Annotated in this window: 53 protein-coding genes (3 of these 53 only partly in view); 21 read left to right on the top strand and 32 right to left on the bottom strand. The window is 72.4% G+C overall.

Annotated features, from left to right (window positions below):
* Positions 1–466: the 5' portion of an XRE family transcriptional regulator gene (locus ACGFI7_RS21450; protein WP_393406969.1), read on the bottom strand. It extends 1,073 nt beyond the left edge of the window; the window shows 466 of its 1,539 coding nt (coding positions 1–466); it begins with the start codon at positions 464–466; the stop codon falls past the left edge of the window.
* A 307-nt stretch (positions 467–773) separates the two neighbouring features.
* On the opposite strand from ACGFI7_RS21450, the gene ACGFI7_RS21445 reads away from it, so the two are divergent.
* The 4 genes from ACGFI7_RS21445 to ACGFI7_RS21430 all read left to right on the top strand — a co-directional run bounded on the left by ACGFI7_RS21445 (position 774) and on the right by ACGFI7_RS21430 (position 4,357).
* Positions 774–1,052, top strand: a complete 279-nt coding sequence (locus ACGFI7_RS21445) for a hypothetical protein (RefSeq protein ID WP_393406967.1) — start codon at positions 774–776, stop codon at positions 1,050–1,052.
* Between the two features lie 405 nt (positions 1,053–1,457).
* Positions 1,458–2,441, top strand: coding sequence for a mechanosensitive ion channel family protein (locus ACGFI7_RS21440; RefSeq protein ID WP_393406965.1), 984 nt, complete (start codon positions 1,458–1,460; stop codon positions 2,439–2,441).
* 9 nt (positions 2,442–2,450) lie between these two features.
* Positions 2,451–2,831 (top strand): globin, encoded by a 381-nt coding sequence (locus tag ACGFI7_RS21435; RefSeq protein ID WP_393406963.1) that lies wholly within the window; start codon positions 2,451–2,453, stop codon positions 2,829–2,831.
* Positions 2,832–2,848: 17 nt separating this feature from the next.
* Complete coding sequence (locus tag ACGFI7_RS21430; protein ID WP_393406961.1) at positions 2,849–4,357, top strand: glycoside hydrolase family 13 protein; 1,509 nt, start codon at positions 2,849–2,851, stop codon at positions 4,355–4,357.
* On the opposite strand, the gene ACGFI7_RS21425 is transcribed toward ACGFI7_RS21430, so the two are convergent.
* Both ACGFI7_RS21425 and ACGFI7_RS21420 read right to left on the bottom strand, forming a co-directional pair.
* Positions 4,350–5,531, bottom strand: a complete 1,182-nt coding sequence (locus tag ACGFI7_RS21425) for an MFS transporter (protein WP_393406959.1) — start codon at positions 5,529–5,531, stop codon at positions 4,350–4,352. The two genes, ACGFI7_RS21430 and ACGFI7_RS21425, sit on opposite strands and share 8 nt — an antisense overlap.
* Complete coding sequence (locus ACGFI7_RS21420) at positions 5,528–5,902, bottom strand: acyl-CoA thioesterase (RefSeq protein WP_393406956.1); 375 nt, start codon at positions 5,900–5,902, stop codon at positions 5,528–5,530. Before ACGFI7_RS21420 ends, ACGFI7_RS21425 begins: the two co-directional genes overlap by 4 nt.
* 152 nt (positions 5,903–6,054) lie before the next feature.
* Between ACGFI7_RS21420 and ACGFI7_RS21415 the strand changes: the two genes are divergently transcribed.
* Positions 6,055–6,960, top strand: coding sequence for an SDR family oxidoreductase (locus ACGFI7_RS21415; protein ID WP_393406954.1), 906 nt, complete (start codon positions 6,055–6,057; stop codon positions 6,958–6,960).
* On the opposite strand, the gene ACGFI7_RS21410 is transcribed toward ACGFI7_RS21415, so the two are convergent.
* Positions 6,947–7,549: a TetR/AcrR family transcriptional regulator gene (locus ACGFI7_RS21410; protein ID WP_393406952.1), complete on the bottom strand. Its 603-nt coding sequence runs from the start codon at positions 7,547–7,549 to the stop codon at positions 6,947–6,949. The two genes, ACGFI7_RS21415 and ACGFI7_RS21410, sit on opposite strands and share 14 nt — an antisense overlap.
* A 93-nt stretch (positions 7,550–7,642) precedes the next feature.
* Between ACGFI7_RS21410 and ACGFI7_RS21405 the strand changes: the two genes are divergently transcribed.
* Together ACGFI7_RS21405 and ACGFI7_RS21400 are read left to right on the top strand one after the other, a co-directional pair.
* Entirely contained in the window at positions 7,643–8,809 is a 1,167-nt protein-coding gene (locus ACGFI7_RS21405; protein ID WP_393406950.1) for an acyl-CoA dehydrogenase family protein, read from the top strand.
* A gap of 68 nt (positions 8,810–8,877) precedes the next feature.
* On the top strand, positions 8,878–9,423 hold the full coding sequence (locus ACGFI7_RS21400) for an HdeD family acid-resistance protein (RefSeq protein WP_393406948.1): 546 nt from the start codon (positions 8,878–8,880) through the stop codon (positions 9,421–9,423).
* A 4-nt stretch (positions 9,424–9,427) separates the two neighbouring features.
* Here the strand turns inward: ACGFI7_RS21400 and ACGFI7_RS21395 are convergent, their stop codons facing one another.
* The 14 genes from ACGFI7_RS21395 to ACGFI7_RS21330 form a co-directional block, all read right to left on the bottom strand.
* Positions 9,428–10,558 carry a thiolase gene (locus tag ACGFI7_RS21395; RefSeq protein WP_393406946.1) on the bottom strand — a complete coding sequence of 377 codons (1,131 nt, stop codon included), beginning with the start codon at positions 10,556–10,558 and terminating at the stop codon, positions 9,428–9,430.
* Positions 10,555–10,956 carry a Zn-ribbon domain-containing OB-fold protein gene (locus ACGFI7_RS21390; protein ID WP_393406944.1) on the bottom strand — a complete coding sequence of 134 codons (402 nt, stop codon included), beginning with the start codon at positions 10,954–10,956 and terminating at the stop codon, positions 10,555–10,557. Before ACGFI7_RS21390 ends, ACGFI7_RS21395 begins: the two co-directional genes overlap by 4 nt.
* 51 nt (positions 10,957–11,007) lie before the next feature.
* Positions 11,008–11,517 carry a VOC family protein gene (locus ACGFI7_RS21385; RefSeq protein WP_393406941.1) on the bottom strand — a complete coding sequence of 170 codons (510 nt, stop codon included), beginning with the start codon at positions 11,515–11,517 and terminating at the stop codon, positions 11,008–11,010.
* 414 nt (positions 11,518–11,931) lie between these two features.
* The gene (ettA, locus tag ACGFI7_RS21380; protein WP_393406939.1) at positions 11,932–13,596 is read right to left on the bottom strand and encodes an energy-dependent translational throttle protein EttA; all 1,665 of its coding nucleotides are present in this window, start codon (positions 13,594–13,596) and stop codon (positions 11,932–11,934) included.
* A gap of 54 nt (positions 13,597–13,650) precedes the next feature.
* Complete coding sequence (locus tag ACGFI7_RS21375) at positions 13,651–14,934, bottom strand: GGDEF domain-containing protein (protein WP_393406937.1); 1,284 nt, start codon at positions 14,932–14,934, stop codon at positions 13,651–13,653.
* A 1,034-nt stretch (positions 14,935–15,968) separates the two neighbouring features.
* On the bottom strand, positions 15,969–16,535 hold the full coding sequence (locus tag ACGFI7_RS21370; protein WP_393406935.1) for a single-stranded DNA-binding protein: 567 nt from the start codon (positions 16,533–16,535) through the stop codon (positions 15,969–15,971).
* A 309-nt stretch (positions 16,536–16,844) separates the two neighbouring features.
* Entirely contained in the window at positions 16,845–18,470 is a 1,626-nt protein-coding gene (locus ACGFI7_RS21365; RefSeq protein WP_393406934.1) for a GTP-binding protein, read from the bottom strand.
* Positions 18,467–20,647 carry a GTPase gene (locus ACGFI7_RS21360; RefSeq protein ID WP_393406932.1) on the bottom strand — a complete coding sequence of 727 codons (2,181 nt, stop codon included), beginning with the start codon at positions 20,645–20,647 and terminating at the stop codon, positions 18,467–18,469. The genes ACGFI7_RS21365 and ACGFI7_RS21360 overlap by 4 nt, the downstream gene beginning before the upstream one ends.
* Positions 20,644–21,876: a uroporphyrinogen-III C-methyltransferase gene (gene cobA, locus ACGFI7_RS21355; RefSeq protein WP_393406930.1), complete on the bottom strand. Its 1,233-nt coding sequence runs from the start codon at positions 21,874–21,876 to the stop codon at positions 20,644–20,646. The genes ACGFI7_RS21360 and cobA overlap by 4 nt, the downstream gene beginning before the upstream one ends.
* 82 nt (positions 21,877–21,958) lie before the next feature.
* Positions 21,959–22,972 (bottom strand): agmatinase, encoded by a 1,014-nt coding sequence (gene speB, locus ACGFI7_RS21350; protein WP_393406927.1) that lies wholly within the window; start codon positions 22,970–22,972, stop codon positions 21,959–21,961.
* Between the two features lie 34 nt (positions 22,973–23,006).
* Entirely contained in the window at positions 23,007–24,116 is a 1,110-nt protein-coding gene (locus tag ACGFI7_RS21345; protein WP_393407161.1) for a nicotinate-nucleotide--dimethylbenzimidazole phosphoribosyltransferase, read from the bottom strand.
* 145 nt (positions 24,117–24,261) lie between these two features.
* Positions 24,262–25,107 carry a sirohydrochlorin chelatase gene (locus tag ACGFI7_RS21340; RefSeq protein ID WP_393406925.1) on the bottom strand — a complete coding sequence of 282 codons (846 nt, stop codon included), beginning with the start codon at positions 25,105–25,107 and terminating at the stop codon, positions 24,262–24,264.
* 68 nt (positions 25,108–25,175) lie between these two features.
* Positions 25,176–26,351 (bottom strand): precorrin-6Y C5,15-methyltransferase (decarboxylating) subunit CbiT, encoded by a 1,176-nt coding sequence (locus tag ACGFI7_RS21335; protein WP_393406922.1) that lies wholly within the window; start codon positions 26,349–26,351, stop codon positions 25,176–25,178.
* A gap of 169 nt (positions 26,352–26,520) precedes the next feature.
* On the bottom strand, positions 26,521–27,624 hold the full coding sequence (locus tag ACGFI7_RS21330; RefSeq protein ID WP_393406920.1) for a GNAT family N-acetyltransferase: 1,104 nt from the start codon (positions 27,622–27,624) through the stop codon (positions 26,521–26,523).
* Positions 27,625–27,694: 70 nt separating this feature from the next.
* Here ACGFI7_RS21330 and ACGFI7_RS21325 point away from each other — a divergent pair, with 70 nt between their 5' ends.
* Both ACGFI7_RS21325 and ACGFI7_RS21320 read left to right on the top strand, forming a co-directional pair.
* Positions 27,695–28,048: a DUF2795 domain-containing protein gene (locus tag ACGFI7_RS21325; RefSeq protein WP_393406918.1), complete on the top strand. Its 354-nt coding sequence runs from the start codon at positions 27,695–27,697 to the stop codon at positions 28,046–28,048.
* Positions 28,049–28,051: 3 nt separating this feature from the next.
* Positions 28,052–29,065, top strand: a complete 1,014-nt coding sequence (locus tag ACGFI7_RS21320; protein ID WP_393406915.1) for a Vms1/Ankzf1 family peptidyl-tRNA hydrolase — start codon at positions 28,052–28,054, stop codon at positions 29,063–29,065.
* Here ACGFI7_RS21320 and ACGFI7_RS21315 read toward each other — a convergent pair.
* From ACGFI7_RS21315 to ACGFI7_RS21305, 3 genes are read right to left on the bottom strand one after another with little or no spacing between them, the layout of a single operon-like run.
* A complete protein-coding gene (locus tag ACGFI7_RS21315) occupies positions 29,055–29,648 on the bottom strand; it encodes a lactate utilization protein C (RefSeq protein ID WP_393406912.1) in 594 nt (197 codons plus the stop codon). The genes ACGFI7_RS21320 and ACGFI7_RS21315 overlap by 11 nt on opposite strands.
* Positions 29,635–31,035, bottom strand: a complete 1,401-nt coding sequence (locus ACGFI7_RS21310) for a lactate utilization protein B (protein ID WP_393406910.1) — start codon at positions 31,033–31,035, stop codon at positions 29,635–29,637. Before ACGFI7_RS21310 ends, ACGFI7_RS21315 begins: the two co-directional genes overlap by 14 nt.
* Positions 31,032–31,763 carry a (Fe-S)-binding protein gene (locus ACGFI7_RS21305; RefSeq protein ID WP_393406907.1) on the bottom strand — a complete coding sequence of 244 codons (732 nt, stop codon included), beginning with the start codon at positions 31,761–31,763 and terminating at the stop codon, positions 31,032–31,034. Before ACGFI7_RS21305 ends, ACGFI7_RS21310 begins: the two co-directional genes overlap by 4 nt.
* Positions 31,764–31,838: 75 nt before the next feature.
* On the opposite strand from ACGFI7_RS21305, the gene ACGFI7_RS21300 reads away from it, so the two are divergent.
* Positions 31,839–32,525 (top strand): FadR/GntR family transcriptional regulator, encoded by a 687-nt coding sequence (locus tag ACGFI7_RS21300; RefSeq protein ID WP_393406904.1) that lies wholly within the window; start codon positions 31,839–31,841, stop codon positions 32,523–32,525.
* 37 nt (positions 32,526–32,562) lie between these two features.
* Here ACGFI7_RS21300 and ACGFI7_RS21295 read toward each other — a convergent pair whose 3' ends face one another.
* Positions 32,563–33,990 carry a sulfatase gene (locus ACGFI7_RS21295; RefSeq protein WP_393406902.1) on the bottom strand — a complete coding sequence of 476 codons (1,428 nt, stop codon included), beginning with the start codon at positions 33,988–33,990 and terminating at the stop codon, positions 32,563–32,565.
* 80 nt (positions 33,991–34,070) lie between these two features.
* Between ACGFI7_RS21295 and ACGFI7_RS21290 the strand changes: the two genes are divergently transcribed.
* Positions 34,071–35,072, top strand: coding sequence for an LLM class F420-dependent oxidoreductase (locus ACGFI7_RS21290; RefSeq protein WP_393407158.1), 1,002 nt, complete (start codon positions 34,071–34,073; stop codon positions 35,070–35,072).
* A gap of 158 nt (positions 35,073–35,230) precedes the next feature.
* Positions 35,231–36,718: a hypothetical protein gene (locus ACGFI7_RS21285; RefSeq protein ID WP_393406899.1), complete on the top strand. Its 1,488-nt coding sequence runs from the start codon at positions 35,231–35,233 to the stop codon at positions 36,716–36,718.
* 30 nt (positions 36,719–36,748) lie between these two features.
* On the opposite strand, the gene ACGFI7_RS21280 is transcribed toward ACGFI7_RS21285, so the two are convergent.
* Both ACGFI7_RS21280 and ACGFI7_RS21275 read right to left on the bottom strand, forming a co-directional pair.
* Positions 36,749–38,689, bottom strand: a complete 1,941-nt coding sequence (locus tag ACGFI7_RS21280; protein ID WP_393406897.1) for an FtsX-like permease family protein — start codon at positions 38,687–38,689, stop codon at positions 36,749–36,751.
* Positions 38,686–39,363, bottom strand: a complete 678-nt coding sequence (locus tag ACGFI7_RS21275; protein ID WP_393406895.1) for an ABC transporter ATP-binding protein — start codon at positions 39,361–39,363, stop codon at positions 38,686–38,688. Before ACGFI7_RS21275 ends, ACGFI7_RS21280 begins: the two co-directional genes overlap by 4 nt.
* A gap of 90 nt (positions 39,364–39,453) precedes the next feature.
* On the opposite strand from ACGFI7_RS21275, the gene ACGFI7_RS21270 reads away from it, so the two are divergent.
* Together ACGFI7_RS21270 and ACGFI7_RS21265 are read left to right on the top strand one after the other, a co-directional pair.
* The gene (locus tag ACGFI7_RS21270; RefSeq protein WP_393406892.1) at positions 39,454–40,101 is read left to right on the top strand and encodes a response regulator; all 648 of its coding nucleotides are present in this window, start codon (positions 39,454–39,456) and stop codon (positions 40,099–40,101) included.
* Positions 40,102–40,167: 66 nt separating this feature from the next.
* Positions 40,168–40,833, top strand: coding sequence for a DUF4328 domain-containing protein (locus ACGFI7_RS21265; protein WP_393406890.1), 666 nt, complete (start codon positions 40,168–40,170; stop codon positions 40,831–40,833).
* Here ACGFI7_RS21265 and ACGFI7_RS21260 read toward each other — a convergent pair whose 3' ends face one another.
* From ACGFI7_RS21260 to ACGFI7_RS21250, 3 genes are all read right to left on the bottom strand, one after another.
* Positions 40,834–44,571: a DNA polymerase III subunit alpha gene (locus ACGFI7_RS21260; protein WP_393407155.1), complete on the bottom strand. Its 3,738-nt coding sequence runs from the start codon at positions 44,569–44,571 to the stop codon at positions 40,834–40,836.
* Positions 44,571–44,837: a DUF6504 family protein gene (locus ACGFI7_RS21255; RefSeq protein ID WP_393406888.1), complete on the bottom strand. Its 267-nt coding sequence runs from the start codon at positions 44,835–44,837 to the stop codon at positions 44,571–44,573. Before ACGFI7_RS21255 ends, ACGFI7_RS21260 begins: the two co-directional genes overlap by 1 nt.
* 78 nt (positions 44,838–44,915) lie before the next feature.
* The gene (locus tag ACGFI7_RS21250; RefSeq protein WP_393406885.1) at positions 44,916–45,662 is read right to left on the bottom strand and encodes a GntR family transcriptional regulator; all 747 of its coding nucleotides are present in this window, start codon (positions 45,660–45,662) and stop codon (positions 44,916–44,918) included.
* Between the two features lie 108 nt (positions 45,663–45,770).
* Between ACGFI7_RS21250 and ACGFI7_RS21245 the strand changes: the two genes are divergently transcribed.
* The 6 genes from ACGFI7_RS21245 to ACGFI7_RS21220 all read left to right on the top strand — a co-directional run bounded on the left by ACGFI7_RS21245 (position 45,771) and on the right by ACGFI7_RS21220 (position 52,155).
* Positions 45,771–46,922: an ABC transporter substrate-binding protein gene (locus tag ACGFI7_RS21245; protein WP_393406883.1), complete on the top strand. Its 1,152-nt coding sequence runs from the start codon at positions 45,771–45,773 to the stop codon at positions 46,920–46,922.
* Positions 46,919–47,740, top strand: a complete 822-nt coding sequence (locus ACGFI7_RS21240; RefSeq protein WP_393406881.1) for an ABC transporter permease — start codon at positions 46,919–46,921, stop codon at positions 47,738–47,740. Before ACGFI7_RS21245 ends, ACGFI7_RS21240 begins: the two co-directional genes overlap by 4 nt.
* Entirely contained in the window at positions 47,728–48,579 is an 852-nt protein-coding gene (locus ACGFI7_RS21235) for an ABC transporter permease (RefSeq protein WP_393406879.1), read from the top strand. Before ACGFI7_RS21240 ends, ACGFI7_RS21235 begins: the two co-directional genes overlap by 13 nt.
* Positions 48,576–49,736: an ABC transporter ATP-binding protein gene (locus ACGFI7_RS21230; RefSeq protein WP_393406877.1), complete on the top strand. Its 1,161-nt coding sequence runs from the start codon at positions 48,576–48,578 to the stop codon at positions 49,734–49,736. The genes ACGFI7_RS21235 and ACGFI7_RS21230 overlap by 4 nt, the downstream gene beginning before the upstream one ends.
* On the top strand, positions 49,726–50,424 hold the full coding sequence (locus ACGFI7_RS21225; protein WP_393406875.1) for an HAD family hydrolase: 699 nt from the start codon (positions 49,726–49,728) through the stop codon (positions 50,422–50,424). The genes ACGFI7_RS21230 and ACGFI7_RS21225 overlap by 11 nt, the downstream gene beginning before the upstream one ends.
* Positions 50,425–50,529: 105 nt before the next feature.
* Positions 50,530–52,155 (top strand): serine/threonine-protein kinase, encoded by a 1,626-nt coding sequence (locus ACGFI7_RS21220; protein WP_393406873.1) that lies wholly within the window; start codon positions 50,530–50,532, stop codon positions 52,153–52,155.
* 141 nt (positions 52,156–52,296) lie between these two features.
* Here the strand turns inward: ACGFI7_RS21220 and ACGFI7_RS21215 are convergent, their stop codons facing one another.
* On the bottom strand, positions 52,297–52,887 hold the full coding sequence (locus ACGFI7_RS21215) for a TetR/AcrR family transcriptional regulator (RefSeq protein ID WP_393406871.1): 591 nt from the start codon (positions 52,885–52,887) through the stop codon (positions 52,297–52,299).
* Positions 52,888–52,960: 73 nt separating this feature from the next.
* Between ACGFI7_RS21215 and ACGFI7_RS21210 the strand changes: the two genes are divergently transcribed.
* Positions 52,961–53,818: an NAD(P)H-binding protein gene (locus ACGFI7_RS21210; RefSeq protein WP_393406868.1), complete on the top strand. Its 858-nt coding sequence runs from the start codon at positions 52,961–52,963 to the stop codon at positions 53,816–53,818.
* Between the two features lie 10 nt (positions 53,819–53,828).
* Here the strand turns inward: ACGFI7_RS21210 and ACGFI7_RS21205 are convergent, their stop codons facing one another.
* The gene (locus ACGFI7_RS21205) at positions 53,829–54,416 is read right to left on the bottom strand and encodes a TetR/AcrR family transcriptional regulator (RefSeq protein WP_393406865.1); all 588 of its coding nucleotides are present in this window, start codon (positions 54,414–54,416) and stop codon (positions 53,829–53,831) included.
* A gap of 34 nt (positions 54,417–54,450) precedes the next feature.
* On the bottom strand, positions 54,451–55,230 hold the full coding sequence (locus tag ACGFI7_RS21200) for an SGNH/GDSL hydrolase family protein (RefSeq protein ID WP_393406863.1): 780 nt from the start codon (positions 55,228–55,230) through the stop codon (positions 54,451–54,453).
* Positions 55,227–56,019, bottom strand: partial view of an SDR family NAD(P)-dependent oxidoreductase gene (locus ACGFI7_RS21195; RefSeq protein WP_393406861.1) — the 3' portion only. It continues 2 nt past the right edge of the window; the window shows 793 of its 795 coding nt (coding positions 3–795); only part of the start codon is in view: it crosses the right edge, with 1 base visible at position 56,019; the stop codon is at positions 55,227–55,229. Before ACGFI7_RS21195 ends, ACGFI7_RS21200 begins: the two co-directional genes overlap by 4 nt.
* Positions 56,018–56,019, bottom strand: a 2-nt sliver of a protein-coding gene (locus tag ACGFI7_RS21190; RefSeq protein WP_393406859.1) for a nuclear transport factor 2 family protein. 391 nt of this gene lie beyond the right edge of the window; a 2-nt sliver of its 393-nt coding sequence is all that appears in the window; its start codon lies beyond the right edge, outside the window; only part of the stop codon is in view: it crosses the right edge, with 2 bases visible at positions 56,018–56,019. The genes ACGFI7_RS21195 and ACGFI7_RS21190 overlap by 4 nt, the downstream gene beginning before the upstream one ends.

Genomic DNA, 56,019 nt, shown 5'->3' with positions numbered 1-56,019 from the left:
CGTCCTCCTCGCTGTCGACGTTCTTGTCGGGATGCAGCGACGGCGTGCGCAGCTCGGTGGGCTCCGGCAGCGCCGCGCCGTGCCGGCCGTTCACGTCGGCCCCGGCCAGGACCCCGGGCATCCGGTGGCCGTGGCCGCAGATGCACGGTCCGTCGTAGCCGAGAGAGGGGGGCTCGACGCGGTAGACGGTGCACAGGTAATGGAGGTATTCGGGGCCGGGGCGCTTCAGGCCGCTCTCGTACGCCGAGAGCAGGGTCTCGCCGATGCCCGGCGCGGGCTTCTCGTCGCGGTCGAACAGCGCTCTGACCTGTTCGATGACGTCGGCGAGCGCGATGCCGTGGGCGAGCCGGTGACCCTTGATCTTGGTCGTGCCGAACTGCGCCCCGCACGCCTCGTGGATCTCCTCAGCGATCTGGGCCGCGGTCCGGCCGGCGGCAAGGCCCTTGGCCCTGATCCGCCGTGCCATTTCCGTTTCCCTGTGCTGTCTGCCGGACATCCCGGCCCCTCTCACACATCTGTCCTGACCGGCTCACACCCTAGTCACTGAGAGTAGCGTCCAGGTTGCAGTCCGCCTAGCCTCGACTATGGCTCAATGATGGCGTGTTGAAAACGCCTTCTTGAAGGCTACGGATAAGGATCGTCCTCCCGCGGACTGTTTCTTACATTCCAGGAGTGACAAGGCGACTCCCCGTGAGCAAGTAAGCCGCGTTGCGCCCGCCGCCCACATGAGTCATCTTTGGCCCACCAGCAACGATTCGAGGGAGGACTGAAAGGTGGGGGACGACAACTTCGGGCATCTTGAGCGCCTGGTGTCGGAGCTCGACGCCCGCGGGTTGCTCGCGCGAGTGGTCCGGACCCAGAGCGGCAGGGTCTTCGTGCGGGTCATCAACCCGAAGGCGACGAGCCTGTCCGAGAACGTCACCTGTCGCCTGGCAGCCGACCTCCCGGACTGGTGGTACTGCTGGTCCTGGGGCGAGCGGCTGCACACGGCCGACGATCCGGCTGGTGCCGCGACCAAGGTCGCACGCGTGCTCGCCGCGGTGGGAGAGTGATCAGGCGGTGATCCGGGTGGAGCGCAGCCACCGCGGCTCACCGTTCCCGCCGCGGCTCCACGGAGCCGGCGGGGCGGCCGGTGCGGAGAGTCGCGCGTTCGCGCGGTCTCTGGCCGTCCCGCCGGTTTCCGTCACTCTGCGTAACTACAGAGGCTCGCTTTCCGGCCTGTCCGGAAAGCGTTCGGGGCCCCCTCCCCGGAAACGGAACGGGACACGCTTCCGGGTGCGTGGCCCGTCCGAGCCGCACGTCATCGGAGCGTCAGGTCCTCCCTCCGCGGCCCAGGACCTGACGACCCCGTCTTCCCCGGCGTGATGTGACGGCGGCCGGTTCGACCGGCGGTAGATTTTGGGGCGAAACCGGCCCCCTGCCGCCGGTCGAACCGCTTTCGGAGGAGGACTCGTTCCGTGTTCCTGCTGTCGCCCCCATCACCCGAACCGACCACCTCGATGGTCCCGGACCTCGACGAGGTGAGCACCAAGATGGCGGAGATCTGCGAGGGGGACACACTCCTCTGCTCTGTTCTGGCCGACTGGATGGACAACGCGAGCTGGGCCCCGCTGGTGGCCAGCGCGATCACGATCGTGCTGATCCTGATCATCGGCTTCGTGATCCGCAACATCGTCAACCGCATCATCACCCGGGTCGTCACCCGGGCCGCCACCCGCCCGGTGGGCCGCTTCCGCAAGGGCGTGACCACGGCCGGCGTCGACGCCTTGCTGCACGAGCGCCGCAAGCAGCGGGCCGAGACCATGGGCTCGGTGCTCAAGCACGTGGCCACCATCGTGATCCTCGGCACCACCGCGCTGACCGTGCTGGACCGGCTGACCATCCCCATCGCGCCGCTGCTCACCAGCGTCGGCATCCTCGGCGTGGCCATCGGCTTCGGCGCCCAGGAGCTCGTCAAGGACTTCATCGCCGGCATGTTCATGCTCATGGAGGACCAGTACGGGGTGGGTGACGTGATCGACGCGGGGGCCGCCGTGGGCACCGTCGAGGCGGTCACCCTGCGCGTCACCCGGCTGCGCGACGAGGACGGCCGCGTCTGGTACGTCCGCAACGGCACCATCACCCGCGTCGGCAACGAGTCGCAGGGCTGGTCGCGCGCCTATCTGGACGTGCCGGTCGCCTACGACAGCGACATCACCGCCGTGCGGGTGCTGCTGGAGCACGTCGCCGAGGAGATGTGGGCCGACTCCGAGCTGCGCGAGGCGGCGATCGTGGAGCAGCCGCAGGTGTTCGGCGTGGAGCAGCTCTCCGACAGCCGCCTGGTCTTCCGCCTGTCGGTCAAGACGCTGCCGTCCCGGCAGGGTGACGTGGCGCGGGAGATGCGGCTGCGGGTCAAGGCGGCGCTGGACACCGCGGGCATCCCCATGGTCGCCGGCGCATAGGCTGGAGTCGTGACAGAAACCTCCTTCTACGAGGCCGTCGGGGGCGAGGAGACGTTCCGTCGGCTCGTGCGCCGTTTCTACGAAGGGGTGGCGGACGACCCCCTGCTCCGCCCGATGTACCCCGACGCCGACCTCGAGGGCGCGGAGGAGCGGCTGCGCTTGTTCCTCACGCAGTACTGGGGCGGCCCGACCACCTACAGCCAGCAGCGCGGGCACCCGCGGCTGCGGATGCGCCACGTGCCGTTCGTGATCGGCCAGGCGGAGCGCGACGCCTGGCTCAAGCACATGCGCGACGCGGTCGACGACCTCGGCCTGAGCGAGGAGCAGGAAAGCCGGCTCTGGAACTACCTCGTCAACGCCGCCCACAGCCTGGTGAACTCTCCGACATAGCGGGCATGACACGCCACATGGATATCCCCTGGTGGCGTGATGCCGTCGTCTACGAGATCTACGTCCGCAGCTTCGCCGACGCCTCAGGAGACGGCGTCGGCGATCTCGCCGGGGTACGCGAACGGCTGCCCTATCTGAAGGAGCTGGGGGTCGACGCCGTCTGGCTGACCCCCTTCTACCCCTCCCCCATGGCCGACGGGGGTTACGACGTGGCCGACTACCGCGGCGTCGACCCCCAGTTCGGCACCCCCGCCGACTTCGACGCGATGGTGGCCGACGCGCACGCGCTGGGGCTCCGGGTGCTGGTGGACGTGGTGCCCAACCACAGCTCCTCCGAGCACCCGTGGTTCCAGGCCGCGCTGCGGGGCGAGGGCCGCGACCGCTACGTCTTCCGCGACCGGCCCAACAACTGGCAGTCCACGTTCAGCGGCCCGGCCTGGACCCAGGTGGACGACGGCTCGTGGTACCTCCACCTGTTCGCGCCCGAGCAGCCGGACTTCAACTGGCGCAACCCCGAGGTGCGCGAGGAGTTCCTCGACATCCTGCGGTTCTGGCTCGACAAGGGCGTCGACGGGTTCCGCATCGACGTGGCGATGGGGCTGTTCAAGGCGGAGGGGCTGCCGGACGTCGGCGACCAGTCGTTCACCTCCAGGTCGCCGGTGTGGGGTCAGCCGGAGGTGCACGACGTCTACCGCGACTGGCGGGCGCTGCTCGACACCTACCCGGGCGACCGGATGGCGGTGGGCGAGGTGTGGACCGACACGCTGGAGGACCTGGCGCTGTACGTGCGGCCGGACGAGCTGCACCAGAGCTTCAACTTCGCCTGGCTCCAGGCGCCCTGGTCGGCGACCGCCTTCAGGAAGGTGATCGACGACACGGTGGCGACGGTCCCGTTCGCGACCTGGGTGCTGTCGAACCACGACGTGGTACGCCACCGCACCCGCTACGGCACGGCCGATCCCGGCACCGGGATGTCCCGGGCGAAAGCCGCACTCCTGGCGACACTGGCCCTGCCCGGGTCGGCATATCTCTACCAGGGGGAGGAACTCGGCCTGCCGGAGGTGGAGAATCTTCCCCCGGAGGCGCGGCAGGACCCGGTGTTCAAGCGCTCGGGAGGCGAGCTGCCGGGCCGCGACGGCTGCCGTGTGCCGATCCCGTGGTCCGCGCGGGGCGACTCGTACGGGTTCTCCCCCGAGGGGGTGAAGCCGTGGCTGCCGCAGCCGGAGGAGTTCGCCGAGCTGAGCGTGGCCCGGCAGACCGGCGACCCCGACTCGACGCTGGAGTTCTACCGGCGCGCGCTGGCCTGCAGGCGGGAGCTGGGCCGGACCATCCCCTACGAGCTGGAGTGGCTGGAGTCGTCCGAGGACGTGCTGGTGTTCGCCCGCGGCCCGCTGGTCTGCGCGCTCAACTGCGGCGTCGGGCCGGTGCCGCTGCCGCCACACGACGGCGTGCTGCTGGCCAGCGGCCCGGTCGGTGACACCCTGCCGCCCGACACGGCCGTCTGGCTGCGGCGCGAGGTCAGCTAGACCGGGCGGCCCGCTCGTGGCGGACCGGGATGACCGGGATCGAGATCAGCGTGCACGCCAGCCCCGCCGCGAAGGCCGCCCAGTAGCCGACCTGCGTGATCAGCACCCCGGCGACGGGCACGACGGCCAGCGCCACCACGTTCTGGACCGTGTTGTGCGTGCCGAGCACCCGGCCGGCCGCCGCGGGCCCGGCCAGCTCGCCCGCCGCGAGGTAGGCCAGCCCGTTGCCGGCCACGGTGAGCACCGCCGCCAGCGTCAGCATGACCACGCCCAGCCAGGATCGCCCATACGTGCCGAGCACGAGCAGGGCGAGGGCGGCGAGCGCGGTGAGGGTGAGCAGGCGCAGCGGCGCCATCCGCAGGCCGGTCAGGTCGGACCAGCGGCCGGCGGCGACCCGCGCGGCGGCCCCGGCGATGGCCGCGCCCGCGAACAGCTGCCCGGCCGCCACGCCGTCCCACCCGTACATCTCCACCAGACAGACGACTCCGTACGTGCCGACGGCGATCTGCGGCACCACGTGCAGCCCGCTCGCCGCGTGCACCCGCCAGAGCGCGGGCTGCCGGTACGGTGACCCGGCGGGCGTTCTGACCGCCCCGCCCGGGGTGTGCGGCGGCTCGGCCAGGAACACCGCCGCCAGCACGGCGGCCACCAGGCACACGCCCGCGCAGAGCAGCAGGACCCCGGAGATGCCGTACGCCCGCGAGACGGGCGGGAGCGTGAAGCCGGCCACGGCCATGCCGAGCGTGTACGAGATCTGCCGCACGCCCATGGCCAGGCCGCGCTCGGGCGGCTCGAACCAGCGCAGCACGATGCGGCCGCCGCCGACCAGCGCCGCGCAGCCCGCCGCGCCGGCCAGCGCGAGCAGGGCCACCACCGCCCACACCCGCTCCACCGCGGAGGCCGCGGCCAGCAGCAGGGCGGCGCCCCCGACGCCCAGGCCGAGCACCAGCCGTTCGCCGTACCGGTCAGCCAGCGCGCCCCAGGCGACGAGCGCGAACAGGATGCCAATGCCCGGCGCGCTGCCGATGATCCCGGCCACCGGCAGGGAGACGCCGAAGTGGCGCTGCACGTCGGGGATCACCAGCGGCAGACCGGACAGGCCGAGCGTGACGCCGGCGTGCGCGTTGACGCCGAGGGCCAGCATGAGCCAGCGCCGGCGGGGCGCCGCCGTCACGCGAAGCGTTTGAGGTACGCCATCTCGTCCTCGGTGAGCCGGCGCGGACCGGCCCTTTCGGCGTCGTAGGCCACCATCTTCGACACGGCCGTGACGTACAGCTCGTCGTCGTCGCGGATCTCGTACCGCAGCGTGAAGCGCACCGGCCGGATCTCGGTCACCCAGGTCTCGACCCGGACGGGTTCGGCGCGGAAGCCGAGGGGGCGCAGGTAGTCCATCTCGTGGCGGGCCACGACCAGGCCCTTGAAGGGAGGCTCGCCCGCCTTGTAGGGATCGACGTGCAGCATGCCCCAGCGGGCGTCCTCCAGGTAGTCGAAGAAGCGGACGTTGTTCACATGTCCTTGCGAGTCGATGTCCGCGAATCGCACCATTCGGGGGAAGACGTGCCGTTGCGCCAGGGAGTGTTGAACCACGAGGCAACCGTACCGGTTGGCTCTTCGTGCCCCGACGGGCCCTACCATTTCTAGATTTCGTTACTAGAATTTTGTTCGCATCAGTCAAGCCGAGGGAACGAGGTTTTCGGATGAGCGGGATCGTCGAAGGGCGCGTGGTGATCGTCACCGGCGCGGCCAGGGGCATCGGCCGGGGGCACGCGCTGGAGTTCGCCCGGCAGGGCGCCAAGGTGGTGGTCAACGACCTGGGCGCCGAGGTCGACGGCACGGGCTCGTCGGGGGCGGCGGCGGAGGTCGTCGCGGAGATCGAGGCCATGGGCGGGGAGGCGATCGTCAACGGCGAGGACGTCGCCGACTTCGACGGGGCCCGGCGGCTGGTCGAGGCCGCCGTCGAGCGCTTCGGCGACCTGCACGTGCTCGTCAACAACGCCGGCATCCTGCGCGACCGGATGCTGTTCAACATGAGCGCCGAGGAGTGGGACGCCGTCGTCCGGGTGCACCTGGGCGGCACGTTCGCGCCACTGCGGCACGCCGCCGCCTACTGGCGCGAGCGGGCCAAGGCAGGCGCGCCGGTGGACGCCAGGGTCGTCAACACCACCTCGTCCTCCGGCATCTACGGCAACCCCGGCCAGGGCAACTACGGCGCGGCCAAGGCCGGAATCGCGGGCCTGACCGTCATCGCCGCCAGGGAGCTGGAGCGCTACGGCGTCACGGTCAACGCCATCGCGCCGACCGCGCTGACCCGGATGACCGACGGCATCATCCCCGGCGACGCCGACGCGGACCCGGACGACGTGGCCCCGCTCGTGGTCTGGCTGGGCAGCGCGGAGTCGCGCGGCATCACCGGCCGGGTCTTCAACGTGCGGGCCGGGCGGATCAGCGTGGCCGAGGGCTGGCACGCCGGCCCCGAGGTGGACAAGGGCGCCCGGTGGGACCCGGCGGAGCTGGGCGCGGTGATCCCGGCGCTGGTGGACAAGGCCGCGCCGAACGCGCTGACCAACGGCAAGATCCCCGGCCGGGAGGTCACTGGATCCTGAGCGGGTCGAGGCGGCGGATGAGCGTCATCGCCGCCTCGGCCACCTCCCGCGCGTCCTCCTCGGAGTCGCTGGTGGCCACCTCGCGGGCGGCCTCGCCGATGATGCTGGTCAGCACCGTCACGGTGAACCGGTCGAGCGGGTCGCCGCCGGACCCGAGCAGCACGGCGTTCTGCCGTACCCACTCGCGGTTGCGCGTGCGGCGGATCAGCTCGAAGCCGGGCGGGCCGTCGCCCTCGATGAACAGCCGGACCAGGTCGCGGCGCTCCCAGGCGCCGTCGAGGTAGGCGCGGGCGCCGGCGATGAGCAGCTCGACCGGGTCGGTCACGCCCTCCTGCTTGGCGCGCGCCACGCTGGCGCTCGCGGCCTGCTCGTGGGCCGCCTGGTGGTCCTCGTAGAGCGCGAGGAACAGCTCGGTCTTGCCGCCGAAGTGGTGGTAGAGGCTGCCCACGCTGGAGCCGGCCCGGGCGACGACCTCGGAGACGTTGGCCTCGGCGAAGCCGTGCTCGCCGAACACCTCCCGCGCCGCCTGGAGCATGCTCTTGCGGGTCTGCGCCGTGCGGCTCCACTCCCACGAGGTCTTCCGTGCCATGCGAGTAGTCTAGGGGCCAAGGATTCTAGAATCATATTCTTGACACGGCGTGTCACCAGAGCCGAACCTTCTCCTAGAGGCTTGTTCTAGAAAATGGAGGCGGCCGTGGACTTCTCGCTCAGCGTCGAGGAACGGCAGATCAGGGACACCGTCCGGGCCTTCGTGGAGAGAGAGGTCATGCCGCTGGAGCCGGACGTGCTGCGCAACGAGCGGGCCGGCCGCCCCGCGCTCGGCCCCGACGTCGTCCGCGAGCTCCAGGACAAGGCACGCAAGACCGGCCTGTGGGGCATCAACACCCCCGAGGAGTACGGCGGCGCCGCGCTCGGGCCGATCATGTCCGCGATCATCGCCATGGAGCTGGGCCGCACGTTCGTGCCGTTCGTCTTCGGCGGCACCGCCGACAACATCCTGTACGCGGGCACCGAGGAGCAGAAGCGCCGCTACCTGATCCCCACCATCGAAGGCGAGCGCCGCTCCTGCTTCGCCATCACCGAGCCGGGCGCGGGCTCCGACGCCCGCAACATCCGCGCCCGGGCCGTACGCGACGGCGCCGAATGGGTCATCAACGGCGAGAAGACGTTCATCACCGGCGGCAGCGAGGCCGACTTCGTCATGGTCTTCGCCGTGGCCGAGCCGTACGGGGTCACCTGCTTCCTCGTCGACCGCGACATGGGCTGGACCTCCGAGCCGATCCCCACGATGGGCCAGTGGGGGCCCGCGTCGCTGGTGTTCCAGGACGTCCGGGTGCCGGAGGAGAACATCCTGGGCGAGCTGGGCAAGGGCTTCGAGCTGGCCATGCAGTGGATCGGCCAGGGCCGCTACATGATCCCCGCCAGGGCCATCGGCTCGGCCGAGCGCATGCTGGGCATGGCCATCGAGTACGCGAAGATCCGCAAGTCCATGGGCCAGGCCATCGCCGGATACCAGGCGATCCAGTGGATGATCGCCGACTCGCAGGTGGAGATCGAGGCGGCCAAGTGGCTGACCCTTTACGCCGCCTGGCGCGTCCAGCAGGGCCTGGACGCCCGGCACGCCGCCTCGATCGCCAAGCTCAACGGCGCCGTCATGGCCAACCAGGTGGTCGACCGGGTGCTGCAGATCCACGGCGGCATGGGCTACACCAAGGAGCTGCCGATCGAGCGGTGGTACCGCGAGCTGCGGCTGCTGCGGATCTTCGAGGGCACCGACGAGATCCAGCGCCGCACGATCGCCCGCAACCTCATCAAGGGCCACGCCAGGCTGGGGACCATCGGGGAATGACGGGCCGCGTGCCGGGGCGTACAAAGAGGGCAGAAGGGAGTCTCACCTCTCACAGTCAGGAGTACGGCATGCTCGACGTGTATGTCGGTCACTGGTGGGTCCTCACCGTGCGCGGCGTCCTGGCCATCGCCTTCGGGCTCATGGCCCTGTTCTGGCCGGGGCTCACGCTGCTCGTCCTGGCCGTGGTGTTCGGCGTCTACGCGCTGATCGACGGCGTCCTCGCCGGATACGCGGCCACCCGGGCGGCCAAGGGGCAGCGCGGCTGGCTGATCTTCACGGCCGTCGTCGGCGTCCTGGCCGGCGTCGCCGCCGTCCTCTGGCCGGGCGTCACCGTGCTCGTGCTCACCCTGCTGGTCGGCTTCTGGGCGATCGTGATCGGCGTCATGGAGATCGTGGTCGCCTGGCGGATCCGCAAGGAGATCAAGGGCGAGGCGCTCATCATGATCGCCGGAGCTCTGGCGATCCTGTTCGGCGTCCTCGTCCTGATCGCTCCGGCGCTGGGCGCGATCTCCATCGCGCTGCTCATCGGCTTCTACGCGATCCTGGCCGGCGTCGCCCTGGTCGCGCTCAGCCTGCGGGTCAGGAAGCGGCAGCGGTCCGTCACCGCTCCCTGACCGCTCACGGCAACCGGTTCGCCAGCACCAGCGTGGCCGCCGAGGCGAACATGCCGCCGTTGCCCAGCACCACGCTCACCTCCGCGCCCGGCACCTGTGCGGCCGCCTCGCCGCGCAGCTGCCGGACCGCCTCCTGGATGGCGAACATCCCGTACATCCCGGTGTGCGTGTACGACAGGCCGCCGCCGTTGGTGTTCATCGGCAGCCGGCCGCCCGGCGAGGTGTGTCCCTCGGCGATGAACGCGCCCGCCTCGCCCCGCTTGACGAACCCCAGGTCCTCCAGCCCGTAGATCGGCACGTGCGCGAACGCGTCATACACCATGAGGTGGTCCACGTCGCCGTGCGTGATGCCCGCCTCGGCGAACGCCGCCTCCCCCGACAGCCGGAAGCCCTTCGAGGTGGTGAAGTCCTCCATCTGCGAGATCATCGGCGCGTCCATGGCCTCGCCCGAGCCCAGGAGATACACCGGGTCGCCGCGCCGCGCCCGGTCCTCGCCGGTGACGACCAGCGCGCCGCCGCCGTCGGTCACCAGGCAGCACTCCAGCAGGTGGAACGGGTAGGCGACGAGCCGCGACGCCAGCACGTCGGCCACCGTGATCAGGTCGCGGTGCATCGCCCTGGGGTTCAGATGGGCCCAGCGCCGCTGTGCCACCGCCACCTCGGCGAGCTGCTCGTGGGTGAGCCCGGTCTCCTTCATGTAGCGCAGCGCCGTCAGGGTGAACGTGGTCGTCGGGCCCATCACCCCGTACGGCACCTCGAACTGGCCCATGAGCGAGTCGGGCGCCATCGCGAAGCGCGGCGCCCCGACCCGGGACCGGCCCGACTCCCCGTGCGTGATCAGCACCGTACGGCACAGCCCGGCGCGGATCGCGGCGGTCGCGTGGCGCACGTGGAACAGGAACGACGACCCGCCCACCCCCGTGCCGTCCAGCCAGGACGGGGTGACGCCCAGGGCGTGGGCCACCTGGATGGGGCCGGGGGTGCCGACGGTGGCGATGCCGTCGATGTCGTCCTTGGTCATGCCCGCGTCGGCGAGCGCGTTGCGCGCGGCCTCCAGGTGCAGCCCCAGCGTCGAGTGGCCGGGCAGCCTGCCGATCTCGTCGGTCTCGGCCGCCCCCGCGATCACCACGTTCACCGGTCACCCCCGGCGGGCTCGAACAGCGGCACGCGCACCTCTCCGCGTTCCTCGAACGTCACCCGCAGCGGCATGTCCAGCACCAGGTTCTCGGGCTCGGGGGCGACGCCGACCAGGTTCGTCATCATCCGCACCCCCTCCTCCAGCTCCACCACCGCGATCGCGTACGGCCCGTCGAACCCCGGCGCCGGCCGGTGGTTGATCACATACGAGTAGAGCGTGGCCCTGCCGCTGGCCCGCACCCACTCGACGGCGCCGGAGCCGCAGTGCGGGCAGCTCGGCCGCGGGTAGAAGTAGTGGCGCTCGCAGGCTCGGCAGCGCTGGATCCGGAGCTCTCCGGCCGCCGTCCCGTCCCAGAAGGGCTGGGTGTCGGGTGTGGGTCGCGGTACGGGTTTCACGAGGGCCTCCAGGTTTTGGAGTCCTATTCTAGATTTTCCTTCTGGCCTTGCTCAAGGGCTCGGGACCCCGTTCCCGGTCCTCCCGTTCCCGGCCAGGACCTCCTCCAGCGTCGCCCGCGGCCCATCCGGCCGAGGACCCACCTGGGCGAGTTGGATGAGCACCCCGTGCGCCTCCTTCGGGTGCAGGAACACCTCCCGCCAGCGGGGATCCGACAGATTCAGCCCGTGCAGCCGATATCCCCGCGCGGTCATCTCGGCCACGGCCGCGTCGATGTCGCTCACGTGGAAGTTGAGATGGTGCACCCCGCCCCGGCCCCGGGTCAGCTCGAAGAAGCTGTCGAAGAACGTCGAACCGGCCAGCGGCTCCATCAGCTCGATCTTGCTGCCGTTGGCGTAGGTGAGCTGCAGGGTCCGGTATCCGGCCGGCAGGTTGTCACCGCCTCCCCCGAGATGCCGCCCGCCGAGCAGATCGTGGTAGATCGGCAGCAGATCCCTGATGCGCGGCGCGGCCACGGCGGTGTGATCGAAGGCCACCTCGACGCCGTCCAGTTCGAGCTCCACCCGGACTCCTTCCCAGCGAGAATCTAGAATCCGATTCTAGGCACCCGCCCCCGCCCCCGCACCCCACACACCCCATACCCTCCGCACCCCGCGTCTCCGGGCCCGGCCCCCGGGTCCCAGACCCCCAGGACTCCGGGCCCCCGGACCTCCGGGCCCAGCCCCCAGGTCCCAGACCCCCAGGACTCCGGACCCCCGGCCCTCCGGGCCCCCGCCGTCCGCACCCCTGCACCCTAGGTCTCTGGATCTCCGCGCTCCCGCACCCCGCACCCCGCACCCCCGCACCCGCACCCGCACCCGCACGACAGCGTGACATCCCACTCCCTATATGTCGGGTGGGCGGGCCCCGGAACGACGAATCCCGCACGGAGCGGGCTCCGTGCGGGATTCAACGTTGGCGGGGGTAACCCTGGCAGGTCAGTCGCGGTGCAGCTTGCGGTAGGTCACCCGGTGGGGGCGGGCCGCGTCGGCGCCGAGCCGCTCGATCTTGTTCTTCTCGTAGTCGGCGAAGTTGCCCTCGAACCAGAACCAGTTGGACCCTTCCTCCCACGCCAGGATGTGCGTGGCGATCCGGTCGAGGAACCACCGGTCGTGCGAGGTGATGACGGCACAGCCCGGGAAGTCGAGCAGCGCGTTCTCCAGCGAGGACAGCGTCTCGGTGTCGAGGTCGTTGGTGGGCTCGTCGAGCAGCAGCACGTTGCCGCCCTGCTTGAGGGTGAGCGCCAGGTTGAGCCGGTTGCGCTCGCCGCCGGACAGCACGCCCGCCTTCTTCTGCTGGTCGGGGCCCTTGAACCCGAACGCGGCGATGTAGGCGCGCGACGGCATCTCGACGTTGCCGACCTTGATGTGGTCGAGCCCGTCGGAGACGACCTCCCACACGTTCTTGTTCGGCTCGATGCCGCCCCGGCTCTGGTCGGCGTAGGAGATCTTGACGGTGTCGCCGACGACGATGGAGCCGCTGTCGGGCTTCTCGCTGCCGGTGATCATACGGAACAGCGTGGTCTTGCCGACGCCGTTGGGGCCGATGATGCCGACGATGCCGTTACGCGGCAGGTCGAACGTGAGCTTCTCCATCAGGAGACGGTCGTCGAAGCCCTTGGTGAGCCCGTCGGCCTTGATCACCGTGGTGCCCAGACGCGGGCCCGGCGGGATCTGGATCTCGTCGAAGTCGAGCTTGCGGTACTTGTCGGCCTCGGCCGCCATCTCCTCGTAGCGCTGGAGACGGGCCTTGCTCTTGGTCTGGCGGGCCTTCGGGTTGGACCGGACCCACTCCAGCTCGTCCTCCAGGCGCTTCTTGCGCTTGACGTCCTTCTGGCCCTCGACCCGGAGCCGGGCGGCCTTGGCCTCCAGGTAGGTCGAGTAGTTGCCCTCGTAGGCGAAGGCCCGGCCGCGGTCGAGCTCGAGGATCCAGCCGGCGACGTTGTCGAGGAAGTAGCGGTCGTGGGTGACGGCCAGGACGGTGCCGGCGTACTTCTCCAGGTGCTGCTCCAGCCACTGGACGCTCTCGGCGTCGAGGTGGTTGGTCGGCTCGTCGAGCAGCAGCAGGTCGGGCGCCTCCAGCAGCAGCTTGCACAGCGCCACCCGGCGGCGCTCACCACCGGACAACGTGGTCACGTCGGCGTCGGGCGGCGGGCAGCGCAGCGCGTCCATCGCCTGCTCGAGCTGGCTGTCGAGATCCCACGCGTTACGGTGCTCGAGCTGCTCCTGCAGCTTGCCCATCTCGTCGAGCAACTCGTCGCTGTAGTCGGTGGCCATCTGCTCGGCGATGTCGTTGTAACGCTGGAGCATCGCCATCGTCTCGGCGACGCCCTCCTGGACGTTGCCGAGCACGGTCTTCTCCTCGTTGAGAGGAGGCTCCTGCTGGAGCATGCCCACGGTGAAGCCCGGCATCAGCCGCGCCTCGCCGTTGGACGGCTGCTCCAGGCCGGCCATCATCCGGAGCAGCGTCGACTTGCCCGTGCCGTTGGGCCCGAGGACGCCGATCTTGGCCCCTGGCAGGAACGACAGGGTGACGTCGTCAAGGACAACCTTGTCGCCATGCGCCTTGCGCACGCGCTGCAACGTATAGATGTACTCCGGCATGGTATCTAGCTTAGGGGCTCTCGCCCTGAGCTTCCGCCGTCCGCGATCCTGCCGTCACCCGGCGGCGCCGCCTTGCAGGCGGGGCGGGGCCACGGGGACGCAGACGCGGTTCCTGCCCAGCTCCTTGGCCCGGTAAAGCGCCAGGTCGGCGGCTGCCAGCAGCTCGATGAGATCGTCGCCGTGGGTCGTCATGAGCGCGACGCCCGCCGAGACCGTGACCGTGATGAACGCCTCGTCGGCCGCGACGGACATGCGGCCGATCCGGGCACGCAGGCGTTCGGCGACCGTCCGGGCCTCGTGCAGGTCGGCCCCCGGCAGCAGCACGACGAACTCCTCGCCGCCGAACCTCCCCACCAGGTCGTAGTCGCGCAACTGGCTGCGGAGCACCTCCGCCACGCTGATCAGCACCTGGTCGCCCGCCAGGTGCCCGTACGCGTCGTTGACCCGTTTGAAGTGGTCGATGTCGATGATCAGGATCGCGAGCGTCTCACCCGTACGGCGCGCCCGGACGATCTCGGTGTCCGCCTCCCGGTGCCAGGCGGCGGCGTTGAGCAGGCCGGTCTTCGCGTCGGTACGGGCCGCGGCCTGCAACTGGGCGTGCAGGAGGCTCCGCTGGAGCAGCACGACCGGAGGAAGGGCCAGCACGAGCAGGATGGGGTGCAGCCCGCACCCGACGGTCACCATGACGCCGAGGCACAGCTCTACCACGTCCAGCGTGACGCTCTCCCGGTCCCAGAGCACCTCGCGCCAGCCGGCGTCGGGATTGGCGGTGTGCGCGGCGATCGCGATCAAAGCGGTGTTGATCAGCGAGAACACCACCGCGGCCAGGACCGCCAGCATGACGACGCTGCCGTCGCCCCCCTTGAGCGGCCAGGCGTGCGGGGCCAGGCCGCGGAACAGGAACGACGCCGCGCACCCGGCCAGCCCGATCGCGGCCGCGCTGAACACCCGCCGGTGCAGCAGCGCCGCCCGCACCCGCACCTGCAACAGCGTCTGCAGCACGATCGGCGCCAGCAGCGCGTAGACCGGCGGCAGCAGCAGCGCGACCGGCAGCCACCAGGCCGACAACAGGTCGCGGGACACCCCGGCGGGCATGCCGAGCCGCCTGGTGGCCTCGATGCAGATCGCCCCGCAGGTCATCAACGAGAGGAAGACCAGCGGATCGTGCCAGTAGAAGGGGATGGCGACGGCCGTGCCCACGATAGCGGCGAGGTCCAGGACGACGATCGCCCCGATGTACGCGACCAGGGCCCGGCGTTGGCCGAGAAATGGCCAGCGGGCCACCAGTGTCGACAGACCGTCACGTCGCTTTATCGAGGTGTGACCGGTCGTCGCCATCTGGTCTCCCTTCTCGCTAACTATGTGTAACACAATAGTTGCGGAGTGTGTGGTGCGCGATGGGAAACGATAGCTTCTCCGGAGAAACGCCTGGGGTTATGTGGTTGGCTGGATGTGGACAGGGTTCGCTTCCGCGAACAAGCCACGACGAAGGGAGCACATCATGATGCGGGGCGTCATCTGGACCTGACGGATGCCCTTGCCCCTCCATGCGGGCGCCCATCGGCTCAGCGTTCACACCACACTCCACCGGCCGATGCCCCCTCCCCCCGCTTCGTCGAGGGCCTCCACACCCCACCCCCTCCGACCCCCGGCCTCCGACCTCCCCGGTTCCTCCCTACTCCCCGGCTGCCCAACTCCTCACCCCCTCGGGCACCGGTTCCTCGTCTCCTCGCCCCCAGCTCTCCGGCCTCCCGGCTGCCCGGCCCCTCAACTCCTCGGTCCCCCGGCTCCTCGGCTTCCCGGCGCCCTGCCCCTGAGCTCTCCGGCTTCCCGGCGCCCTGCCCCCTAAGCTCTCCGGCTGCCCGGCTGCCCGGCTTCCCGACTGCCCGCCCCTCGGCCCCTCGGCCCCTCGGCCGAGCCTGCGCAGACCCCACCCCAACGGCCCGCCGAGCCTGCACGAACCGTGTGTCGGCGGCCCCGCCGAAGCTCCCGGGTCGGTGTGGCGCTGGTAGGGGGCGCCGGCGGTCAGGTGGTCGCCCGCGACGAGCGTGACGTCGGCGAGGTCCTCGTCGTCCTGGAACCAGCCCGCGACGGGCGTGACATCGGCGGGGTCCTCGTCGCCCTGGAACCAGCCCTCGTCGTCCAGGTCGCTCCCGGAGGTGGCGCACGCACCGGAACCGGGTTCTCCCGGAACTACGGCGGGATGAGCGGGCCGCAGGCACGCATAGCGGCGCTCAGCCCGAGGGGGTTCCCCAAAAAGGTCTTGGGTCTTGACCACACAGAACCTCATCGGACGCACGCAGATGCAGCCCAGCACGCATGCCGGATCCGGGCGGGGCGCTCGTCGTCGCGCCCCGCCCGGGACGTCGTGATCAGGCCGCCGCTCGTTCCTCCTGCGGCCACTCGGCGTCTTCCGATTCCTTCTCGTTCTCGTCGGCGCCGATGATGCGCACCGCCGCCTCGTCCGCCGGGATCTCCCTGACCACCATGCCCGGCCCCTTGCGGGTGCCCATCGCCCAGTCCTGGGTCTCCTCGTCGAGGCGGTCGCGCATCTCCCTGCTCACCGAGGATCCGCCGGACCGCTCGGGCTTGACGAAGGTGCCGGTGCCCCAGCGCAGGTCGTGGCCCACGGCGGAGGCCTCGATCTCGGGCATGAAACGCCGGTCGCCCTCCGGGCCGAACTCGCGGATGCGCAGTTTGCCCGACACCACCACCGGCTGCCCGACCCTGACGGACTGGGCGACGTTGTCTCCGAGGGTGCGCCAGCAGCGCACCGCGAAGCAGACCTTCTCGCCGTCGACCCACTGGCCCGATTTCCTGTCGAAGTAGCGATGCGCGGTGAGCACCCGGAGCGAGGTGACCTTGGAGCCGTCGTCGAAGGTGTATTCGCGCGGCTCCGCTGCGACGTTGCCGGTGAGCGTGATGTAGATGTCGTTCATCCGTTGCCTCCCATGTGGCGGGCCGGGCGCCCGCGACCTGGGACTACGGTGCCGCCGCCGACCAGCCCAGATGGCGCCGAGCCGCGTTCTGGGGATGACGGGGTGGTTCTGCCGAAGGCTGTGGAAGGTGCGGGTCAGCGTTTACGAGCCGTCCGGGTGGCGCGATCGCACAAACAGACCGTCCGGGTGGCGCGATCGCACAAACAGACCGTCCGGGTGGCGCGATCGCACAAACAGACCGTCCGGGTGGCGCGATCGCACAAACAGACCGTCCGGGTGGCGCGATCGTACGAAACAGAGCGGCGTCGGTCAGGTGGAGATGGCGCGCATGGCTGTGTAGAACGCGTGGTGGCGGGCGAGTTCGCGTTCGACCGGCTCCACCACCATCTTCTCGGCGATCGCCGCGACCCGGCGCCGCATCTCGCGCTCCAGCCGCTCGCGCTCGCGCGAGGCGCCCAGTTCGACGAAGTTGCGTGAGGCGATGCCCGACAGCGCACCGAGCCCGAGCACCGAGACCGTCATCAGCGCCGCCCAGGGAAGCGCCGCCGTGTCGCCCATCAGTTCCAGCGCCGGCGGCAGGGCGCCCGGCATCAGCAGCCCCAGCGTGAGCCAGAGGAGGCCGATCCCGAACGCCACGACCAGGGCGTACTGCCACACCTTGAGCAGCCGCCACCAGCCGGGCACCCGGTCGAGCTGGGGCGCGACCTCGGTGAGGTCCTTGGTGAGCGCCGACGGCACCTTGCCCAGCCGGGACCGCGCCGCGTGGTGGACCGCCGAGCGCCACACCGGGTGCATCGAGCCCGTCAGTCCTTCGGCCAGCGCCTGGACGGCGTTGGTGACCTCGGCCGCCTGCGCGCTGACCGTGCCGGTGGCGATGCCCCGGATCTCGTCGCTGACGTCTTCGAGGCGCAGGCTCTTGAGGGGGTCGGGGCGGAACCGGTCGATCCAGCGCGGGTACGGCCAGCCCACCCACCGGTTGGAACGCTCGACGTAGATGTTCTCCATGGCCTCGCCCACGGCCGGCACGCCGACGGCGTCGCAGAGGGCGTCGACCAGGCCCATCTTGCGTGCCTCGTCCACGGCGGCGGGCACGGCGAGCGCCTCGCCGACGGGCATGGCGGCGGTCATCCGCTGTTCGAGCTTGCGGAGGTCGGCGTCCAGCTTCTGGATGGCGGCCCGGCGGCGGGAGACGGCGCCGGAGATGACGCTCTTGAGGCTCTCGACGCCGCGCCCGGAGACAGCGGAGGTGGGCACGACCGTCGGGTGCTCGACGCCTTCGCGGCGGAGCAGGTCGTTGAGGTCGATGACCAGTTCGGCGAGCTCCTCGGTGGAGAGCCGGTCGGCCTGGTTCAGCGCGAACACGGTGACCGCCTCGTGTCCCGCCAGCTCGGTGACGTAGCGGCGGTGGGTGGAGGCGTCGGCGTACTTCTGCGGGTCGAGCACCCACACCACCAGGTCGGCCAGCCCGATGAGCCGGTCGGCCTCGTTGTCGTTGAGCGCCCTGATGGAGTCGTGGTCGGGCAGGTCGAGCAGGATGAGCCCGTGCAGCTGGCTCTCGCCCTTGTCCAGGGCGCTGGCGCGGGCGAACCGGTGACGCCACTGGATCTGCAGCCAGTCGAGCAGCGGCGCCGCGCCTTCGAGCCCCCACACGCAGGCGTGGGTGCGCGCGGTGGTGGGCCGGCGCACGCCGGTCGGCGACAGCTCCAGCCCGGAGATGGCGTTGAACAGCGACGACTTGCCGCTGCCCGTGCCGCCGGCGAGGGCGACCACGGTGTGCTCGGACGACAGCTTGAGCCGGTCGCCGGCGCGCAGCAGCAGCGACTCCGCCTCCGACATCAGCTTCGGGTCGAGCCGTCCTGGGCCGAGCTCCACGACCTTGGACAGCGCGGTCAGCCTGGGTGCCAGGCGTGGCCTGGGAGGGGTGACGGTGGTCATCGTGCGACCTCAAGGTTGTACGTGGCCTGGTAGAGCCGCGTCGCGGCGGACTCATCCGGGATCCCGGCCGTGTCGAGCGCTTGCACGTAACGCATGGACTCCTCGTCGAACAGCATGCCGATCCTCGCCCGCAGGTCGCTCAGCGCCTTGGCGCCGATGCCGCGCAGCGACTCCGCGCCGAGCAGTGCCTTGACCAGCCGGTGCGGCACTCCCTCGATATTGCCACCGCTGAACATGGCGACCATGAAGATCAGCGACAGCGCGTCGGGGTCGAACGACACCAGCTTCGACACCGACCGCTTGGCCACGCCCTCGGTGCGGACCAGCTCGGTGACGTGTTCCTGCCAGGCGGCGACGGCGCGGCTCGCGTGCCGTACGAGATCGTCGGACGGCCGCTCCAGCCCTCTCACCAGCGTCGCGCCGGCTTCGGCGCGGTGCCGCCAGCGGGCGTTCACCTCTTCCGCCGCGCGGGTGGCGGCGGCGACGATCACCGACTCCAGGCCGGTGCGCAGCGCCGCGCGGAAGGCGATGATGCGCTCCGGCGTCTGCCTGCCGCTCCTGGCGCGCTTGCGCAGCTGGAGCGAGCGCATCAGGTCGCCGGACCCGGCGAAGTCCTGCCAGCGGGCGAGCACCTCGCCGTGGATCAGCGCGCCGCTCCTGAACGCCTTGTCGAGGTCGTTGAGCGCGCCGAGGTAGGCGGACTCCACGTCGCCGCGCAGCTCACCGCGGAAGGCGATCTGCGTCTCCAGGTGCTTGGCCAGCGCCGGGACGCGGGTGCGGAAGCTGTCGAGCACGCCGTTGAGCGTGGCTCTGACCGCCTCGGCGCGGCGGGCCTCGTCGACGGACAGCTCGGCGAGCCACAGCCGCAGCTCGGTCACCTCGCTGTCGGGCAGCCGCCCGTCGGCGACCTTCGACTCGCCGATGACGAACCTGTCGATCTCCCCCAGCCCGTACTCGGTGAGCATGCGGACGAAGTGCTTGAGCACCACCTCGCGGGCCCTGTCTTGCACCCGGGAGAGCACGATGGCCAGCCGGGCGCCGCGCTCCTTGGCCAGGCGCAGCAGGTTCCACGCGGGGGCGTCGGCGTAGCGGGAGGCGGTGGTGACGAAGATCCACAGGTCGGCGGCGTCGAGCATGCGGTGGGCGATCTCGTGGTGCTCCTCGACGACCGAGTCGATGTCGGGGGTGTCGAGCAGCGCCACGCCCTGGGGCAGCTTCTCCGTGGAGCTGATCACGATGGCGCCCTGACCGACGTCGGGCCTGGCCCGGTCGAGCCGCCGCAGCCCGCCCAGCAGCTCACCCTCGGCGAACCACTTGCGGTCGTCGGGATGGCACACCAGGACGGGCACGCCGGTGGTCGGGCGGCGCACGCCGGTGCGTGAGACGTTCTTCTCGGCGAGGGAGTTGACCAGCGTGGACTTGCCCGCGCCGGTCGAGCCGGCGACGACGATCAGGGCGGGCGCGGTGTTGGTCCGCACCCTCGGCAGCACGTAGTCCTCAAGCTGGGCGAGCAGCTCGCCGCTCGCCTTGCGCGCCTCCTGGGCTCCCGGCAGGTCGAGCCCGAACCGCAGCGACGCCACGCTCTCGCGCAGCGCGCCCAGCGCCGACGACAACGCCGCCATCACCTCGGGCGGCAGCGCCTCCTCACGCACCCTCTCACCGTCCGGGGCCTCCCCGGACTCGGTCTCCTCGCCGTCAGCCTCTTCCGGTACGTCGTCGGTTTCGGACCCTTCCGGTACGACGTCCGCTTCGGGCTCTTCCGGTACGACGTCCGCTTCGGGCTCTTCCGGTACGACGTCCGCTTCGGGCTCTTCCGGTACGACGTCCGCTTCGGGCTCTTCCGGCTCCGCCTCGGCTTCGGGCTCTCCGGGTGAGACGTCCTCCGCGGCCTCCTCCGGTACGACGTCCGCTTCGGGCTCGTCGTCAGCCGGCTCCTCGTCACGCTCGTCACCGGAGCTGTCGGAGTCGAGCACCGGCTCGACGGTCTCGGGCTCGACCTGGGCGGACTCCTCGGCGGTGTCAAGGGACGACGGCTCGGCCGGGCGGGTCTCGCGGACCTCGTCAGCGTCGGATTCCGGCTCGGCGGGGGAGCCCGGCGGGTCGTCGGTAATGGCGCGGAATCTCAGGGTCTGCTCCCCCGGCGACCCCCCGCGCCCGTCATCCATGGCGGTGTTCACGGCAGGCGCTCCGCTCGAACCATCTCGACCTCCTGGCCGACCTTGACGACATCGCCGACGACGGCGATCGCCGGTGGTCGTATCCCAGCCGCGGACACGCGGTCGGCCACGGTGGAAAGCGAAGCGGTGACCGCCCGCTGGGTCGGAAGGGTACCGTCCTGCACCACCATTACGGGAGTCTCCGGTGGACGTCCGTCTCGGATGAGGGCTTCGGCGACCGCCGCGAGCCTTTCGACGGCCATCATGAACACCAGGGTGCCGCGGGAACGCGCCAGGCCTGGCCAGTCGACGGTGGACCGCGGGTCGTCCGGCGGGACGTGCACGGAGACGACGTGGAACTCCTGGCTCACCCCGCGGTGCGTGACGGGGACGCCCGCCGCGGCGGGCACCGAGACGGCGCTGGTGATGCCGGGCACGACCAGCACCGGGATGCCGGCCTGGGCGCAGGCGATCATCTCCTCGCCGCCGCGGCCGAACACGAACGGGTCGCCGCCCTTGAGCCGGACCACGAACTTGCCCGCTCTGGCTCGGTCCACCAGCAGGTCGTTGATCGCTTCCTGGGACAGGGAGCGGCCGTAGGGCACCTTGGCGGCGTCGATGAGCTCGACGTCGGGCGCCAGCTCGTCGAGCAGGGCGCGCGGCGCGAGCCGGTCGGCGACGACCACGTCGGCCTGGGAGAGCAGCTGGCGGCCGCGTACGGTGATCAGCCCGGGGTCGCCGGGCCCGCCGCCGACGAGCGCGACGCCCACCGGTTTGGTGCGGTTGCGCCGGGCGTCGACGGTGCCGTCGCGCAGCGCGCCCACCACGGCGTCGCGGATGCCGGCCGCCCGGCGCGGGTCGCCGCCCGCGGTGACGGCCACGCTGATCTCGTCGACGCGGCCGGAGGCGGGGGTCCAGGCGGCGGAGGCGTCCTTGTCGTCGGCGCGCACGCACCAGATGCGCTTGGCCTCCGCCTCGGCGGCGACCGCGGTGTTGACCGACCTGTCGTCGGTGCACGCCTGGACGAGCCAGGCGCCGTCGCAGTCGCCCACTTCGTAGGGACGGGCGTGCCAGGTGACGCGGCCGGCGGCGATGAGATCGTCCAGAGCCGGGGTGACGGACGGCGAGACCACGCTCACCTCCGCTCCCGCCTCGAGCAGCGCGGGCACCCGCCGCTGGGCGACTCGCCCGCCACCCACGACGAGGACCCGGCGGCCGGAAAGCCGCAGGCCGAGGAGGTAGGGACCCATGGTGGGGAATCTCCCGTTCGCGTACGTTGCGTGCTAGGTGGTAAACCTACCGGCTCTCAAGGCATCAGTTGTTTCGCACGGGTCAACGACCGTCGAGCAAGGGCTGGCGAGGGTCCCAGCGCGGCCCGCCGGCGTCGTCCTCGCGCCGCCTGGCCATGGCCGAAAGCGCCTCCAGGATAACCCTGTTGCCGAGGAGAGCCGTGATGTCCGCGTGATCGTACGGGGGCGCGACCTCGACGACCTCCATCCCGGCGACGGGCAGTTCGTAGCAGATGCGCCGCACCGCGTCGAGGAGCTGCCGGGCCGTGAGCCCGCCCGGCTCGGGAGTGCCGGTGCCGGGCGCGTGGCCGGGGTCGCACACGTCGATGTCGACGGACAGGAAGACACGGTCGCACTCGTCCAGCGCGATCGCGAACGCCTCGGTGAGGCACTCCTCCAGGCCACGGGCGACGATCTCGGTCATCTCGTACGAGCGCATGTCCTGGCGGGCCATCCACTCCAGCGTCTCCGGCTCCGGCCAGTAGCCGCGCAGCCCGATCTGCAGGAACCGGTCGCCGCGGATCGCGCCGGACTCGATGAGCCGGCGCATCGGCTGGCCGTGCCCGTACAGGTGGCCGAAGGCGATGTTCCCGGTGTCGGCGTGCGCGTCGAAGTGGATCATCGAGGTGCGGCCGGGGGCGTGCGCCCGCGCGGTGCCGCGGGCGTCCGGCAGCGCGATCGTGTGGTCGCCGCCGAGCACGATCGGGACCGCGCCGGAGGCGGCGATCCGGTGCACGGCCTCCTCGATGGCCACCAGCGAGCCGTCCACGTCGCCCGAGTAGCACTCGACGTCCCCGGCGTCGCGTACCCGCAGGTCGCGCAGGCCGTCCACGCGCAGCGCGAGGCTGGGCCTGGAGCCGTCGTGCGGCAGGTAGCAGGCCTGGCGCAGGGCCATCGGTCCGAATCGGGCGCCGGGCCGGTGCGAGGTCCCGCCGTCGAAGGGCGCGCCGAGGATGACGACGTCGGCGTCCTCGTAGGTCGCCGGGTCGTCCAGGTCGCAACGTTCGACGCCGAGGAAGGTGATGTCCGGGCCGTACATCGGTCCGTATCTGGGCACTGTCACCTCTCTGGTGGTCCTGTCCCTTTCATCATCACATGGGCTTTTCTGTCACTCCCGCCGAGTCGAACGTGGCGACCTCGTGCATCACGCGTACGGCGGCGCAGACGATCGGGTGGGCCAGGAGGCCGCCGGTGCCTTCGCCGAGCCGCAGCTCCAGGTCCACCAGGGGACGCAGGCCGAGGTGGTCGAGCGCGGCCGCGTGGCCAGGCTCCGCCGAGCGGTGGCCCGCGACGCAGTGGTCGACGACGGCGGGCGCGAGCGCGGCGGCGGCCAGCGCGGCGGCTCCGGCGATCACCCCGTCGAGGATCACCGGCACCCGCGCGGCGGCCCCGCCCAGGACGAACCCGGCGATGGCGGCATGCTCGAACCCCCCGACGGCCGCGAGCACCCGCAACTCCTCGCCCCGCGCCCCGCCGACCGGATCCGGCCGTCCCTCCGGAAGGGCCGGTGTCTCGCCCTGGAGGAGGCCGTTGGCCTGGAGGGCGTCGCGGACCACGGCGATCTTCCGGGCGTGCGCGTCCTCCGTGATGCCGGTGCCGAGACCGGTCACCTCGGCGGGGTCGCGGCCGGTGAAGGCCGCGATCAGCGCCGCCGAGGCCGTCGTGTTGGCGATGCCCATGTCGCCCGTGATCAGGCACCGGGCGCCGGACGCCACCAGTTCGCGGGCCACCGCGATGCCCGCTTCCAGCGCGCGTACGACCTCGTCGCCGGTCATCGCGGGCCCGCGCGACAGGTCGGCGGTGCCGTACCCGATCTTCCGCTTGACCAGGCGGGGATGGTCGGGCAGGTCGGCGGCGACGCCCACGTCCACCACGGTGACCGACGCCCCGGCCTGGGCGGCGAAGGCGTTGGCCACCGCGCCGCCGGCCAGGAAGTTGCTCACCATCTGCACCGTGACCTCCTGCGGCCACGGGCTGACGCCCCGGGCGTGCACGCCGTGGTCGGCGGCGAAGATCGCCAGCGCGGCGGGGGCGGGCACGGGCGGCGGGCTGACCCCGGCCGCTCCCGCGAGCCGCACGGCGACCTCCTCCAGCGCGCCCAGCGACCCGCGCGGCTTGGTGAGCCGGTCCTGGTGGGCCCTGGCCTCGGCGAGCGCGCGCGGATCGGCGGGTCGGAGCGCGGCGAGCGTCTCGGCGAGGATCACGGCGGGCGTCTCGGCAGGCGTCACGGCGGGGGTCTCGGCGGGGGTCTCGGCAGGCGTCTCGGCAGGCGTCTCGGCGGGCGTCTCAGCGGGGGTCTCGGCAGGCGTCTCGGCGGGCGTCTCGGCGGGCACGGAACCTCCGGGGTCAGGGGACCAGGTGAAGCGCTTCCTCGTAGCGGTCGATGACCACGTCGGCCAGCGTCTCACAGTCGCCGATCACCTCGGCGCAGCGGATGTCGAGCTCGGGGTGGCCGGCTCCGTAGGCGAGCGCCTGCGCCCACACGCGCTCCAGCGTGCCGCCCGCGAACAGCAGGTAGGGCACGACGATGACGCGCTTGGCACCGAGGCGGCGGCAGCGCTCCAGCCCGCCGGGCACGCCGGGCGGGGTGAGGGAGACGAACGCGGTCTCCACGGTCATGAAGTCGTACGCGTGCGTCTCCCAGAACAGCCGGGACACGCGGTGCACGTCGGCGTTGGCGGCCGGGTCGGTGGAGCCTTCGCCGACCAGCACCACGGCAGTCTCGCCCGGCTCGACGTGCGGCGGGGCGCCGTCGAGGGCGGCGCCGTCGACGGCGCGCAGCCGGGGACGGCCGCCGACCAGCTCCAGCGGCCGGGGCCTGGGCATCTCGGCGGCGGCGTCGTTGAGCCGCTCGGCCAGCAGCGCGAGCACGCGCGGGTCGGGGCCGACCGGCCGGCCGTAGTCGTACATGAGGGTGGGGTGCCGCTGCTGCTCCAGGGCCATGGCGGCGGGCAGGTCGGCGTGAGCACGGCTCAGGCTCAGCGGCAGCGCGACCAGCCGGTGATGGCCCCGGGCGACGAGGGAGGCGACGGACTCGCTCAGCAGGGGCGTGGCCCGCTCCAGGTAGCCGCCCGACACGTCGGCGGCGGTGCGGTCGAGCCGGCAGCGGAGCCGGTGCACGAACCTGCCGAACTCGGCGGAGTCGGCGTCGTCGTTGGAGCCCTGCCCGACAAGCAGGAGCGGCGGCTTCATGGGGAAGGTTCTCCGGTGCGTAGAAGAGGACACGCGAGGATAACCGATGCGCGGCGCTGAGCGACAGATCAGGCGACCGGCGCGGGTGTCGCGTGGACCACGAAGACGGGGTCGGCCGAACTCAGGCTGTGGGAGCCGTCGGGGCCGATGACGAGCCCGGCGGCGAGGATCTGGCTGCCTTCGGCGCGGTAGCCGTGCTCGCGGAGCAGGTCGAGCACGGCGGGCACGCGCTCGACGGTCTTCAGCGCGCACACCAGCGAGCGGGGCCTCCGGGCCGCGCAGGCGACGATCACGTCCAGGCCGCCGCCGCCGACGAAGACGGCGTCCGGGTCGGGCAGCGGTTCGAGCGCGGGCGGGGCCTGGCCGCGGGTGAGCGCCACCTTGACGCCGTGGCTCAGCACGTTCGCGCGCAGCCGGGCGCAGGCGTCGGCGTCACGCTCGACGGCGACCACGGCGGCGCCGAACCTGGCGCACTCCACCGCGATCTCGCCGTCGCCCGCGCCCACGTCCCAGACCAGGTCGCCGAGCCGGGGGCCGAGCTTGGCGAGCACGTAGGCGCGCACCTCGGCGGGCAGCCTGGACTCGAAGGGCAGCGCCCATCCGGCCGGCCCCGGCTGGGCGCCCGCCACCCAGCTCTGTTCCGTACGGCGGTGCAGCGGGTCGACGACGAGCACCACGTCCGGGTCCTTCCACGGCCGGGTGGTGGCCTCGCCCATGCGGCTGTGGGTGACGCGCTCGTCGGGGCCGCCGAGGTCCTCGCAGACGATGAGGGCGCGCGGGGTGGTGGGCGCGAGCTCCCTGGCGATCTCCCCTGGGCCGACGCCGGGGGCGACGAGCAGCGCGACCTTGGGGTGCGCCCGGCAGGCGTTGACCACGCGGGCGAGCTGGTGCGGGCCGGCCGGGGCGACGACCAGGGCGTCCTCCCAGTTGAGCCCGGCGCAGGCGAAGGCGCGGGTGACGATCGAGGTGGCGGGCAGCACGTCGGGCTCCAGGCCGTGGCCGCGGAGGGTGCGCACCACGCCGAAGAAGCCGGGGTCGCCCTCGGTGATCACGACGGCGGGGCCCTCGCCCTGTTCGATGTGGGCGTCGAGGGTGTCGAGCAGGCCGTCGAGCGGGGCCATCCCGGCGGTCAGCGTGAGCCGCCGGGTCACGTGGTCGGGGCCGACGACCAGTCTGGCGGCCTTCAGCCGGTCGACCGCCTTGGCCGACAGATCAGAACCGTCCCACCCGACAACCGTGATCATGGCGCCTCACCGTCCTCACCCACCAGATTGACGGCAACCCCACCGTTTCACCAAGAGGTCACCGGGCCGAGGTTCGAAGACAACGGGGAGAGGTCTCTGGGGCGGGGTCCGAAGACAACGGGGAGAGGTCTCCGGGTCGGGGTCCGAAGACCACGGCATGAGACCCGGGTCAGGGGGTGCGGTTGTCGTCCGTTGCTTGGAGGTCGGAGGGGATGAGGCTGAAGACGACCAGGTCCTCGCCGCGCAGCGCGCCGCGTTCGACGCCTTCGCGGACGAAGCCCGCCTTCTCGGCGACCCGCTGGGAGGCAGGGTTGGTGGTGGCGGCCCGGAGTTTGAGCCGGTGGAAGCGCCGCTCGCGCAGGAGCCAGCGGCCGATGGCGGCGACGGTCTCGGTGGTGTAGCCCTGGCCGCGCGCCCACGGCGCGGCCATGTAGCCGATCTCGGCGGTCCGGTTGGCCCAGTCCACATCTCTGAGGTCGACGCTGACCGCAAGCCGGCCGCCGGCCACCTCTTCCGCGGCCCAGGCGATGCCGTGACCGCGCAGCCGCATCCGTTCGGCGGTGGCGATGAACGCGCGGGCCTGCGCCTGGTCGTAGTCGCGCGGCACGCCGGTCATGGCCTGGGTGAGCGGGTCGGCCCCGGTGGCGGCCAGGTCGGGCACGTCCTTGTCGTGGAGCGGCCGGATGAGCAGCCGGGGGGTGCGCAGTTCGGTCCTGGGCAGGACGTCGTCGGCGGCGGGGTCGTCGTCGCGGAGCCTGCCGAAGATCACCAGGTCGTGCGGCCCGTCGTCCTCCAGGACCGCGGCGCGCAGGACGCCTTCCCAGGTGAAGCCCGCTTTCCTGGCCACGCTCAAGGACGGCAGGTTGTCCAGGTTGGCGGTCAGGTCCACGCGGCGCAGCGTGGTCTCGGCGAAGACGTGCGCGACGAGCCCGCGCACCGCCTCCGTGGCGAACCCGCGGCCCCGGTGGAGGGGGTGGACGCCGTAGCCGACCTCGGTGGTGCCGGCGCCCCACGCGGTCTTGAACAGGCTGATGGCGCCCACGATCAGCCCGTCGTGGTCCGTCATCGCCAGGTGAACGCCCTGGCCGGAGCGCTGGAGCTCGTGCACGCCGTTGGCGAGCCACTGGGAGACGGACGCCACGTGGCCGGGGGCGCCGGGAGGCAGGAACTGGGCGCCGGACTCGACGATGGACCGGATCCGGTCGGCGTCAGGGAGGCCGAACGGGCGCAGCGCGAGGCGTTCGGTGGTGACGGTCAGCAGGGGATCGAACACGTCGGCAGCGTACACAACTCGCCATGTTTGCCCACGAAAGCGGGGGTAGGGGCCGCAACGGGGAGGAGTGATGATGAAAGAGCACAGCCCTCGCACGCACCAGCCGGAGGGACCGGAGGGTCCCGACGGCAACCCACGCGGCGTCGGGACCATGCCCGCCCAGGACGAGCCCGGCCGGTTGGAGCGGGTGCACCGCTACACGCCGGGGCGGCGTGGCCACGACGGCTTCCGCGGCGACCTGGCCGTCTGGCTGAGCGACAGCGACTTTCCCGCGACCCCCCACGACCTGATGCGGCACGCCGAGCGGATGGGCGCCCCGGACGAGGTGCTCACCGTCCTGCGCCTGCTCCCGGCCCGCCGCTACATGACCATTCCCGAGGTGAGCCGGGCCGCGGAGCTCGACCCGGCGAAGCGGAGGTGGTGACCCGTGCGTCTCGACTTCATCCGGCCGCTCTACGAGCGTCCCGGACCGTACGCGTCCGTATACATGAGCGCGCTCACGCCGCGGGACCGGGCCACCCGGTGGACCAGCCTGCGTGACGAGCTGGAGCGGGCCGGTGGCACCGCGTCCGAGGCGCTGCGGGAGGAGGTGCTGAGCCCGGGTCCCGGCCGCGCGGTGTTCGCCGCGCACGGCGACGTCGTGCTGTCGGAGCTGATGTCCGACGTGCCCCGCCCGCTGGCGGCGTTCACGCCGCTGCCGCTCGTCACCCCGATGCTCATGCAGCGGCGCGAGACGGTGCCGCACCTACGGGTGATCATCGACCACGCGGGCGCGGACGTCGCGGTGTACAGGGATGGCGGTTCGCCGCGCACGATGACCGTGGCGGCCGAGGAATGGCCGTTGCAGAAGACCGCCCAGGGCGGCTTCTCCCAGGGCCGCTACGAGCGCGCCGTCGAGGAGACCTGGGAGAAGAACGCCGTGGCCGTCGCCCAGCAGGTCGACGAGCAGGTGCGGCGCATCGACGCCCAGCTCGTGCTGGTGGCCGGCGAGCCGCAGTCGCGCTCGATGCTCTGCGACCACCTCGGCACCCGGTCCACCGACCGGCTGCAGATGGTCGAGCACGGCCACCGCAACGGGACCGGCGGGTTCGAGCAGGACGTGGAGACCGCGCTCGACAGCTGGCTGGACGACCGCAGGGCCGAGCTGCTGGAGCGGCACGGCGAGCAGGACGGGCCGTCCGGCGTGGCCCACGTGGCGCGGGCCCTGCGCGAGGGCCGGGTGCGCGCCCTGCTCATGCCCGGCGAGCTGCCGCGCCAGGTCTGGATCGGTGAGGGCGCGACCCAGGTGTCGCCCGACGCCGGCGAGCTGCGCACGTGGGGGGTGGAGCAGCCGGTGCAGGAGCGCGCCGACTCGGCGCTGATCAGGGCGGCGGCCGCGACCGACGCCGAGATCTGGTTCACCGACCAGGTCGCGGACGTGGCCGCGGTGCTCAGGTACTGACGATCACTTCGAGGGTCCTGGGGCCGTGCACGCCTTCGACCCGGTTGAGCTCGATGTCGCTGGTCGCGGACGGACCGCTGATCCAGGTGAGCGGGCGGGCCGGGTCGAGGCGCGCCACGGCCTCCGGGACGCCCGCCACGATCTGGCCGGCCCGCACCACGCACAGGTGGTAGTCGGGCACCAGGCTCTGCACGCGGGTGCCCTGGCCGGGGCCGGTGTCGAGGACGATGGTGCCGGTCTCGGCGATGGCCACCGCGCACCCGGTCACCACGCCGTCGGCGGAGTCCAGCTCGGCCAGCGAGCCGCCGGCGGGCTCGGCGCCGCCGGACCATTCGGGCGGCAGGCCGTCCGGGATGACCATGCGGCGTCCCCGTACCAGCTCGGCGATCGCGGCGGGCACCTCGGCGGCGGGCAGCACGCGCACGACGGCGCCGTAGTCGCGCACCCGCTCGGCGAACAGCCCGACCAGGTCGGCCGTGTCGTCCACCTGCGGCGCGGTCCGGTAGGCGCGCGGGATCTCCACCTCGGGGGCGCCGCGCACGGCCTGCCGGATCCTGCCGAGGATCTCCTCACGCGCGCCCATGCCGCTCCTCCCTCTCCCACCAGTCCCTGAACGGCTCCTCCGGGATGTCCGGCAGGTCGCGGGTGTCGGTCCAGGCCGACAACGGGCCGGGCAGCCGCCTGGGCACCAGCTTGCGCAGCCGCGAGGCCAGCCGCTGGACCAGCGTCAGCCGGGCCCGGTCGTCGAACACCCAGCCCGCCACCCGCATGCCGGCCCGCTCGGCCGCCCCGTGCGGGGCCTGGGCACGCAGGTGGACCAGCACCTCGGGGATGTCGATCGCCACCGGGCAGGCCTCGAAGCAGGCGCCGCACAGGCTGGAGGCGTACGGGAGCGAGGCGTCCAGCTCGGAGCCCATGCCGCGCAGCTGCGGGGTGAGGATGGCGCCGATCGGGCCCGGGTAGACCGAGCCGTAGGCGTGGCCGCCCGCCCGCTCGTAGACGGGGCACACGTTGAGGCAGGCCGAGCAGCGGATGCAGCGCAGCGCCTGGCGGCCCACCTCGTCGGCGAGCACGCCGGTGCGGCCGTTGTCGAGCAGCACCAGGTGGAACTCCTGGCCTTCGGCCGAGCCGGTCCACGTGCTGGTGTAGGGGTTCATCCGCTCGCCGGTGGAGTTGCGCGGCAGCAGCTGCAGGAACACCTCCAGGTCACGCCAGGACGGCACCAGCTTCTCGATGCCGACCACGCTGATGAGCGTCTCGGGCAGGCTCAGGCACATGCGGCCGTTGCCCTCGGACTCCAGCACCACGAGCGTGCCGGTCTCGGCGACCATGAAGTTGGCGCCGGAGATGGCGACCTTGCTCTTGAGGAACCGTTCGCGCAGGTGGAGCCGGGCGGCCTCGGCCAGCGCGGCGGGCTCGTCGGTGAGCCCCGCGGGCGCGTCGCCCATCCGGTCCAGGAAGATCTCGCGGATCTCGGCCCGGTTGCGGTGGATCGCCGGCACCAGGATGTGGCTGGGGAAGTCGTCGCCAAGCTGGACGATCAGCTCGGCCAGGTCGGTCTCGTAGGCGGCGATGCCGTGCTCGGCCAGCGCCTCGTTGAGCCCGATCTCCTGGGTGGCCATCGACTTGACCTTGACCACCTCGGTCTCGCCGGTGGCCTGGACCAGCTCGGTGACGATGCGGTTGGCCTCGGCGGCGTCGCGCGCCCAGTGGACGTGGCCGCCCGCGTCGGTGACCGCCTCCTCCAGCTGGAGGAGGTAGCGGTCGAGGTGGCGCAGCGTCTCGTCCTTGATCGCCTTCCCGGCCGCGCGCAGCTCCTGCCAGTCGGGCAGCTCGCCGACGACGCTCGCGCGCTTGCCGCGGATGGTGTGCGTGGCTTTGCGGAGGTTGTAGCGAAGCTGCGAGTTTCGTACGGCTTTTTCAGCGTTTTTCGGGAAACTGCCGGGCATCCCGAGGAACGTGGCGCTCATCCGCCCGCCTCCGTGGCGGCCAGGATCTCCGCGAGGTGCATGACCCGTACCCCCGTGTTCTGTCGGCCGAGCGTGCCGCCGATGTGCATGAGGCAGGAGTTGTCGGCCGCGCACAGCACCTCGGCGCCGGTGCCGGTCACGTTGCGCGCCTTGTCGGCGCCCATGGCGGCCGAGACGGCGGCGTTCTTGACCGCGAACGTGCCGCCGAAGCCGCAGCACTCCTCCGCGCCGGGAAGCGGGACCAGCTCCAGCCCGCGCACCCTGCTCAGCAGCCGTACGGGCCGGTCGCCGAGATGGAGTCCGCGCAGCGAGTGGCAGGTCGGATGGTAGGTCACCCGGTGCGGGAAGTAGGCCCCGACGTCCTCGACCTTCAGCACGTCCAGCAGGAACTCGGTCAGCTCGTGCACCCGCGGCACCACCCGGCCGACGGCCGCGGCCCCCTTGCTGCCGGGCTCGACCAGCTTGGGGTACTGCTCGCGGATCATGGCGGCGCAGGACCCGGAGGGCACCACCACAGCCTCGTAACCGGCGAAGACCTCGGTGAAGCGGCGGGCCAGCCGGACCCCCTCCTGCCGGTAGCCGGTGTTGACGTGCATCTGCCCGCAGCAGGTCTGGGCCATCGGGAAGTCGACCTCGCAGCCCAGCCTGCGCAGCAGCGACACGACGGCCTTGCCGGTGCCGGGGAAGAGCGTGTCGTTCACGCAGGTGAGAAACAGGGCGACGCGCACGCCTCTCCTTCCGGGGTATGGTCAGACCACAGTATGGTCAGACCATATCGGACCGCAATCCTCGACGGAGGTCTCGTGCCAGATACCCGCCCGAAGCGGACGCGCACCTTCGAGGACGTGCTCGCCCAGCTGGAGCGCCGGATCGCCGAGGACGGGCTGACCCCCGGCGATCGGCTGCCCGCCGAGCGGCAGCTCGCCGAGGAGCTGTGCGTGAGCCGCTCGTCGGTGCGCGAGGCGATGCGCGTGCTGGAGACGCTCGGCGTCGTCACGTCCCACGTGGGGCGGGGGCCGGACGCGGGCGCGGTGCTGATCTCCCGGCCCGACCACACGCTGACCGACCTGCTCAGGCTCCATCTCGGGCTGGCCAGCCTGGAGCCGCGCGAGGTGATCGACACCCGGCTGATGATCGAGCGCTGGGCGGCCGCCCGCGCCGCCTCGACCGGCGCCGGCACCGAAGCGCTCGCCGCGGCGCTGGCGGGGATGGACGCGGCGCGGTCGGCCGAGGAGTTCGTCGAGCACGACACCGCCTTCCACTGCGCGATCGCGGACGCGTCCGGCAACCGGCTGATCGCCGCGTTCATGCGCTCGCTGCGCGACTCCATGCGGCGGCACGCGGTGGAGGCGGTGGAGCGCCTGGGCGACACGGCGGTGCTCCGCGCCGGCCACGAGCGCATCCTGTCGGCGATCCACGACGGCGACCCGGAGGAGGCGGCCCGCGCGGTCACCGCCCATCTGGCCGACGCCTACCCGTCCCTCTTCTGAAGGGCCGATGCCTACCCGTCCCTCTTCTGAGGGCTTGTCAGGGCGGGACCAGGGTGTCGGCGGTCCGGCAGGTCGCCCCCGAGCAGGTGCGCATCGCCTCCAGCCGGGCCCGCAGGTCCTCCAGCAGCGCGGGGTCGGCCCGCCGGGCGAGGTTGCGCAGCTGGTGGGGGTCGTCGCGCAGGTCGTAGAGCTGCTCCTCCCCCGTCTCGTACACGACGTAGGTGTGGTGGCGGGTGCGCAGCGCGCGGTAGCCGGGCACCGGCGTCTGCGCGGCCGACACCTGGTTCGCCGGTCTGGCGAACTCGACCAGCACGTTCTCCCGCCACCTGGCCGGCCGCCCGCCGCGCAGCAGCGGCGTCATCGACCGGCCCTCCGCGAACGACGGCACCGTGGCCCCGCCCAGCTCCGCGAAGGTGGGGCCGAGGTCGACGGTGGCGCTCAGCTCGCCGGTCGACGCCCCGGCCGGCACGCCGGGCCCGCGCACCACCAGCGGCACCCGGATCGCCTCCTCGAACGGCGTGGTCTTGCCCTGCGGCAGCCGGTGCGTGCCCAGGTGGAAGCCGTTGTCGGAGGTGAAGAACACGTAGGTGTCGTCCAGCCGGCCCGTCTTCCGCAGGGTGTCCATCACGGTGCCGACCAGGTCGTCCACCCCCAGCATGGCCCGCATCCTGGTGCGGTGCAGCTCGTCGGCCCGGTCCTTCTCGCTCGGGGTCAGCCGGGGACGCTCGCGCAACCAGGCAGGTTCCTCGCTCACGTCCGCCTGGTCGAACGACGGGGTCCTGGGCGCCGTGGCGTCGCCGAACGCCTCGGCGTGCCGTACCGGAGGATTGGCCGGCAGGTGCGGCGCGACCGGCGCCAGGAAGAGGAAGAACGGCCGGTCGTCCGCCTCGATGAACCCGCGTGCCTTGCCGGCCAGCACGTCGGCGAGGTGGTCGCGTTCGGCCCAGCCGTACTCGACCGGGTCGCCGTCGCTGTTGAGCCGGTAGCCGTACTCGTCGTAGAGGCCGCGCACGGGCACGTGCCAGCTGTCCCAGCCGGGCGGCACGTAGGTCTCGGGCATCGGGCCGGGATAGTGGTTGAGGTACTTGCCCATGTACGCGGTCCGATATCCGGCATCCTGCATCCAGGTCCCGATAGTGGAACGTTCCAGACCGGAGCCGTTGAAGCGCTCGAATCCCCCTTCCGGCGCGGTGTTGGTCCATACGCCGTGACTGTGGACGTACTGCGAGCGCAGGATGGACGACCGCGACGGGCAGCACCAGGAGTCGGCCGTGAAGAACCGGTCGAACGACAGGCCCTGCCGGACCAGGTGACGGGTGATCTGAGGGAAGTGGCCGAGCGTCCCGGCCTCCAGGTCGTCGGCCAGGATGACCACGATGCTCGGCCGGGACACCCGGAGGGCGCTGCTGGGCTCGGCCGCGAGCGACAGCAGGAGCAGGACGCAGGCGAGACAGCGGAGGAGCACGAATCAGGCTTCCCCTGCCGGTCGTGCATTGACACCCCCGCCCCGGCCGAGGGTAATAGAACTACCTTCCGGAGGTGTCGATGAAACTGGGCCTGAACGTCGGCTACTGGCAGCGTCACGCCGACGACGCGACCGAGTCGGTGCTGGCCGCCGAACGGCTCGGCTACGACTCGGTGTGGACCGCGGAGGCGTACGGCACCGACGTGTTCACCCCGCTGGCCTGGTACGGCGCGCGCACGTCACGGATCAAGCTGGGCACCTCCGTCGCCCAGCTCTCCGCCCGCCCGCCGGTCACCACCGCCATGACCGCCATGACGCTCGACCACCTGACGGGCGGCCGGTTACTGCTCGGCGTGGGCGCCTCCGGTCCGCAGGTGGTCGAGGGCTGGTACGGCCAGCCGTTCGCCAGGCCGCTGGCCCGTACCCGCGAGTACGTCGAGATCATGCGCAAGGTGTGGCGCCGCGAGGAGCCCGTGACCAGCGACGGCCCGCACTACCCGCTCCCCCTGCCCGGTGGCCTGGGCAAGCCGCTCAAGCTCATCACCCACCCGTTACGCGCCGACATCCCCGTCTACCTGGGCGCCGAGGGCCCGAAGAACGTCGCCCTGGCCGCCGAGATCGGCCAGGGCTGGCTTCCGCTCTTCGCCTTCCCCTCCAAGATCGAGGAGATGTACGGCGACGCGCTCGCCACGCGCGACCCGGACTTCGACATCGCGGCCATGGTCATGGTGACCATCTCCGACGACGTGCGGGCCGCCCTCGACGGGGTCAAGATGATGCTCACCCTGTACATCGGCGGCATGGGGGCCCGGCACCGCAACTTCCACGCCGACATCATCGGCCGGATGGGCTACGCCGAGGCGGCCGAGCACATCCAGGCGCTCTACCTGGCCGGACGCAAGGACGAGGCGTTCCGCGCCATTCCCGACGAGCTGGCCGACGGCATCTCGCTGGTCGGTCCGCCCGGCCGGATCAAGGAACGCCTGGAGCCGTGGCACAAGTCGCCGGTCACGTCACTGCTGGTCATGGGCCCGCGCGACGAGCCGTCCCTGCGCACGATCCGCGACCTGGTCCTCGACTGACGGCGTAATCTCATACGCAGCGACCGGAGCAGTGACAGCATGTGACCATGCGCGCACCCCGAGCGAAATCCTTCAATACCGCAGGCCCCTGCGACCCCCGGCTCCACTACATGATCCCGCCCACGCCGAGGCTCCCCGAGGCTCGGACTCTGATCGACATGGACCGCTACTTCGTGGTCCACGCGCCCCGGCAGACCGGCAAGACCACGGGCCTGCGTACGCTGGCATCCGAGTTGACGGCCGAGGGGGACATCGCGGCCCTGGCGTTCTCCTGCGAGCGGGCCAAGGTGGCCGGTGACGACTACGCGGCCGGGGAGTCGATGCTGCTGGATGCCATTCGCGAGGCCGCCGAACGGTCGGGATGGCCGAAGAAGCTGCTGCCGCCGGATCCCTGGCCACAGGCCACCCCGGGCAGCCAGATCAGCGCGGCGCTCAGTGCGTGGTGCCGCCGCATCCCGCGCCGGCTGGTGCTGTTCTTCGACGAGATCGACGCGCTGCAGGGCGACAGCCTGGTCAGCTTCCTCTGCCAGCTCCGCGACGGCCACAACGCCCGGCCCGACGGGCATCCGTTCCCCACCTCCGTGATCTTGTGCGGGCTGCGTGATGTGCGCGATTACAAGACCGCCGTGGGCGCCGATCCGGGCCGGTGCAATCCCACCAGCCCGTTCAACATCGTCACCAAGTCGCTGCGCCTGGGTGACTTCACCGCCGACCAGATCGGCGAGCTGTACGGTCAGCACACCGAGGCGACCGGCCAGGAGTTCACCAAGGACGCGGTCGACCGGGCCTTCGAGCTGACCCAGGGCCAGCCGTGGCTGGTCAACGCCCTGGCCCACGAGATCACCTTCGAGATGGGGGTGACCGATGCCGTCACCGCCGCCCAGGTGGAGACGGCCAAGGAGCGGCTGATCCGAGCACGCGCCGTCCACCTGGACTCCCTGGCCGAGCGGCTGCACGAGCCCCGGGTCAGACGAGTGATCGAACCGATCGTGGCCGGCACGGTGCCGAGTATGGACGGCAGCATTGACGACGATGTCTCCTACGTCCACGACCTGGGCCTCATTCGCGGGACCATGGATCTGGAGATCGCCAACCCCATCTATCGCGAAGTCCTGCTCCGGGTGCTGGGCGACCGCACGGCGCGGCTGGTCAGGGCCGATCCGCGCAGCTTCGTCATGCGGGACGGCCGGTTCGACCTGGAGCGGCTGCTCCGGGAGTTCGTCCTGTTCTGGCGCGAGCACGGCGAGGTGATCATCCAGCAGGAGGGCTATCACGAGGCCGCCTGCCAGATCATCCTCATGGCCTTCCTGCACCGGCTGGTCAACGGTGGCGGCTACCTCGACCCGGAGTACGCGGCCGGGACCAAACGCCTGGACGTGCTGGTCCGCTGGCCCTACCCCGGCCCCGACGGCGAACAGCTGGAACAGCGCGAGGCGATGGAGCTGAAGGTGTGGCGGGCGGGCAAGGACGACCCGCTGTCCGAGGGCCTCGCCCAGCTCGACGAGTACCTCGACCGGCTCAGCCTCACCACCGGCGTGCTGGTGATCTTCGATCGGAGGCCGGAGGCCCCGCCGTGGAAGGAGCGCGGCTGCTTCGATCAGGCGACCACGCCGTCCGGCCGCCAGGTCACCGTCCTGCGTGGATAGCGAACCGACACCAGGATCCCCCCGGCCGGGTCAGTCGGGGCGCGGTGACGGGTCGGTGGTGACCGCCACCAGCAGCGGCCTGCTCAGCGCGCCCGCGCCGAGCACGCCCGCGAAGCCCAGCGCCACGCAGACGCCCAGCATGACCGCGCCACTCACGTCCGGCTCGCCGATCATGAACGGGAGGGCGCAGAACATCCCGGCCGCGATCGTGCCGCCGCCCATCACGGTGAGCGGGATCAGCGTCTCCGCCCGCCGGGCCCGATCCAGCACGCCCAGCGGGGTTCCGGCCAGCCGCAGCAGCGCGTACGTCTGACGCCGGTCCAGCACCGACGAGGCCGCGGTGATCCCCGCCCCGGCGATGGCCACCAGGAACGACACCGACAGCACGACCACCGTGCCCACCCGGACGTCGGCCAGCAGCTGGAACCCGAACCGCTGGTCGTCGGCCTCGTTGGTCGGCGTCCGGCCGGGAACCAGCCCGCTCAGCGCGGTCCGCGCCCGGTCGAGGGTGGCGGGCGGGTCGGCGTCGCCGGTCACCGTCACGGTGACGATCTTCTTCTCGTGCGACACCCGGGCGGTGAGCCCGGCGTCCCGCATCCGTTCCCTGGCCTGCTCGGCGACCGCCGCGGGCCGTCCCTCCGGCACGGCGAGCCGGAACGTCTCGTGGGACGCCCCGGTGTCGAACACCCCCGGGCTGAGCATCCCGAGGAACCCGGCGACGAACCCGGTGAGCGCGACCCCGCTGACCGTCCGCCAGGCCGCGCGCGGATCGTCCACGAGCCTGCGCCCGGCCAGCAGCAGAGCGGGCGTCCTGGCGAAGGCGGCGGCGATCCGCCCGATGATCCCGACCACCCACGGCCCGGCCAGGTTGAGCGAGAGCAGCACCAGCGCGATCGCCACCGCGACGACCGTCACGCTCGTCTCCAGCCCCAGCAGCGGGAACGCGGCCAGCACCGCCAGCAGCACCAGCACGCGCAGCACCCGCATGCCGGGCGGCGTCTGACGCCGGGCCACGCCCAGCGGGCTGACCACCACCCGCCGCAGCCCGACCACCGCCGACAGCCCGACCAGCAGCGGCACCACCACCAGCGCGCCGGCCAGCACCAGCGGGCCCGGCCACAGGTGGGCGACGTACCACGGCCCGCCGCCGATCTCGATGCGCGCCAGCAGCGGCACCGCCACCGCGTACGCCGCCGTCCCGGCGACCGCGCCGGCGAACGCCACGATGACCGCCTCGGCCACCGTCATCCCGACGACCTGCCCGGGGGTCGCGCCCACCAGCCGCAGCGCGGCCAGCCGCTGGTCGCGCCTGGCCACCGTGAGCCGGGCCGCGGCCCCGCCGAACACCAGCAGCGGCACCACCATGAGCACGCTCGCGATCAGCGCCAGCACCTGGTACGCCTGCGCGTCCTCCGACACCCTGCCGGTGAAGTCCGCGACGCGGGTGGGCGGCCGGCCGGCGATCCAGTCGTCGCTGCGCTCGGCTGTCATGACGGGCGCGTCCGGCCGGTGCCCGACCACGGCCACCAGTTCCCCGGGGTAGGCCAGCGCCTCCTCGCCGAGCAACCCGCGCACGGCGGGGAAGCGCGCCGCGAACTGGTCCGCGGGCAGCGCCTCCGCCAGCTCGGCCAGCGCCGGCGACAGCCACGTCTCACCCGGCGCGGGGAACCGGTCCAGCCCGGGCGGCGGCCCTGGCGCCTTCCCGGGCAGCGCCGCCAGGTCCACGACCGTGAACTGCCGGTCCCGTACGTAGTCGAACCGGGCCGCCTGCACGGCCGTGGCCGCGTCGTCGGCGGCCACCGGGTTGCGCCAAGCGTCCCGGTCGCCCCTGGCCTGGAAGGCGAAGTTGGCCGTCACCGCGAACAGCAGCAGCGCCGTGGCCACCGCGACCGCCCCCAGCGTCAGCCAGGTGCCGAGCAGGCCGCGGCGGCCGCCGCCCTTGAGCAGCCGCCACGTCAGGTCGAGGTTCACGCCGGCACCCCGCCCGCCAGCAGCCTGCCGTCGCGGACCTCGACCGTGCGGTCGCACCAGCCCGCCACGCCCGGGTCGTGGGTGACCACGATCAGGGACGCGCCGTTGTGCTTGGTGGCCTCCACCAGCAGCCGCATCGTGTCGTGCCCGGTCGTCTGGTCGAGCGCCCCGGTGGGCTCGTCCGCGAACACCACGGCCGGCTTGGTCACCAGCGCCCTGGCGATGGCCACCCGCTGCGCCTGCCCGCCGGACAGCTCGCCCGGCCGCCTGGTCTCCATGCCGGCCAGCCCGAGCGGCCCGAACCACTGTCGCGCGGTCCGCACCGCCTCCTGACGGGCGACGCCGCCGAGCATCAGCGGGAGCGCCACGTTCTCCTCGGCCGGCAGCTCCGGCAGGAGCTGGCCGAACTGGAACACGAACCCGAACCGGGTGCGGCGCAGCGCGCTGCGCTTCCGCTCGCCCAGGTCGTCGATGCGCTGACCGAGCAGGTGCACCTCGCCCGCGTCCGGCTTCATGATCCCCGCCAGGCAGTGCAACAGGGTGGACTTGCCGGAGCCGCTCGGCCCCATGATCGCCACCGCCTCCGCGGCGGCCACCGCGAGGTCCACCCCGTCCAGCGCCACCGTCTGCCCGAACCGTTTGGCCAGGGCACGCCCCACAAGCACGTCGTTCATGGCACCGAGCCTGCCGCGACGGACCCGGCCGGCGGATCGGCCATGGGTACGGTCCGCATCGGCCGTTCGGTTGACCCTAGAGTCTGGGGCGTGACAATTCGGGTTCTCATCGCCGACGACCAGCAACTGGTGCGTACCGGGTTCCAGATGATTCTGGACGCTCAGCCGGACATGGAAGTGGTGGCCGCCGTCGCCGACGGCGCCGAGGCGGTCGCCGAGGCCAGGCGGCTGCGGCCGGACGTGTGCCTGCTCGACATCCGGATGCCCAGGCTCGACGGCCTGGAGGCGACCCGGGCGCTGGCCGGGCCGGGCGTCGAGAACCCGATGCGGGTGGTCATCGTCACCACCTTCGACCTGGACGAGTACGTGTACGGTGCGCTGCGGGCGGGCGCGACCGGGTTCCTGCTCAAGGACAGCGGGCCGACGCTGCTGGTGGAGGCGGTCAAGGCGGCGGCCGAAGGCGAGTCGCTGGTGTCGCCGTCGGTGACGGTGCGGCTGCTCCGGCACCTGTCCCAGCCCAGGCGCTCCCCCGCGCCGCTGCCCGAGCCGCTGACGGAGCGCGAGCTGGACGTGGTGCGGCTGGTGGCCAGGGGACGCACCAACCAGGAGGTGGCGGCCGAGCTGTTCGTGTCGCTGTCGACCGTCAAGACGCACCTCGGGAGCATCTTCGCCAAGCTCGGCACCCGGAACCGGGTGGAGATCGCCGCGTGGGCTTGGGAATCGGGCGTCGTGAGCTGATTAGCGAGTCAGCCTCCGGGATACAAGTGAATCAGAACCTCAGCACCTGGCCCGGGGGAGAACACCGTGCGCTACGCCCAGGCACCGCCCACGAAGGCCGCCAACGCCGTCTACGTGACGCTCGCCGCGCAGGTCCTCGCTCTGGGCTCTCTGGTGATCTTCGAACAGGTTCGCGGCAGACAGCTCGCCGCCCAGCTGGCCGAGTTCGGCGGGCGTCCGTCGGGCGCCGACGCCGAAGCCCTGGTCGGCGCGGCCACCACGTTCGCGGTGCTGCTGCTGCTCACCCTGGCCACCACGGTCGCCGCCGCGGCCGCCCACACCACCTGGCTGGTGCGCGTCCGCCGACGCGTCGCCCCGGCCACCGCCCGGAGCGCGGTCGCCGCCGCCTGGCTCATCCCCGGCGTCAACCTGATCGCGCCCGCGGTGCTGGTGTACGAGACCTGGCAGGCGGCCGGCCCGCCCGAGGAGGGCCGGCGAAGCCGCATGGCCCTGGTGACGGGCTGGTGGCTGAGCCTGCTGACGACGCTGACGGTGTTCACCGTCGTCCCCTCCTTCGACGCGGGCGGCCTCACCGGCCTGGGCGTCCTGGAGCTCACCTGCCTGACCCTGTCGGCCGGCCTCTGCGCGGCCACGGTCCGCCGGATCACCGCCCTGCGGTCCTCGCCCGCCTCCCGGGCCGCCAAGCCCTCCGTCTCCGTCGCCCGGGCCACCCGCCTGGACCCCGCGGCCTGATCATGCGGCGGTGGGGCCGGAGCTGCCCGGACTGGCGTGCCAGAGGCGGCCGGGCGGCGTGGTGATCGCCGCGCCCAGGTCGGCGTAGGGCGAGAGCCGGAAGCCGTTGGCGTACTCGATGGCGCGCCCGCCCACCGGACCCTGGTCCGCGGCCGGCCGGTCGAGCTCGGCGCGGACGGCGTCCAGGCCGCGGGTCCGCCACAGCGTGTCCAGGTCGGCGAGGTTCCAGCAGTCGAGGGCGCGGATCGAGACCGCGCGGGCCCCGGTGCGGCGGACCGCGCCCCGGGCCAGCAGCAGCCACGACCCGAACACGGTGGCCGCGCACCGCCCCTGCACCGACTCGAAGAAGGTCAGGTCGACCGGCCCGGTCGAGTCGTCCAGGGTGGCGAAGATGATGCGCTGACCGGAGCGGATGGCGGGCGTCTGGGTGGCCACCTTGACCCCGGCCACCAGCACCTCGGCCCCGTTGCGCGGCCGGAGCAGGTCCTGGGCGCGGGTCACGCCGAGCGCGTCGAGCAGCTCGTCGTGGAAGCTGATCACGTGCCGGCTGATGTCCATGCCGAGGATCTCCAGCTCGGCCTCGACCATCTCCGACTCGGTCATCTCCGGCAGTTCGCCGGGGATGACGTGCTCGGTGAAGCCGAGAGGCAGCTGCGCCGCGGCCGGCCGCCGGCTCTCCGCCGGCTGCGCGGGCGCGTACCGCCTGCCGCGGCGCGGCCCCGTCCGTACGCCGATCGACGAGGCCCGCTCCAGCGTGCCGACCTGGGCGATCAGGTCGCGCCTGGTCAGCTCGCCGGGCCGCCACCGCTCCCCGGCGCCGGGCCGCAGCCCGTGCACCGCGTCCAGCCCGCCGACCTGCACGATCCGCTCCATCGTGGGCCGGGACGGGCGGGCCCGGTCCCAGAAGTCGGCGAGCGAGGTGTACGGCCGGCCCGCCACCATGCGCTCCACCTCGGCCTCGCTCACCCCCTTGACGGCCGAGAACGGCACCCGCAGCGCGTACCCCTCGCCGATCTCCGCGGCCTTGAACTCGCCGCGCCGGGGCCGGTCGGCGCCCTCCAGCCGGGCCGGGTCGACGCGGACCCGCACCCGCGGGCCGAGCCGTTCGACCCGCCAGTCCTTGCCCGACTTGTTGATGTCGAGCGGGAGGATCCGCACCCCGCACTGCCGCGCCTCGTCGATGATCACCCGGGGCGGGTACATGCCGGGCTCGTGGGTGAGCACCCCGGCGAAGAACGCGGCCGCGTGGTGCCGCTTGAGCCACGCCGACTGGTAGGTGGGCAGCGCGAACGCCGCGGCGTGCGCCTTGCAGAAGCCGAACCCGCCGAACGCGTCCAGCACCTTCCAGGCCCGCTCCACCTCCTCGTCGGCGAACCCGTTGGCCCTGGCCAGCGGCACGAAGTGGTTGCGCACCCGCTCCCGGCCCTCGGGCGTGCCGAGCGTGCGGCGGAGCATCTCGGCGAACGACAGGTCGCGGCCCGTCATCACCTCGATGATCCGCAGCACCTGCTCGTGGAAGACGACCACGCCGTGCGTCTCCTTCAGCGCCTCGCGCAGCCGCTCGTGCGGGTAGTAGGGCCGCCGCCAGCCGTGCCTGGTCTCCAGATAGGGCGTCACCATGTCGGAGTTGACCGGCCCGGGCCGGAACAGCGAGATGTCCACGATCAGGTCGTGCATGGTGCGCGGCTCCAGCTTGGCGACCAGCTCGCGCTGGCCGGGCGACTCGATCTGGAAGCAGCCGAGCGTCCGGCCGGCGCAGATCATGTCGTACGTCTCCCGGTCGTCGTGCGGGACGTGGACCACGTCCGGGTCGTCGCCGCTCTGGGCGTCGAGCTCGACCGTGACGCCGTCGACCCGCTTGATCTCGCCGAGCGCGTACGCGAGCGCCGACTGCATCCGCACCCCGAGCACGTCCAGCTTGAGCAGGCCCGCCTCCTCCACGTCGTCCTTGTCGAACTGCGACATGGGGAACTCCAGCAGGCTGCGCTCGACCGGGGTGCGGTCGTGCAGCCCGGCGTTGCCGACCAGCACCCCGCACGGGTGCAGCGCGATGTGCCTGGGGAGCCCGTCGAGCTTCTCCGCCAGCCGGAACACCCGTTCCAGCCCGGCCTCGCCGAGCCGGCTCTCGCGCAGCTCCGGCAGGTCGTGCAGGGACGCGGTGATCTGCCTGGCCCGGACGTGCGGGAACGCCTTGGCGATGGCGTCGATCTCGTGCGGCGGCAGCCCCATCGCGCCCGCCACGTCGCGGATGGCGCTGCGCGCCCGGTAGGTCTCCATCATGGACACGCACGCCACCCGCGACTCCCCGTACCGGTCGAAGATCGCCTTGTAGCAGTCGAGACGGCGCGCGGACTCCACGTCCACGTCGATGTCGGGCAGCCCGATGCGCCCCTCCGACAGGAACCGCTCCATGAGCAGGCCGTGCTCGATCGGGTTCACCTCGCCGATGCCGATGAGGTAGTTGACCAGGCTGCCCGCGCCGGACCCGCGGATGGCGCAGCGCACCCCCATCTCCCGGATCATGTCGGTGATGCCGGCCACCGCGATGAAGTAGCCGGACAGCCGCTTGCGCTCGATGATGTCGAGCTCGGCCGCCGCCCGTTCCCTGGCCTCGCGGGAGCGGCGCAGGCCGCGCTCGGCCAGCCCGTCCTGGACGCGGTGGCGCAGCAGCGGCACCGGGTCGCGGCCGATCTCCGGCAGGTGGAGATCGGGCGGGCTCTGGCGGAGCGCGAGCAGCCGCACCGGATCCGCCGCGCACGCCTCGGCGACCTGCCGGGTGGTGCGCAGCAGGCGGCCGATCCGGCCCTCGTCGTGGCCGCAGATCTTGGCGGCGACCTGGGCCATCTCCTTGCCGCCCTTGAGATAGGCGTGGGAGGTGGTGCGTTCCAGGTGGCGCGGGTGCAGCGGGACGAGCTGGCGGGCCGCGTCGAGCACGTCGCCGACCTGGTGGTCGGCCGGGTCGAGGTAGCGGACGGCGTTGGTGAGCACCGCGGGCACGTCCATCGACTCGGCCAGCGCCAGCATCCGCAGCGCGGTGGCGGCGTCGTGGAACCCGTACTGGTCGACCAGCTCGATCGTCACCCCCGGCAGCGCGTCGCGCCACCGGCCGAGCAGCGTCCTGGCGTGGTCGTCGCGCCGCTCGGCCACCGCGCGGCCGACGTCGGAGCGCGGGCCGAGCAGCGCCACCAGCCCCCCGTCGCCGGGGGCGTCCCACTCGGCGACCAGTTCGCGGGTGATGCGGGGCTCGCCGCGCTCGCCCGCGTAGTGGGCGGCCGTGACCAGCCGCGCCAGCCTGGACCAGCCGCGCGAGCGCGCCAGCACGGTCACCCGGTCCTGCGCGCCTGGCCCGGTCCGGGGCCGGGCCTCAGGCCCGCCCCCGGACAAACCGGCACCGGCCCAGCCACCCCTTGGCCATCCGGCGCCGGACAAACCGCCCCCGGACCGACCCGCCTCGGACGCACCGGATCTGCCGGGCCCGGTCCGGCGGGGGCCCGGGCCGGGTTCCGGGTCGGCGAGTGCCAGGTTGACGCCGAACACCGGCGCGATCCCGGTGTCCGCGCACGCCTGCGCGTGCTTGACCGCCCCGTACAGCCCGTCGCGGTCGGTCAGCGCCAGGATGTCCATCCCGTGCTCGAAGGCCCGCTCGGCCAGCGCCTTGGGGAACGCGGTGCCGTACCGCATCGAGTAGGCGGAACTCACGTTGAGGTGCGGGAACGGCCCCGCCAGGACGCCCGCCATCAATCCCACGCCCGCAGGAGCAGCCAGCCGCCGCTGGCGGTGTCGAACCTCAGCTCGTACGTGCCGGCCTCGCGCCCCGGGCTGGCCTCGACCCGCCAGAACCGGCGTTCACCGGGGTCGGTCTCGCTGATCTTCCACCATTCGCGGGCCACCACCCAGTGGTCGAGCACCCGGCGGACGAGATAGAGCCGGTCACGCCAGACGAACTGGGTCGGCTCCCCGTCTCTGGTCCACACCTCTATCGGATCGCCATAGAGTCTGCTCAAGACGCTTCTCCCCGCGGCTCTGGTGCCTATGCTGAGCCACCCGGGGGAAGACGGGCGCTATGTATCGAACATATGTTCTCAAGCGCCGAAGTGCAAGTCGCCCGCGTGCCGGATGAGCGGGTTCGCCCCGATCGAGTTGCGGATGCTGAAGGCCACGCTGCCCGCTCGATAGCGGTCGTCGGAGCACTCCACCGGCCTGCCCTCGTGCGTGGTGGTCACACGTCGCTGGCGCAGCAGCGGGCTGCCGCGCCGGACCCCGAGCAGGCGGGCGTCCTGCGCGCTCGCGGGCACCGCGTCGATGAGATGCTCCCCGTACGCGAAGACCAGCCCGGCCGACTCGTACAGCGCGTCGGTCACGGACTCGCAGCCGGGCGGCAGTTCCTCGACCGCGCCGGCGATCCACTCCGCGTACGCGGTCCGTTCCAGCAGCACCGGCTCGTCCTCCAGGGTGCGCACCCGCAGCACGTCGAGCACCTCGCCGGGGCCGAGCCGGCCCGCCTCGGCCGGGGTGGGCGCGCGCCGGCGCTGGGCGATCACCCGGCCGCCGTAGCGGTAGCCGTTGGCCCGTGCCCACTGGGCGAAGCTGTGCAGCTCGGCGAAGCTCTGGCTGCGCGCGTTGCCCAGCACGATGCGCCGGGCCCCCTGCCGCGATCCGACCAGGCCCTCGGCGGCGAGCACCGCGACCGCCTGCCGGACCGTCCCCCTGGCGGCGCCGTACCGCGCGGCCAGCTCGGACTCCGACGGAAGCTGCGCCCCGACCGGATGCGCCCCGGAGAGGATCCCGTGGCGCAGGTCGCCGGCGATGCGTTCATAGCGCGCAACCATCCCTGACCCGTCCGTTCATGAAAGCGCAACGTTGATGCGACTAACTGGTGCTCGCTTGTTTGTACAAGTTCTTCTACATTCTTTCCACACCCCCGGAGTGGAGGCCCCGTGTTCACACCTCGCGCTCGTGTGGCAGGCGTCATCGCCGCCCTCACCGTAGCCACCGCGGCCTGCGGCGCCGCACCAGGAACCCAGACGTCGACAGCCGCCGAGGGCGGAGTGGACGCACGCACCGCGACCTCGGCCGCCGACTTCGGCGGCTTCGACAAGCTCGTGGAGGCGGCCAAGAAGGAAGGCAACCTGCACGTCATCGCCCTGCCGCCGGACTGGGCGAACTACGGCGAGATCATCAAGGCGTTCGAGGCCAAGTACGGCATCAAGATCGAGAGCGAGGACCCTGACGCGTCCAGCGCCGACGAGATCAACGCGGTCAAGACCCGCAAGGGCCAGGACCGCGCCCCCGACGTGCTCGACCTCGGCCAGTCGTTCGCGCTCAGCGGCGCCACCGAGGGCCTGTTCGCCCCGTACAAGGTGCAGACCTTCGACAAGATCCCCGAGGGCCAGAAGGAGCCCACCGGCCTCTGGGTCAACGACTACGGCGGCTACGTCTCCATCGGCTGCGACGCCAAGAAGATCACGACCTGCCCGGAGAGCTTCGCCGACCTGCTCAAGCCCGAGTACAAGGGCAAGGTCGCGCTCAACGGCAACCCCACCAAGTCCGGCTCGGCCTTCGCCGGCGTCTACGCGGCCTCGATCGCCAGCGGCGGCTCGTTCGACGACATCCAGCCGGGCATCGACTTCTTCAAGAAGCTGAAGGAGGCGGGCAACTTCAACCCGGTCGAGACCACCCCGGCCACGATCGAGAAGGGCGAGACCCAGATCAGCATCGACTGGGACTACAACAACGCCGCCTACGCCCCGCAGATGACCGCCAAGGGCATCGACTGGAAGGTCAACGTGCCGTCCGACGGCAAGTACTTCCAGATGTACGCCCAGGCGATCAACAAGGACGCCCCGCACCCCGCGGCCGCCCGCCTCTGGCAGGAGTTCCTCTACAGCTCCGAGGGCCAGAACCTCTACCTGAAGGGCTTCGCCCGGCCGGTGCTCATGCCCGCCATGCAGGCCGACGGCAGCATCGACCAGGCCGCCGCCGACGCGCTGCCCCCGGTCGACGGCGAGCCGACCTTCCCGACCACGGAGCAGGTCGACGCGGCCAAGGCCAAACTGGCGAGCGGCTGGGACGCGGCGATCTCGGGATGAGACGGTCCACGGGGTGGCTCGGCGCGCTGCCCCTGCTCGCCTTCTACGCGTTCGTGTTCGGCATCCCGCTGGCAGCGCTGCTGGCGGGGGCCTTCACCTCGCGCGGCGAACCGACGCTGGCCAACCTCCGGCAGAGCCTGGAGGGCGGCAACCTGACCGCCATGGTCGGCAGCGTGCAGGTCTCGGCGGTGGTGGCGCTGCTGGGGGCGGTGCTCGGCACCTTCCTCGCGTACGCGGTCGTCACCTCCCGGTCCACCGCGCTGCGCAACGCCGTGCTGACCGCTTCCGGCGTGCTGGCCAACTTCGGCGGCGTCCCGCTCGCCTTCTTCTGGGTCGCCACGCTGGGCAACTCGGGCGTGGTGAGCGGGCTGCTGGGGCTGCCGTCGGGGTCGCTGTACTCGTTCTGGGGCCTGGTGATCGTCTACCTGTACTTCAGCGTGCCGCTGATGGTGCTGGTGATGGCGCCGGCCCTGGACGGGCTGCGCCCGCAGTGGCGTGAGGCGGCGGCCAACAACGGCGCCACCGCCTGGCACTACTGGCGTCACGTCGGCCTGCCCGTGCTGACGCCCGCCCTGCTCGGCGGGGTGGTGCTGCTGTTCGGCTCGGCCTTCGCCGCCTACGCCACGGCGGCGGCCATGGGCGCGGGCACGGTCGTCCCGCTGGTCACCCTGAAGATCGCCAACGCGCTCACCAGCGACGTGCTGATCGGCCAGGAGAACGTGGCGCTCGCGCTGAGCCTCGACATGATCGTCATCGCCGGCCTGGTCATGCTGATCTACCTGCCGCTGCAGAGGAGGACCACCCGATGGCTGCAGTGACGGGCCTGGAACAGCCCCTGATCACCGCGTCCGCGCAGCCCGCCCGCCCGCGTGCCTGGCGTGCCGTCGTGTTCGTGCTGGCCGGGCTCTACTTCCTGGTGCCGCTCGGGGCGTCGCTCTGGTACACGATCTACACGCCCACCACGGGAGTGTCCCTCGGCCCCTACGCCGAACTGCTGACGGCGGAGGGCTTCGTGCCCAGCCTGATGCTGTCGCTGGCGCTCGCCCTGGCCACGATCGCCGTGGTGCTGCTGCTGACGCTGCCCGCGATGCTGGCCGTCCGGCTGTTCGCGCCGGGGCTGCGGCCGCTGATGGAGGTGCTCTGCACGCTCCCGCTCGTGGTGCCGCCGATCACGTTCGTCGCCGGGCTGGGCACCTCGCTGCGGGTCGGCGCCGACGTGCTCGCGCCCACCCCGTTCTGGGCCACGCTCATCGCGATCCAGGACCCCGGCTTCCCCATCGTGCTCGTACTCGCGTACGTGGTGCTGGTGCTGCCGTTCGTCTACCGCTCGCTGGACGCGGGGCTGCGCACCATGGACGTGCGGACCCTGGTGGAGGCGGCGCGCAGCCTCGGCGCGTCCTGGCCGCACGTGCTGTTCAGGGTAATCGTGCCCAACCTGCGCTCGGCCCTGGCCAGCGCCTCGTTCCTCACGCTCGCCCTGGTGTTCGGCGAGTTCACGGTGTCCAGGCTGCTCGGCTACCAGCCGTTCGCGGTGTGGATCGTGACCATCTCCGGCTCGCGCGGCCAGGTGTCGGTCGCGGTCTCGATCCTCAGCCTGCTGCTCATCTGGCTGCTGCTGCTCGCGGTCTCCACCGCTTTCGGGAGGGAAAAGAAGTGACGTCCAAGGTGGAGTTCCGGGGCCTGCGGCGGGTCTTCGGCAAGACGGTGGCGCTGGACGGCCTCGACCTGACCATCGAACCCGGCCAGTTCGTCGCCCTGCTCGGCCCGTCCGGCTGCGGCAAGACGACGGCGCTGCGCTGCGTGGCCGGGTTCGAGCGGCCCGACTCCGGGGCCGTGCTGGTCGACGGCAAGGACATCACCGACGTGCCCGCGAACAAACGCGACGCCGGCATGGTGTTCCAGTCGTACTCGCTCTTCCCCAACCTGAACGCGCGCGACAACGTCGCCTTCGGCCTGCGCGTGCGCCGGGTGCCCGCCGCCACCCGGCGGGCCAGGGCCGACGAGCTGCTGGAACTGGTCGGCCTGCCCCGCCACGCCGACCGCTACCCGCACCAGCTCTCCGGCGGCCAGCAGCAGCGCGTCGCGCTGGCCCGCGCGCTCGCCCTGGAACCGCGCGTACTGCTGCTCGACGAGCCGCTGTCCGCGCTCGACGCCAAGGTACGGGTCGCGCTGCGCGAGGAGATCCGCCGCCTCCAGCTCGACCTGGGCATCACCACGATCTTCGTGACGCACGACCAGGAGGAGGCGCTGTCGATCGCCGACCAGGTCGCGGTGCTCCGCGACGGCCGCCTGGAGCAGGTCGGCCCGCCCGCCGAGGTGTACGACCGGCCCGCCACCCCGTTCGTGGCCGAGTTCGTCGGCACCATGAACCACCTGCCGGGGCGGCTCGCCGGCGACGGCAAGGTGACGGTGCTCGGCCAGACGCTGCCCGTCGACGGGGAGGCCCCGGCCGAGCCCGACGTGCATGTGCTGATCCGCCCGGAGGCCGTCCTGGTGACGGCGCCCGCTCTCGACCCGGCGGCCGAGCCGGTGCCCGCCCCCGGTCCTGGGTCCGGTTCCGGGGAGGTGGTGGCGGCGTCCTTCCGGGGCGCGTCCGTACGCCTTCGCCTGCTGCTGGACGGCAACGAGATCCTCGCCGACGTGCCCGGCCACGAGGCGGCCCGGCTCGCGCCCGGCACCCGCGTCGGGATCCGGCTGGTGGAACGCCCCGTCCTGGTGGCCGCGCGCCCGGCCCCCGGGAACGACGCGGCCCCCGAGAGCGCCGCCGATCCCACGGCCGATTCCACGGCCGATTCCGTGGCCGATGCCGTCTGAGGTGCCCGCGGCGGTCCTGTTCGACTTGGACGGGACCCTCGTGGACACCGAACCCCACTGGTGGCGCGCCACCGCGGCGGTCGCCCGTGACCTGGGCGTCCGCCTGCGCCCGGCCGACGAGCCGGACGTGCTCGGCCGGACGATCGAGCACACGGCCGCCCACCTGCTCTCCCGCGCCTGCGAACCGCCCGCCCCGGACGCCGGCGCGCACCCCGGCCCGCGCACCGGCCCGCGCACCGGCACGGACACCGGCACGGACACCGGCACGGAATCCGGCACGGGCGCCCGGGACGCCCTCGCCGGCCGGCTCACCCGCGCCTTCGCCGGCGAGCTGGCGCAGAGCTTCGACGTCATGCCCGGCGCCACTCCCCTGCTGCGCGAGCTGGCCGCCGCCCGCATCCCGACCGCCCTGGTGACCGCCTCGCCCCGGAGCATCGCCGCCCTGGTGCTCCCCCGCCTCGGTCACCGCTTCGACGAGGTGGTCGCGGCGGAGGACACCGAACGCGGCAAACCGCACCCGGACCCGTACCTGGAGGCCGCCCGCCGGCTCGGCGCGCCCCCCTCGCGCTGCGTCGTCCTGGAAGACAGCCCGGCCGGCGTGACGGCCGCCACCAGCGCCGGCTGCCGGGTCGTGGTCGTCACCGCCACCGGTCTGCCCACGCTCCGCGAGATCAGGCTGGACGCGTGAAGGGCGTGCGCGACACGCCGATACCGCTCGCCCGGCGGCCTGGAACGCATGACTCCTCGTCAACGGCATTCGACGGCCGGGCCGAAATCGGTAAGCTTACGCGCCGTGAGCGGTGAAACCTCCCACATCGGGCGCTACAGGCTGGCGCGCGTGCTGGGCCGGGGTGGGATGGGCACGGTGTACCTCGCCGACGACCCGTCGGGGCAGCAGGTCGCCATCAAGGTGATCAACCCGGAGTTCAGCCAGCACGAGCAGTTCCGCATGCGCTTCCGCAGGGAGGCCGACGCGGCGCGGCGGGTCCGGCGGTTCTGCACGGCGGCCGTGCTGGAGGCCGCGCTCGACGGCGACCAGCTCTACGTCGTCACCGAGTACGTCCCCGGCCCCAACTTGGAGGAGGCGGTCCGGCAGTCCGGGCCGCTGCGCGGTTCGAGCCTCGACGCGCTGGCCGTGAGCGTGGCCACCGCGCTGACCGCCATCCACGGCGCCGGAGTCGTGCACCGCGACCTCAAGCCGTCCAACGTGCTGCTGTCGCCCGTCGGGCCACGCGTGATCGACTTCGGGATCGCGCGGGCGCTCGACACCCTGGGCGGCGTCACCGGGACCGGCGAGCTGATCGGCACGCCCCGCTACATGGCGCCCGAGGTGCTGCGCGGCGAGCCGGTGTCGCCGGCCTGCGACGTGTTCTCCTGGGGCTGCCTGGTGGCCTACGCCGCGAGCGGGCGGGCCCCGTTCCCCGGCGAGACGCTGCCCGCGATCGTCTACCAGGTGCTCAACACCGAGCCCGCCCTGGAGGAGGTCGAGCCGGGGCTGCGCGAGCTGGTCCGGGCCGCGCTCCACAAGAACCCCGCCATGCGCCCGACCGCCCAGCAGCTCCTCGACCACCTGGTGGGCCGGTCCGCCCAGCCGGAGCAGGCGGCGCACACCGTCCAGGTGGCCTGGCAGCAGGCGACCACCCCGGTCACCGCCGCGCCCCTGATCCCGCCCCGCGGCCCGCGCCGCGCCAAGCTGATCGCCGGTCTCACCGCCGCGGCGGCGGCGCTGGTGGCGGTGGGCGTGGTCGCGTGGGCGCTGATGCCGAGCGGGCCGCCCGAGATGAGCGTCCTGTACCGGGAGGACTTCACCCAGACGTCCGGCGGCTGGAACGGCCGCTACGACGCCACCCAGAGCTCCAGCTACGGCTACCGCACCGACGGCACGTACGGGCTGGACGTGGAGCCGAGCTACGAGGAGCGCTGGGCGGAGGCGGCCATCCCGTTCGCGACGAAGACGCCGACCGAGACTCCCGACCCGTCGGCCACGCCCACCCCGATGCTGCCCCAGACCGTCCTGGTCGCCGTGACCGCCGAGGTCAAGGAGGTGACCGGCTCGGGCGAGTACGGCGTCTACTGCCACGCGGCCGACGACGACACGTACTACGAGTTCGGCCTCGACACGAACGGCAACGCCCGCATCCGCCGCATCTCCGACGGCTCGGGCGGCACCATGTCCCAGCCCGCGCAGGTCGGCGAGCTGAAGGGCAAGGTCCGCCTCGAGGCCGCCTGCGAGCAGAGCGGCAAGGCCGTGCGGCTCACCCTGTGGGTCAACGGCGACAAGGTCGTGACGGCCAACGACCCGAACGGCATCGAGAACGGCTCTGTCGGCATGTTCGCCCGTACGCCGAAGGACGAGAAGTCGGTGCTCAAGATGGCCTACGACGACTTCGAGCTCCGGGGCACCCAAGCCCAGCAGTGACCGCCGGCGCCCCTCGGGACGCGGTGCGGGTGGTGGTGGCCGCCAGGTGGCGGAGCCGCGGCGTTCATCGTGGCGCACGTGGTGCTGGTGCTGCCCCGGCGGGTGTTCTCCCGGCGCCGCCGGGAGACCCGGTAGGCCCCGTCAGCGGCTCTCGGGCAGGGAGTCGAGCCAGCGGATCAGGCGGTCGCCCTCGCGGGTCATGATGTCCGGGTCGCGCAGCGCGTTGGCCAGCAGTGACATGCCCTGGTAGGCGCCGACGAAGGTGATCGCGAGGTCGCCGGGGCCGGGCAGGCCGAGCTCGCGGAACTGGCGCTCGACCCAGTCCAGCAGCGACCGGATGAGGTCGCCCGCTTCCGCGTCGATGCCGCCCTCGGCCCGCTTGTCCAGCTCGACGGCGAGGGTCCCGGTGGGGCACCCGTAGCGTGCCGCGACGTCGCGCTGGCCGACCCAGGCGCCGACCAGGGCCTTGAGGCGTTCGAGGGGGTCGGGCAGCCGGTCGAGCTCGCCGGTGAGCCGGGCGAGGTGGTCGGCGTGCTCGGACAGGGCGGCCCGGATCAGCTCGTCCTTGGTCTTGAAGTAGTAGTACACGTTCCCGACGGGGACCTCGGCGGCGTGCGCGATGTCGGCGATGGTGGTGCGCTCCACGCCCTGCTGGTGCAGGACCCGGGCGGTGGCGGCCATCAGGCGCCGCCGCTTGTCCGCCCCGCGCGCCCGAGTCTTTGAGTCAGTCACCCGACTGACTATAGGCCGTCGGCCGTGCTAGGGTTCTGAGTTAGTCAGCCAACTAACTCAGAACGGACAAGACATGATCGTAGTGACGGGAGCCACCGGGAACGTCGGCCGGACGCTGGTGCGGCTGCTGATCGAGGCGGGCGAGCAGGTGACGGCCGTGTCGCGGAAGATCACCGAATCCGACGTGCCGCCGGGCGTGCGCGCGCTCGCCGCCGACCTCACCGACCCGGCCGCGCTCCGGCCCGCCCTGGACGGCGCGGACGCGCTGTTCCTGCTGACCTCCGGCGACTTCGTGTCGGCCGCAGGCAGCCCGGACGGCGTCGTCGGCCGCATCCTCGACGACGCGCGAGCCCGCGGGGTCGAGCGGGTCGTGCTGTTGTCCTCCCAGGGAGTGGCGACCCGCCCCGGCTCCGCCTCCCACGGGAAGGTCGGGCGGTCCCTGGAGGACGCCGTCCGGCGGTCAGGGCTGGAGTGGACGATCCTGCGGCCCGGCGGCTTCGCCTCCAACACCTTCGCCTGGGCGGAGCCGGTCCGCGCCCGGCGCGCCGTCGCCGCGCCGTTCGGCGATGTCGGCCTGCCGTTCATCGATCCGGACGACATCGCCGAGGTCGCGGCCGTGACCCTGCGGGGCGGGCACGCGGGCCGGATCTACGAGCTGACCGGCCCCGCCCTCACCACGCCCCGGGAACGCGCGGAGGCGATCGCCGAGGCCATCGGCGAAGCCGTCGCCTTCACCGAGCAGACCCGCGCGGAGGCCCGCGCGGAGATGCTGCTCTTCATGCCCGAGCCGGTGGTCGAGACCACCCTGGACATCATCGGCGCGCCCACCCCGGCCGAGCGGCGCGTCAGCCCTGACGTAGAGCGGCTCCTGGGCCGGTCCCCCCGCCCCTTCGCCGCCTGGGCCCGCCGCAACGCCGCCGCCTTCCGCTAGCGGGGGCGGGTCAGAGGATGCCGGCACGGGCGGCGGCCAGGGCGGCGTCCGCGGCGCGGTCCGCGTCGGCCTCCGTGACCGGCTCATGCGTGACGAACAGCCGGTAGTAGATCGGCGCCACCGCGACCCTGACCAGCTCGTGCGGATCGACGGAGCCGGGCAGCTCGCCGCGGGCGACGGCCCGGCGCACCACCTCGGCCGACTGCTCGTGCCTGGCCTGGAAGAAGTCGTGCAGCGCGCGGGCCGCCTCCGGGCTCTGCATGGCCGCCGCCACGAACGCCGACGACACCGGGCCCAGCCCGGGATCGGCGAACCCGCTCTGCACGAGCCTGGCCACCCCGCGCAGGTCGCCCTCGACCGCGCCCGTGTCGGGGATGGGCCAGGGCTCGTCGCGGGCCAGCTCCAGCGCGTCGGAGATCAGCCCTTCGACGCTCCCCCACCGCCGGTAGACGGTGGTCTTGTGCACCCCGGACCGCTCGGCGACATTCTCCACCGTGAGGCCGCGAAACCCCTTCCCGGCCAGCTCGGCCAGGGTCGCCTCCCGTACGGCGTCGCGCACGCGGGCGCTGCGCCCGCCGGGTCGCCTTCTCGGCTCCATCCATGCTCCCGTCGCAGAAGAAATCACCTTAACGCTACAGCAGTTGCACGAGTGCCTTGACGATCGCCACCTGCCCGGCCATCGTCACGTGCACGCCGTCGGGCCCCTGAAGCTCGGGGTCGGCCGGCACGCCGAAGACGGCGGTGAGGTCGACGACCGGCTCGGGGAACGTGCTCACCTCCTTCGCCAGCGCCACCACGTCGTCGTTGCGCCAGGTGGACTGCCCGTACGCGAAGGCGGGGGTCGCGGCGACCCGCTCCTCGACGACCGGGACCGGCGTCAGCCACACCCAGTCCGTGCCGGGCGCCAGGCGGCGCAGCTCACGCAGGTTGGCCACGCTCTCCCCGAGGCTGACCTGCGTCTTGGCCGCGTCCCGGCCGACCCGGGTGACGTCGTTGCCGCCGAGGCCGCAGATCACCCAGTCGGGCCGCAGCGCGGTCAGGGTGCCGGGCCAGCGCCGCAGCACCATGGCGGTGGTGTGCGCGGACAGCCCGCCGTTGACCACCTGGACACCCCGCGGCGCGAGCAGGTGGCGCAGGATCTCGGCCCAGGACTGCAGGTCGTCGGTGTTGCTGTCGCCCACCGCGAGCACCGTCTGCCCGGCGCGGAACGGCAGCCCGTCCAGCGCGGCGGCGAACGCCTCGTCGGCCAGCAGGTCCTCGGCGGCCGCCCGCGCGCTCTCGTCGAACCGGCCGATGATCTCGTCGTACTCCGTACGGGTGAGGCCGAAGATCGCGGGCAGCGCCTCGTTGAGGCCGGGCAGGTGACCGTAGAGCTTGTCCAGATGGGTGTAGCGGAGCCACATGTCGTTCATGTCGGTGTCCTTTCGGTGAAAGGCGGGATGCCGGCCAGCAAGCCGCCGTCGATGGTCAAGGTGGTGCCGGTGACGAAGGCCGCCTGCGGCCCGCACAGCCAGACCGCGGCGGCCGCGATCTCCTCGGGAGTGGCCAGCCGTCCGGCGGGCACGGTGCCGGCCACCCGGTCACGTGCCCGCTCGCCGGCCGAGACGAGGCGTTCGGTGAGGACGGGGCCGGGCGCCAGCGCGTTCACCCGGATGCCCCGCCCGGCGTAGTCGAGCGCGGCGGTCCTGGTCAGCCCGGTGAGCGCGAACTTGGCGGACACGTAACCGGCCAGCCCGGCGACCGGTGACAGCCCGGCCGTGGACGACATGTTGACGATGGCGCCGCCGCCGCACTCCAGCATGGCCGCGATCTCGTACTTCATGGACAGGAACGTTCCGCGCACCCCCACCGCGACCGCGGCGTCGAGGTCCTCGACCGGGACGTCCGCGAGGGGCGTGGGCGGGTGGCCGGCGTGGGAGGCGTTGTTGACCGCGCAGTCGAGCCTGCCGAAGGCCCCGAGCGTCTGCTCCACGAGGCGGCGCACCGACACGGGGTCGGTGACGTCGGCGGGGACGGCGAGCGCCTGCCCGCCGCGGTCGGCGATGTCGTCGGCCACCGCGCGCAGATCCCGCTCGCTCCTGGCGGCCAGCACGACCTTGACCCCGGCGGCGCCGAACGCCCGCGCGGTCGCCGCCCCGATGCCCCTGGCCGCCCCGGTGACCAGCGCGACCCGGCACTCCGGCGGCCCGTGTCCGCCGCTC

The sequence above is a fragment of the Nonomuraea sp. NPDC048826 genome, from assembly GCF_043198225.1.
Lineage (GTDB): Bacteria > Actinomycetota > Actinomycetes > Streptosporangiales > Streptosporangiaceae > Nonomuraea.
This window is presented reverse-complemented; position numbering and strand designations above follow the sequence as displayed.

What these genes read in the sequence shown, in the direction of transcription:
- ACGFI7_RS21430 (WP_393406961.1), top strand. Translation starts at nt 2,849, where the DNA reads ATGGATATCCCCTGGTGGCGTGATGCCGTCGTCTACGAGATCTACGTC.
- ACGFI7_RS21420 (WP_393406956.1), bottom strand. Translation starts at nt 5,902, where the DNA reads ATGGTGCGATTCGCGGACATCGACTCGCAAGGACATGTGAACAACGTC.
- ACGFI7_RS21415 (WP_393406954.1), top strand. Translation starts at nt 6,055, where the DNA reads ATGAGCGGGATCGTCGAAGGGCGCGTGGTGATCGTCACCGGCGCGGCC.
- ACGFI7_RS21410 (WP_393406952.1), bottom strand. Translation starts at nt 7,549, where the DNA reads ATGGCACGGAAGACCTCGTGGGAGTGGAGCCGCACGGCGCAGACCCGC.
- ACGFI7_RS21405 (WP_393406950.1), top strand. Translation starts at nt 7,643, where the DNA reads ATGGAGGCGGCCGTGGACTTCTCGCTCAGCGTCGAGGAACGGCAGATC.
- ACGFI7_RS21400 (WP_393406948.1), top strand. Translation starts at nt 8,878, where the DNA reads ATGCTCGACGTGTATGTCGGTCACTGGTGGGTCCTCACCGTGCGCGGC.
- ettA (WP_393406939.1), bottom strand. Translation starts at nt 13,596, where the DNA reads ATGCCGGAGTACATCTATACGTTGCAGCGCGTGCGCAAGGCGCATGGC.
- ACGFI7_RS21375 (WP_393406937.1), bottom strand. Translation starts at nt 14,934, where the DNA reads ATGGCGACGACCGGTCACACCTCGATAAAGCGACGTGACGGTCTGTCG.
- ACGFI7_RS21370 (WP_393406935.1), bottom strand. Translation starts at nt 16,535, where the DNA reads ATGAACGACATCTACATCACGCTCACCGGCAACGTCGCAGCGGAGCCG.
- ACGFI7_RS21365 (WP_393406934.1), bottom strand. Translation starts at nt 18,470, where the DNA reads ATGACCACCGTCACCCCTCCCAGGCCACGCCTGGCACCCAGGCTGACC.
- cobA (WP_393406930.1), bottom strand. Translation starts at nt 21,876, where the DNA reads ATGGGTCCCTACCTCCTCGGCCTGCGGCTTTCCGGCCGCCGGGTCCTC.
- ACGFI7_RS21340 (WP_393406925.1), bottom strand. Translation starts at nt 25,107, where the DNA reads ATGAAGCCGCCGCTCCTGCTTGTCGGGCAGGGCTCCAACGACGACGCC.
- ACGFI7_RS21335 (WP_393406922.1), bottom strand. Translation starts at nt 26,351, where the DNA reads ATGATCACGGTTGTCGGGTGGGACGGTTCTGATCTGTCGGCCAAGGCG.
- ACGFI7_RS21325 (WP_393406918.1), top strand. Translation starts at nt 27,695, where the DNA reads ATGATGAAAGAGCACAGCCCTCGCACGCACCAGCCGGAGGGACCGGAG.
- ACGFI7_RS21315 (WP_393406912.1), bottom strand. Translation starts at nt 29,648, where the DNA reads ATGGGCGCGCGTGAGGAGATCCTCGGCAGGATCCGGCAGGCCGTGCGC.
- ACGFI7_RS21310 (WP_393406910.1), bottom strand. Translation starts at nt 31,035, where the DNA reads ATGAGCGCCACGTTCCTCGGGATGCCCGGCAGTTTCCCGAAAAACGCT.
- ACGFI7_RS21290 (WP_393407158.1), top strand. Translation starts at nt 34,071, where the DNA reads ATGAAACTGGGCCTGAACGTCGGCTACTGGCAGCGTCACGCCGACGAC.
- ACGFI7_RS21285 (WP_393406899.1), top strand. Translation starts at nt 35,231, where the DNA reads ATGGACCGCTACTTCGTGGTCCACGCGCCCCGGCAGACCGGCAAGACC.
- ACGFI7_RS21275 (WP_393406895.1), bottom strand. Translation starts at nt 39,363, where the DNA reads ATGAACGACGTGCTTGTGGGGCGTGCCCTGGCCAAACGGTTCGGGCAG.
- ACGFI7_RS21260 (WP_393407155.1), bottom strand. Translation starts at nt 44,571, where the DNA reads ATGGCGGGCGTCCTGGCGGGGCCGTTCCCGCACCTCAACGTGAGTTCC.
- ACGFI7_RS21250 (WP_393406885.1), bottom strand. Translation starts at nt 45,662, where the DNA reads ATGGTTGCGCGCTATGAACGCATCGCCGGCGACCTGCGCCACGGGATC.
- ACGFI7_RS21240 (WP_393406881.1), top strand. Translation starts at nt 46,919, where the DNA reads ATGAGACGGTCCACGGGGTGGCTCGGCGCGCTGCCCCTGCTCGCCTTC.
- ACGFI7_RS21235 (WP_393406879.1), top strand. Translation starts at nt 47,728, where the DNA reads ATGGCTGCAGTGACGGGCCTGGAACAGCCCCTGATCACCGCGTCCGCG.
- ACGFI7_RS21225 (WP_393406875.1), top strand. Translation starts at nt 49,726, where the DNA reads ATGCCGTCTGAGGTGCCCGCGGCGGTCCTGTTCGACTTGGACGGGACC.
- ACGFI7_RS21210 (WP_393406868.1), top strand. Translation starts at nt 52,961, where the DNA reads ATGATCGTAGTGACGGGAGCCACCGGGAACGTCGGCCGGACGCTGGTG.
- ACGFI7_RS21205 (WP_393406865.1), bottom strand. Translation starts at nt 54,416, where the DNA reads ATGGAGCCGAGAAGGCGACCCGGCGGGCGCAGCGCCCGCGTGCGCGAC.
- ACGFI7_RS21200 (WP_393406863.1), bottom strand. Translation starts at nt 55,230, where the DNA reads ATGAACGACATGTGGCTCCGCTACACCCATCTGGACAAGCTCTACGGT.